This is a genomic window from Microbacterium sp. Leaf203, from assembly GCF_001421275.1.
In the GTDB taxonomy this organism is placed as follows: Bacteria; Actinomycetota; Actinomycetes; order Actinomycetales; family Microbacteriaceae; genus Microbacterium; species Microbacterium testaceum_A.
This window is the reverse complement of the sequence record NZ_LMKF01000030.1, coordinates 1-55,516: the sequence shown is the minus strand read 5'-3', so window position 1 is coordinate 55,516 and position 55,516 is coordinate 1. Positions and strand designations below refer to the sequence as shown.

Below are 55,516 nucleotides of genomic sequence, written 5' to 3'. Positions count from 1 at the left end.
TCACCTCGCTCGGCGCGCCGGCGAACACGACACTCGACGCCTCGTTCGGCGCCGAGACGGTGTCGCCCCGCGCGACGGCCCGGACGATGGCCCTCGCCGCCCCGTCGGCGCGGATCGCGGCGCTCGCCGCGCCCGCAGCGACCAGCGTCGCGGTGGTCGACGGCTCGGCGACCGTCACCGTGGGCGTGCCCGCGGACGCCGTCGGGACCCTGCAGCTGCGCCTGACCGCGCAGCCCACCGGGACCGCCGTGGTGGTGCCCGTGCAGGTGACCGCAGCCGGTGACGGTGCGGGCACCCCCGGTGCGGGCGCGGGCCAGGGACAGAACGGGTCCGGTCAGGGCTCGGCGTCCGGCTCGCTGCCGACGACGGGCGCCGACACGACGTGGATGGGTGCGGGCGTGCTCGCCGCGCTCGCGCTGCTGGGGCTCGGCCTCGTAGCCCGCCGACGGGCCACGCGTCGCGCTGACTGATCAGTGAGAGAAACGGGACCCCGGATGCCACGGCATCCGGGGTCCCGTCTTCTCAGGACACGCGCGGGGGAGCGGTGGAGGCGCGGACGACGAGCCGGGTCTCGGCCTCGGTCCGCCAGGCCGGTTCGCCGGTCCCCTCGATCATCGACAGGAGCAGGCGGGTCGCCTCGACACCCTGCGCCTGCGGGAACTGCTCGATCGTGGTGAGGGAGAACATCTCGGCGTAGTCGTGACCGTCGATCCCGACGACGCTGAGCTCGGTGGGGACCGAGATTCCCATCCGCCGCGCGGCGATGATCACGCCGATCGCGACCTCGTCGCAGGCGGCGACCACGCCGGTGGGACGCGAGGCCGCGTCGGCCAGGAACGAGGCGGCGGCCGCGTACGCGTCGGTGATCGTGAGGGTGGAGGGCACGCTGCGGATGCGGACGGCCAGATCGTGGTCGTTCATCGCGTTCCGGTACCCGATCGAGCGCTCGTCGACGTCCTTGGCGGGAGCGTCGCTGCGGGGGGTACTGCCGACGAAGGCGATGTCAGTGTGTCCGAGTGCGATGAGGTGCTGCGTGATGATGCGCGTGATCGCGATGTTGTCGAGACCGAGGGTGGGCACACCGCTGAGGGCGTTGCCGATGCTCACCACCGGCTTGCCGATGTTCGCGAGGCGTTCGAGGTCGGCGTCGTCCGGCTCGAGGGCGACGGCGATGATGCCGTCGAACCGCTTGCGGGCCAGGTACGTGGAGTACAGGCTCTCGCGGTCGTTGGATCCCGGCTCCGCCACGTAGAGGGTGACGTCGTAGCCGAGGGGGATGAGGGTGCGTTCGACCCCTTCGACGATGGACCCGAAGTACCAGCGGTTCACCTTCGGCACGATCAGGGCGATCGTGCGGGTGCGCCCCGTCGCGAGGCTCACCGCGCTCGTGGAGGGGACGTAGCCGAGGGATGCCGCGGCGTCGGTGACGCGTTGACGAGTGAGGTCGGAGACATAGCCGCCGCCCGTGAGAGCGCGGCTTGCCGTCGACTTGGACACGCCGGCCAGGCGTGCCACATCGGCGATTCCGCTCATGCCGTGATCTTCCTCGTGATGTGTCGACGTCCGTGTCGACGTCGAAAAGAGTATCCGAGAATCATCCAAAGTGGAACCGGTCCCGGCCCGGTATACCGGTGAGTTTCCGCGTCTTTCCGCTAGTTATCCGTTCGTGACCTGCGGCCGGTTGCAAGTCTTGTGGATTGGCTCTACGGTTGCCTGGAATCGGTTCCCGACGGGATCCGGTGCACCAAGACACTCAAAGAGGAGAGACCACATGGGTATGTCACAGCGGTATCGCCTGCTGGCGCCCGTCGGGCTGTTGGCGGTCGGTGCGATCGCTCTCGCAGGCTGCGCCGAAGGCGACAGCGGCGGCACGAGCGGTTCCGGAGGCGAGACGACCGTCCGCATCTCCGGCGGCATCACCGGTAGCGAGGCCGACCTGCTGAACCAGTCGTTCGACCAGTTCACCAAGGACACCGGCATCAAGGTCGTCTACACCGGCGACAAGAGCTTCGAGGGCAACATCGTCACCAAGGTGACCGGTGGCGACGCCCCCGACATCGCGATCGTCCCCCAGCCGGGTCTGCTCAAGACCCTCATCGGCACGGGCGACGTGAAGAAGGCGTCCGACACCGTGTCGTCGAACGTCGACCAGTACTGGGGCGAGGACTGGAAGTCCTACGGCAGCGAAGACGGAACGTTCTACGCCGCACCCATGCTCGCCAACCTCAAGGGCTACGTCTGGTACTCGCCGGCGAAGTTCAAGGAGTGGGGCGTCGAGGTTCCCAAGACGCTCGACCAGCTGATGACCCTCACGGCGACCATCCAGCAGAAGACCGGCGCCGCTCCGTGGTGCGCGGGCTTCGCCTCGGGTGACGCCTCGGGCTGGCCCGGCACCGACTGGATCGAGGACATGGTCCTGCGTCAGTCCGGCCCCGACGTCTACGACCAGTGGGTCGCCAACGAGGTCAAGTTCACCGACGCACCGATCAAGGAGGCCTTCGAGGCCACCGGCAAGATCCTCCTGAACCCGTCGTACGTCAACGCCGGCTTCGGTGACGTCAAGAGCATCAACTCGGTCGCCTTCGCCGACGTGGCCGCCAAGGTCGCCGACGGCAGCTGCCCGATGACCCACCAGGCGTCGTTCCTGTCGTCCAACTTCCTCACGGTCAAGAACGCCTCGGGCGGCGACGTCAAGGTCGCACCCGACGGCGATGTCTACGCCTTCCTGCTCCCCGGCGTGACCGAGGGCAAGCTGGCGGTCGAGGGTGGCGGCGAGTTCGTCACCACGTTCTCGGACGACGCGAACGTCCAGAAGGTCGCCGAGTTCATGTCGACCCCCGACTTCGCCAACGCCCGCGTCAAGCTCGGCGGCGTGATCTCGGCCAACAAGGGCGCCGACCCCTCGCTCGCCTCGAGCGAGTTCCTGCAGGAGGCCATGAAGGTCGTCCAGGACCCGAACACCACGCTGCGTTTCGACGCGTCGGACCTCATGCCGGCGACCGTCGGCTCGGGCTCGTTCTGGAAGGGCATGGTCAGCTGGATCGACGGTACGCCGACCGACCAGGTGCTGAGCGACATCCAGACCGGTTATAACAACTAACCGCCCGCTGCACCACCGATGGGCCGCCCGCCACGCGGGCGGCCCATCCGGGTCCATACTTCTAATCCGCCCGCACGCACCACACGGGCACTCAACGATGAGCACGAAGGCGTGTTCGGGAGGGACGTCATGACCGATATCAAGAACGCGGAGAAGGCGCCGACGGCGTCACCTCCGCCGGGCGGACGAGCCGAGCGGCAGACGCGCGGCTCCGGCGCACGCAATCGGACCACCATGCTCGTGGTCCTCGTAGGGCTCATCCTCGCGGTGGCGCTCTTCCTCTTCATGGTGACGCGGGCCCCCGCCGACACCAAGCCGACCACCATCGGCTTCAGCCTCAACAGCTTCTTCATCTGGCTCGGTGGCCTCAGCCCCCTCGTCCAGATCCCGCTCGTCGTGGTCGCGTTCGGCGCGGTCGTCGGGCTCCTGCTGCTGCTCATCGAGTACGCGCCCCGCTCCGGCAAGGGCTACTTCTGGCTGCGGCTCATCGCCTGCTTCGGCATCCCGGTGCTCGCGTTCATGCTGCTGCGCCCGTACCAGAACGCCGTCATCTACGTCCTCGGCATCGCGATCCTCCTCGGCGCGATCCTCTTCTACGCCGACTACCGCTCGCGCCAGGGCGCGGGCTACCTGTTCCAGCTGATCCTGTTCGCGGCCCCCGCCTCGATCCTGCTGCTGCTCGGCCTGGTCTACCCGGCGATCACCACCTTCTTCCAGTCGTTCTTCGACAAGACCGGTGACAACTTCGTCGGTCTCGAGAACTACATCTGGACCTTCACGAACCCCGAGGGCTTCTGGTCTGTCATCAACACCCTCATCTGGGTGCTGCTGGCTCCCACCATCGCCACCGCGATCGGACTGGCCTACGCGGTCTTCATCGACCGCGCGGCGGGCGAGAAGTACCTGAAGGTGCTCATCTTCATGCCCTTCGCGATCTCGTTCGTCGGGGCCGGCATCATCTGGAAGTTCGTCTACGACTTCCGCCAGGGCGACCAGATCGGTGTCTTGAACGCGATCGTCACGGCCTTCGGCGGTCAGCCGGTCTCGTGGCTGGCCGCGTCGCCCCTGATCAACACCCTCCTGCTCGTCGTCGTCTTCATCTGGAGCCAGACGGGCCTGGCGATGGTCATCCTCTCGGCCGCCATCAAGGCGGTTCCGCCGGAGCAGAACGAAGCCGCCGAACTCGACGGGGCGAGCGCCTGGGAGCGTTTCATCAACGTCACCGTCCCCGGCATCCGGTCCTCGCTGATCGTCGTGCTGACCACCATCGCCATCGGCGCCCTGAAGATCTACGACATCGTCGCCGTCATGACCGGTGGGCGTAACGACTCGACCGTCCTCGCCTTCGAGATGGTCAATCAGCAGCAGCGTTTCCAGAGCTACGGGCACTCCGCGGCGCTGGCCGTGGTGCTGTTCATCTTCGTGCTGCCGCTGATCATCTTCAACGTGCGCCAGATCCGGAAGCAGAGGGAAGTGCGATGACCACCTCGACCGTGGTGATCGAACCCACCACCGACACCCGCTCCGCCCGCCAGGTGGCACGCGACACGCGCAAGCACGAGGCGATGGCGCGCAAGCGCCTCACCTCGAAGGGCGCGACGATCGCGGCCGTCGTGATCGCCTTCTTCTGGACGATCCCGACCTTCGGCCTTTTCGTCACCTCGTTCCGCCCGGGTTCCGACACCCAGTCGTCGGGGTGGTGGACGGTCTTCACCGACCCGTCGTTCACCCTGGAGAACTACCGCCTCGCGCTGACCTCGGGAGGGACCGCGCTCACGCTCGCGCAGTCGTTCCTGAACTCGTTGGCGATCACGATCCCGGTGGTGCTGTTCGCCCTCGCGGTCGCGTCCCTCATCGCGTACGCGTTCGCGTGGATCGATTTCAAGGGCCGCAACTTCTTCTTCATCTTCATCTTCGCGCTGCAGATCGTGCCGCTGCAGATGGCCCTCGTGCCCCTGCTGAGCCTGTTCTCGCGCGGTCTGACGATCAACGAAGTCACGATCTTCCCGGGCTTCGACCTGCGCGGCGTGGAGCACAGCTTCGCGACCGTGTGGATCGCGCACGTGATCTTCGCGATGCCGCTGGCCATCTTCCTGCTGCACAACTTCATCGCCGAGATCCCGGCCGAGGTGATCGAGGCCGCTCGTGTCGACGGAGCCGGCCACGGGCAGATCTTCTTCCGCCTCATCCTGCCGCTCGCGGCTCCCGCGCTCGCCTCGTTCGCGGTGCTCGAGTTCATCTGGGTGTGGAACGACCTGCTGGTGGCGACGATCTTCGCGCCATCGTCATCGTTGCCCCTCACCCAATCGCTCAACTCGCTGTCGGGTACCTGGGGCGACCAGTGGTTCCTCCAGTCGGCGGGAACGTTCATCTCGATCCTGGTTCCGCTGATCGTGTTCTTCCTCCTGCAGCGCTTCTTCGTGCGCGGCCTGCTGGCGGGTGCCACGAAGGGCTGAGCCCGTCACGACCCGAGGGGCGCGGCATCCGGAGGGTGCCGCGCCCCTCGGCGTTCCCGGCGGGGCGCGGCGCCCGCCGCCGCTCAGGTTCCGGGGCGCTGTGCGCCGACACGGACCCCGCGGCCCACAGAGCGAGCCCGCGGATGAACGCGATCCGCGCGTATGACGGGTTCTTCGTCGCGGGTGCCGTTATGCGTGGGGGCCAGAGGGGGCGGATGCCGTGTGGCGGGGGAGCGTTCGCGTCAGGCGCTGCAGGAGAGGCGCGACTGGATGTCGCGCATGGCGTCGAGCTCGGCCGACTGGCCGGTCACGATCGCGCCGGCGACCTCTTTCACACGCGCGTCGGAGCCGAGCTCGATGACGGCCTGAGCCATGGGGATGGCGCCCTGGTGGTGGCGGATCATCAGCTCGAGGAACAGGCAGTCCGCGGGGCGCCCCTGATCGCTGCGCAGCTCGTCGAGCTGGGCGTCGGTGGCCATGCCCATCTCGGAGAGCAGCTGCTCCTGCGTGAGCGCCGCGGTGTCGCCGTGGCTGTGCTCGCCGGACGTCTCCATCCACGTCATGAGCGGCTGGCTCGAGGACTGGGGGAGGCCCCACTGCACGAGCCATCCGTACATCTCGCCGCGCTGGCCGGATTGGGCGGTGGCGATGTCGTACGAGAGCGTGCGGAGCTCGTCGTCGTCGGTCTTGCGGTAGATCTCCATCGCCATGAGCACGGCCTGCGTGTGGTGCACCTGCATGTCGCGGGCGAAGCCGGCTTCGGCCGAGTTCTCGCCCGGGTGCGCGGGCGCCGCCGTCGCGCCGAACGCCGTGAAGCGTCCGACCGCGAAGGCGACGGCGACCGCGACGAGGGCGACGACGACCCAGCGGACCGCGGGACGCGCGACCGGGGCGTCGTCGCTCATCAGGCCTTGCCCGGACCGTCGATGGCGCCCGAGCACGCGGCGTTCGGCTCGGGGGCGTTCTGGCTGCGCCAGTACTCCGTGAAGAACTCCGTGATGCGCGGGTCGTTCGGGTCGTCGAGTTTGAGCTGGTGGTTCCACGCGCTGACCGCGATGGGGGTGTCCATGTCGGGGTAGGGCGAGAGCAAGGCGTAGCTCGAGGGCATGACCGCCTTGAGGGCGTCGATGCCGGCCTGGTCGACCCGCGCGGGGTCGTAGGTGATCCACACGGCGCCGTGCTCCATCGAGTGCACCGCGTTCTCGTTCTGCTGGGGCTGCGTGTAGACGCCGCAGTTGAGCCAGATCGGGTTGTGCGGTCCGCCGGCGGGCGGGTTCTGCTCGTACGTCACCGCGCCCTGCACGTGGTCGGAGCGGTTCTGGAACGTCTCGACGCCGCTGATCTCGCGGCCCGTGCTGTTGCCGGCCTGGTAGCTGGTCGGGGGAGCGGGGGCGAAGGCGAACGAGGCGATGACGAGGCCGATCACCGCGACGGCGGCCGTAGAACCCACGACCCACCACACGAGCTTGCCGCGCTTACGCTTCGCGACCTGCTTCTGGTACTCGGCCAGCTTCTCCTGGCGCTTCTGCTCACGCTGCTGCTTGACCGTGAGGTCGATCTGGGCCTGCTTGGCCGGGTTGCCGCTGGCTCGTTTGTCGGAGGGGGAGGTCATGCGCTGTGTTCTGTCTCTCTTCGGGGCGGGACACATCGGCATCCGCCGACGCCCCCAGCCTATGCGGGTGAATGGGCCGATGGCCTGGGAGGAACCCGCGAGCCCGGGATGGTGGGGTGCGGGTGGTCACGGTAGTATGACGATGTCGAATCGATTCGAGGTTCGACGATCCCCCTCTTTTCTCAGCCCGATTTCGTCGGGCTGTCCGTGTTGCGAAACGAAACCAGACGCGTGCTCGATACTGCCTCCCACCCCGTCATCCCCTCGTCGCCCCGCCCCCCGCAGACGAACACCGGCGCGATCCGCGCGATCGGCAAGAACCCCGCCACGGCGCCGATCGTGCTGCACCCGGGCGACGCCATCCCGGCATCGCGGCGCTTCCTGTACATCCTCGTGCTCGGCGCGCTCACCGCCCTGGGCCCGTTCACGATCGACCTGTACCTGCCCGCGTTCCCCGTGCTCGAGGCCGACTTCCAGACGACGGCGGCCGCGATCCAGCTCACGCTGACCGGCACGATGATCGGCTTCGCGCTGGGGCAGCTCATCGTGGGACCGCTCAGCGACAAGGTCGGCCGCCGCCTGCCGTTGCTCTCGGTCACGGCGCTGCACGTGGCCGCGAGCATCTTCGCGGCCTCGGCGCCCACTCTCGAGACCCTCTCGATCGCCCGCGTGCTGATGGGCGCGGGCGCGGCCGCCGGTGGAGTCGTGGCCGCCGCGATCATCCGCGACCTGTTCGGTGGCCGCCGCCTCGTGGTCATGCTGTCGCGCATGGCGATGGTGTCGGGGGTGGCGCCCGTGCTCGCACCACTCGCCGGCTCGGCCCTCCTGCTCGTGATGAACTGGCGCGGCATCTTCGTGGTGCTGGCCGTGTACGGCGCCGTCATGCTCGTCTCGGCGATCCTGTTCGTGCCCGAGACGCTCCCTCCCGCCCGCCGCGGGGGTCCCGGCGCCACCACCGTCTGGCAGCGCTACGCGAGCGTCTTCCGCGACCGCGTCTTCATCGGCGTGCTCATCATCGGGGCGATGACCTTCAGCGGGCTGTTCTCGTACCTGTCGGCATCCTCGTTCCTCTTCCAGGTGACCTATCAGTTCAGCGCGCAGGGATACGGCGTGCTGTTCGCGGCCAACTCGATCGGCGTCGTCGTGGGTGTGCAGGTGGCTTCGCGCCTCGCCGCCCGCTTCGGGCCGCAGTGGGTTCTCGCCGTGTCGACGGCGGTCCTCGTGCTCGCCGGCGGCGCGATCGTGCTGACCGACCAGCTCGGCCTCGGGCTGTGGGGAACCATCGTGCCCCTGTTCTTCTTCATGACCGCGTGCGGTTTCACCTTCCCGTGCGCTCAGGTGCTCGCGCTCGATCGCCACGGCAAGGCCGCGGGGACCGCGCAGTCGATCATCGGCGCGGCGAACTTCGGTGTGGCCGGCATCATCTCTCCGCTGGTGGGCCTGCTCGCCACCGGTTCGGGCATCACGGCCACGACCATGGCCTCGGTGATGCTGGGCTGCGCCCTCATCGGCGTGCTGTCGCTGTGGATCCTGGTGCGTCCGCGCACGGTCGAGCGTCTCGCGCCCTGATCGCCGCGGCGGCCGGGTCCTCGGCCCAGCCAGCGCGAGCAGCGAGCCGGGAGGGATCGCGATCGCCGCAGAGCGGGATGGCGCCGACGCGGTGGCCGTTGCCGGGCTCGCGCGGCGCACACAGTAGCAGAGCCATCCCCGGGGGACGCGCGCGATGCCCACCCATTCCGTCGTCGTCGCGGGGACGGCATCATGAGGCGATGGACGCCTCCGCGATCGACGACGTGCTCGACACGCGCCCGCAGCGCTTCCGCGCGACGGTGGGCGTGGTGCTCATCGCCCTCGCGTGCGCGCTGGGCGCGTGGGTGTTCTTCCGCGGGCCCAGTCCCTTCGCGATCGACGTGTGGTGGAACCAGCTCTTCGCGTCCACCCCGTCTCAGCCCCTGCTGGTCTTCGCGATCGCGATGGACGCCGTCGGAGGCCACCTCACCGCGGTGCTGGTCGTGCCCATCCTCGGTGCGCTGGCGCTGTACCTGTCGCGCCGACGCTGGTCGGCGCTGTACTTCCTGACCGCTTCGGTGGGAAGCGCCCTGCTCGTGCAGGTGGTCAAGCACACCTTCGGCCGCGCGCGGCCGGAGGACATCCTCATCGTCAGCGATTACGGATCATTCCCCTCGGGGCATACGGCGAACGCGGCGACGATCGCGGTCGTCGCGGCCGTGCTCTTCCCGCACCTCTGGGTGCGGATCGTCGGTGTCGCCTGGGTCGTGCTCATGGCCTTCAGCCGCACGTACCTGCACGCGCACTGGCTCTCGGACACCGCGGGCGGCGCGCTGATCGGCGCGGGTGCGGCGCTGATCCTGGCGGCGGCGTTCTCGCGACTTCGCGCGCGGGATGAAGACCGGCTCGCGATGCGGCGGGCGCGCAAGGCGGATGCCGGGGCGGCGACCGCGTCGTAGGCTGTCGCGCATGAGCGAGCCCGGCGACGTGCCCTCCGTATCCTCCGACGAGCCCACGACGGCCGATGCCGAGGTCGCGCGGCTGCGCGCCGAGGCGGAGGCGGCCGAGGCCGAACTTCGACTCGCGCGGGCGCGAGCCGACCTCGCGGCGGCGGAGGCCACCGCGGCGGCGGCGCGGGCTCGAGCGGCCGGGGGTCCGGCGCCGGTGGTGCCGCCGGACGAGCGCGATGCCCCGGCCCCGGCTCCGCCGCGCGAAGCGCAGGCGGCGGCTCCTGCCGCGCCCGATGCCTCACCCGCTGCGGCACCCGTGAGCGCCGCCGAGCCCCCGGCCCCGGCCCCGACCGAAGCCCCGGCCCCCACCGAAGCCCCGACCCCCGCAGCCCCCGTCGAGGGCCCGCTCTCTGCCGCCCAGGTCGACAAGATCGCCGCGGGGTACGCCGCCACCGGAGCCGCCCTCGACCTGGGCGTGCTCGTGAACGGCGGGCCGGTGGCATCCGTCCCCGTCCGTATCCCCCTCGCGATGACCAATCGGCACGGGCTCGTCTCCGGGGCGACGGGCACCGGCAAGACGCGCACGCTGCAACTGCTCGCCGAGCAGTTGTCCGAGAACGGGGTCCCGGTGTTCGCCGCCGACATCAAGGGCGACCTGTCGGGTCTCGCGGCCGAGGGCACCTCGAGCGAGAAGCTCCTCGCGCGTACCTCCGCCCTCGGTCAGGACTGGTCGGCGCGGTCGTTCCCGACCGAGTTCTTCGCCCTCGGCGACGACGTCGGTTCGGGGATCCCGGTGCGGGCGACCGTGTCGGGGTTCGGTCCGCTGCTGCTCAGCCGCGTGCTCGGGCTGAACGCGACGCAGGAGTCCAGCCTGGGTCTCGTCTTCCATTACGCCGACGAGAAGGGGCTGGCGCTCGTCGACCTTTCGGACCTGCGCGCGGTGCTCACCTACCTCACGAGCGACGAGGGCAAGGCCGAGCTCAAGGGGATCGGCGGGTTGTCGGCGGCGACCGCGGGCGTGATCCTGCGCGAGCTGGTCACGTTCGCGGCCGTGGGCGCCGACAGCTTCTTCGGCGAGCCCGAGCTCGACGTCTCGGTGTTCCTGCGGACGGATGCCGCGGGGGCGGGCATCGTGAGCCTGCTCGAGGTGCCGAACGTGGCGGCGCGGCCCGAGCTGTACTCGACCTTCCTCATGTACCTGCTCGCGGAGCTCTACGAGGCGCTGCCGGAGGTCGGCGACGTCGACAAGCCCAAGCTCGTGTTCTTCTTCGACGAGGCGCACCTGCTGTTCCGCGACGCGTCGAAGGCGTTCCTCGAGGCGATCACGCAGACCGTGCGGTTGATCCGGTCGAAGGGCGTGGGCGTGTTCTTCGTCACGCAGACGCCTAAGGACGTGCCCGGAGACGTCCTCGCCCAGCTCGGCTCGCGCGTGCAGCACGCCCTGCGCGCGTTCACCCCCGACGACGCCACCGCGCTGCGCGCGTCCGTCCGCACGTACCCGGATTCGGGATACGACCTCGAGCGCGTGCTGCAGGAGCTCGGGACCGGCGAGGCGATCATCACTGTCATGAGCGAACGGGGAGCCCCCACGCCCGTGGCGTGGACGCGCATCTTCGCCCCGCGCGCCTCGATGTCGCCCATCCCCGCCGAGGCCATGGCGGCGGCGGTTTCGGCATCCCCCCTCATCTCCACCTACGGCACCCCGATCGACCGTGAGTCGGCGCGCGAGATCCTCGCTGCCCGCATGCAGGCGGCGGCCGAGGCCGAGGCTGCCGCTGAACGCGCGAAGAAGGAGGCCGCCGACGCCGCCGAGTACGCGAAGCAGAAGGCCGCGATCGACAAGGCGAACGCCGAGGCGCAGAAGAAGGCGCAACGCGAGTACGACCGCATCCTGAGGTCGACCGCCGGCCCGCGCAGCCGGACGAGCGCCCCCACCGCGGGCCTCGACGGTCTGCTCGGACGCGGGGCGACCAAGAGCATCGTGAACGGTGTCATCCGCGGACTGTTCGGCAACGGCCGACGCCGCTGAATCCCGTACGACAAAAATGGGACGGGATGCCGATCACCCGGCATCCCGTCCCGCTGTCGTCGTCGGCGGTTACGGCCGGTTCAGCTCGAGGGGCATGGTGGACGTGTCGATCAACGGATCGTCGTCCTGACGGGCGACGAGCGCCTTCGCCTCAGCCGGGGTCTCGACCGTGGGCACGGAACCGAGCAAGGGGCGCTTGGCCGTCTCGGGCATGGCCAGGAGCGCGACCAGCCCCATCGCGGCGAAGAACATGATGTAGAACGCCGGCATGAGCGTGTTGCCCGTCCAATCGATCAGCGCCTGGCTGAACAACGGGGTCGTGCCGCCGAACAACGACACCGACACGTTGTACGCGATCGCCATCGCCCCGAAGCGCGAGGCGGTGGGGAAGAGCGCGGGCAGAGTGGATGCCGCGATGCTCGCGTAGAAGGCCACCGGCACCGCCGCGAGCACCAGGGCGATCATGACGGCCCACAGCTCGCCGATCTGCATGATCAGGAAGGCCGGAATCAGCAGGACCAGAGCGGACCCGGCGGCCGCGACGTAGATGGGTTTGCGGCCCACCCGGTCGCTGAGCCGGCCGAAGATCGGCAGCATGGCCGACATCAGCAGAAGGACGGGGATGGTCGCGACGGCCGAGCCCACGTTCGAGATGCCGACTTCTTTCTCGAGGTAGACCGGCATGTAGCTGGTGAGGGCGTATCCCGCGGTGTTGGTCGCCGCGACGAGGGCGATCGCGATGAGCAGGGACTTCCAGTGGTGCCGCACGATCCCGGCGAGGCCCTGGCGGGACATCGGGTCGTCCTTGTCGATCTCGTTCTCGGCCTCGGCCGCGTGCGTCTGCTCGAAGGAGGGCGTCTCGGGGATCTTCAGGCGGAACCAGATCGCGACGATGCCGAGGGGGATGGCGAGCAGGAACGGGATGCGCCATCCGTACTCGGTCATCGCGTCGGGGCCCGAGACGTTCGTGACGATGGCCGTGGTGATGGCCACCGCTCCGGCACCGGCGGCGAACCCGACGTAGGAGCCCACGTCGAGCCACGACGACCAGAAGCCGCGCCGCTTGTCGGGGGAGAACTCCGACACGTAGGTGGTCGCTCCGGCGTACTCCCCACCGGTGGAGAAGCCCTGGACCATCTTCAGCAGGTAGAGGGGGATGATCGCCCAGAGCCCGATCTGCGCCGAGGTGGGCAGGATGCCGATGAGCGCGGTGGCCGAGGCCATCATCGCCATCGTGAGGAAGAGCACCTTCTGCCGACCGATGCGGTCTCCCAGGGGGCCGAGGACGAAACCGCCGAAGGGGCGGACGAGGAAGGAGATCGCGAAGCCGAGCAGCGTGACGAGCAGGCCCCACGGGTCGGGCAGGTCGGAGGCGAAGACGGCGGTGAGCGTGACGGCGAGGTAGCCGTAGATGCCGAAGTCGAACCATTCCATGAAGTTGCCGACGACGGTGCCGCCGATGGCGGTGCGCACGCGCTTCTTGTCGACGACGATGACGTCGTCGACTTCGAGCCGGGGGGCTTCGGATGCCGAGGGGGATTTCTCGTTCATCCTTCTAGCGTTACCCGATCCGCGTTTCGTTTCCAGTCCGAGGCATGCGCGGGGCGGTCGTGCTAACAAGGCGTGTCGGGCGGTCGTCAAGCCCCCGGCGATGTCGGACGTCCGGCGTACGGTGTCGGGCATGACCGAGCTCTCCGCCCCCACCGGCCGCGAACCCGCGCTCGTCGCCCAGCCCCGCTCCGACGGGACGGCTCCGAGGGCTCTGGTGCTCGGCGCCACCGGCTATCTGGGCGGCAGGCTCGTTCCCCGCCTGCTGTCGGCGGGCTACCGGGTGCGCGTGCTCGCCCGCGATCCGCGACGGGTCGAGGCCTTCCCCTGGGGCGACGAGGTCGAGACCGCCGCGGGGGATGCGACCGACGCCGAGGCCGTCCGTGCGGCGGTCGAGGGCGTCGACGTGCTCTACTACCTCATCCACTCCATGGGCAGCGCCCGCGACTTCGAGGCCACCGACCGCGTGGCCGCCCAGACCGTCGCCGACGCGGCGTCCGCGGCATCCGTCTCTCGCATCGTGTACCTCGGGGGCCTGCACCCCGATGACGCCACGCTCTCGGCGCACCTGCGATCGCGCGTCGAAGTGGGACAGATCCTCCTGCACAGCGGTGTGCCGACCCTCGTGCTGCAGGCGGGCGTCGTCATCGGGTCGGGCTCGGCGTCCTTCGAGATGGTGCGCCACCTCACCGACGTGCTGCCGTACATGCCCGCACCCAAGTGGGTGCGCAACCACATCCAGCCGATCGCCGTGCGTGACGTGCTGCACTACCTGCTCGGCGCCGCGCGCGTGGCCCCCAACGTCAACCGGGCGGTCGACATCGGCGGGCCCGACGTGCTGCGCTACGGCCAGATGATGAACGGCTACGCGATGGAGGCCGGATTGCCCCAGCGCGCGATCGCCTCGCTGCCGGTGCTCACGCCCCGCCTCGCCTCGCACTGGGTCAACCTGGTCACCCCGATCCCCAAGTCCATCGCGCGGCCGCTCGTGGAGTCCCTGCAGAACGACTGCGTGGTCAAAGACCGCGCGATCGACGACCTCGTGCCCCGCCCCGAGGGCGGGCTCATGCCGTACCGCGAGGCCGTGCGCCGAGCGCTGGGGCGCGTGAACGACGACGCGATCGAGACCAGTTGGCAAGACGCCGAGGTGTCGGGTGCCCCGAGCGATCCGCTGCCCAGCGACCCCGAGTGGGCCGGTCGACTCGTCTACACCGACATCCGCACCATGACGACGAAAGCGAGCGCCGCCCAACTGTGGTCGGTGATCGAGGGGATCGGCGGAGAGAACGGCTGGTACTCCTCGCCGCTGCTCTGGGCGATCCGCGGCTGGATGGACCGTCTGGTCGGCGGGGTGGGCCTCGCCCGTGGCCGCCGCAGCCGGTCGGTGGTCACCGTGGGCGACGCCCTAGACTTCTGGCGCGTCGAGGCGATCGAACCGGGGCACCTGCTGCGCCTGCGCGCCGAGATGAAGGTGCCGGGAGGCGCGTGGCTCGAGCTGCGGGCCACGCCCGAGGGCGACGGTGCGCGGTTCGACCAGCGGGCCCTCTTCTTCCCGACCGGGCTCGCCGGGCGGCTCTACTGGTTGTCGGTGCTGCCCTTCCACGGGCTGATCTTCAGCGGCATGGCCCGGCGCATCACCGCCGCCGCCGAACACGTGCAGCGCGACGACCTCGCCCCGAAGGCGAAGGCCGGACGCATCGCCCCCGAGATCGCCGAGGTCGAGACGACCGCGGCTCCCTCGGCCTAGGCCGATCGCGTCCCGAGACCGGGCCCACGCCATCGATCGCGCCCGTAGGCTGAGCCGCGTGCCCCATCACGCTCGCGTCCTGACCGTGTCCGATCGCTCGGCAGCGGGCCTCCGCGAAGACCGCGGGGGACCTTTGGCCGTGTCGTTGCTGCGCGAGGCGGGATTCGACTGCGCCGACGCGGTCGTGGTCGCCGACGGGGTCGACAGTGTCGCGACCGCCCTGCGTGCGTTGATCGCGGAGGGGACGGGGCTCATCGTCACGACCGGCGGCACGGGCATCGCCCCCACCGACCGCACGCCCGAGGGCACAGCACGCGTGCTCGACCGCGAGATCCCCGGCATCGCCGAAGAGCTGCGGCGCCGCGGGCTCGCCGACACGCCGATGGCCGTCATCTCGCGCGGACTCGCGGGCATCGTCGATCCGGGCACCCTGATCGTCAACCTTCCCGGGTCGACCCGTGCCGTGGCATCCGGGATCGCCGTCATCGCCGAGCTCGCGCCCCACGTGCTCGACCAGCTCTCCGGAGGAGACCACGCATGAGCGCCGTCCGCGTCGCCCGCCTGTCCGAGATGCCCCTCGACCTCGACGCCCACCTCGACGCTGTCGAGGACTCGTCGTCGGGGGCGGTCACCACCTTCGTCGGACGCGTGCGCGACATCGACCCCGACGCTTCGGGCGCCGTCGTGGCGCTCGAGTACAGCGCGCACCCCGATGCCGAGCAGACCCTGCACCGCATCGCCGAAAGTGCGGCCGCCGACACCGACGCGATCGTCGCGGTCAGCCACCGCGTGGGCCGGCTGGGCGTGGGCGAGGCGGCGGTCGTGATCGCCGTGGCATCCGGTCACCGCGCCGAGGCGTTCGAGGTCTGCCGGACCGTGATCGAGACGATCAAGACCGAACTACCCGTCTGGAAGCGCCAGGTCGAGGCCGACGGCACGACGGAGTGGAAGGGCCTGGGCGGCTAAGAACCGCGGGCCACGCAGCCGGGGTCCGACAGTGCTCAGCCCCCGGCGAAGGGCGGGAGCACGTCGACGTGCGTGACCCCCGCGAGCGGGGCATCGTCGTCGTGGCGCGTGCCGTCGACGAGCACGGCGCAGCGATCCAGGATCTCGCCCAGAGCCGGGTGGTCGGCGACGACGGCTGCGCGCAGCGCCGTCAGAGACGGTTCGGCCCGGTCCTCGGCATCCGTTCCCGCCGCCTCCGCCGCGGCGGCGAAGTAGCGTACGCGCACGCTCATGCTTCTTCTCCGGGACGCACCCAGTCGCCCGACTTACCGCCGGTCTTCGACACGATGCGCACGTTCTCGATGACCGTGCCCTTGTCCATGCCCTTCACCATGTCGACGATCGCCAGCGCCGCGACCGAGACGCTCGTGAGGGCCTCCATCTCAACGCCCGTGCGGTCGGCGGTGCCGACGGTGGCTTCGATCTCGACGCCCTCGTCGGTGATCTCGAGGTCGACCGAGGCGCGGTGCACCCCGATCACGTGCGCGAGCGGGAGGAGGGCGGGAGTGGACTTCGCGGCCTGGATGCCGGCGATCCGGGCCACCGCGAGCACGTCGCCCTTGGGGGCCGTGCCATCGCGGAGGGCGGCGACCACCTCGGGGGCGCAGCGCACGAAGCCGCGCGCCGAGGCGGTGCGGACGGTGGGCTGCTTGAGGGTGACGTCGACCATGCGGGCGTGGCCCGCGGCATCCAGGTGGGTGAAGGTCATGGAATCAGCATGACATCGAGCGGGTCGCCCACCGACACGGTGGACACCTCGGCGGGGACGATCGCGAACGCCTCGGCGCGCGCAAGAGAGGCGGCCAGGTGCGAGCCCGATCCGCCCGCCGTGGCGGGGCGCACGGTGCCGGCGACGAGGTCGATCACCGCGGGGAGGTACTGACGGCGGCCTGGCGGGGTGGTCCAGGTCTCGGATGCCGTGAGCCGGGCGATTCGCCGGTCGATCACGGTGCGGCCCTGCAGGGCGAGAAGGGCGGGGCGCACGAACACCTCGAACGACACCGCCACGCTCACGGGGTTGCCGGGCAGACCGAAGACGAGCCGACCGTCGTCGAGCGCTCCGAAGGCCTGGGGCTTGCCGGGCTGCATCGCGACCTTCTCGAACGCGATGCGCCCCTCGAGAGCCTGGCGCACGGGCTCGTAGGCCCCGGCGCTCACGCCCCCGCTGAAGACGATCACGTCGACGTCGGCCGCATGGTCGAGCAGGGCGTTGATCGCGTTCGCGTCGTCCTGCAGGCTCGACGTCACCGTGACCTCCGCGCCCGTCTCCGCGACGAGGACCGCCAGCAGCGTCGAGTTGGAGTCGGGGGTCTGACCGCGCCCTGGGACGACCCCGGGGACGACCAGTTCGCTGCCGGTCGACACGACGGCGACCCGCGGGCGGCGGTGTACCTCGAGCTCGGCGACGCCTGCCGCGGCGGCCGCGGCCAGCGCGAACGGTCCCAGGCGCTCCCCGGCCGACAGGACGACCTCGCCTGCGCGGGTGTCGCCGCCGCGGCGGCGGATGAAGGCTCCGGATGCCGCGGGCGCGCGCCGCACCTCGACGGTGCCCAGCGAATCGGCGAGGCCTCCCGCGGCGTCTTCGAACGGCACGATCGCGTCGGCGTCGGTGGGCACGGGCGCACCCGTCATGATGCGCACCGCCTCGCCGGCACCGAACGACGGGTCGTCGGACGACCCGGCCGGCAGATCGGCGACGACGCGCAGGGTCACCGGGTTCTCGGCATCCGCCCCCTCGACGTCGGCGAAGCGGACCGCGAAACCGTCCATGGAGGAGTTGTCGAAGCCGGGCAGGTCGTGAGCGCCGCGCACGGGGGCGGCGAGCGTGCGGCCGGCCGCATCGGCGAGGCGCACGGTCTCGACGGGCAGGAGCGTGACAGCGTCGAGCACGCGGGCGCGGTGCTCCTCGACGGTGAGCAGCGGGGTCATCGGAGCCTCCGGGGTCAGGACGAAACGGCGGGGCGGGCGGCGGGCGAGAGCGGGATCACGTCGTGGCGCGCGCGCAGGGCGTCGATCACGACGAGGCGGCCGAGCAGGGGGTCGCCCGCGCCGGTGACGAGCTTGATCGCCTCGGTGGCCAGCATGCCGCCGACCTGCACGCACAGCGATCCGAGCACGCCGACCTGGGCGCACGTGGGCGGCTCTCCGGCGGAACCGGTGGGGAAGAGGTCGCCGAGCACGACGGGCGCGTGCCCCTCGGGCGGAGTCGACCAGAACACGGTCACCTGGGCGGCCCACTCCTGCACGGCTCCCCAGACGAGGGGGATGCCGAGATCCTCGGTCGCGGCGGCGACGGCCTCTCGCGTGTCGAAGGTGTCGCTCCCGTCGATCACGAGGTGTGCGCCCGCGAAGAGCTCGGCAGCATTGGCGGAGGTCAGTCGTACCGTTCGTTCATGGACGACGGTGAGGGGCGACAGATCGCGCACGGCGCGCGCGGCGGATGCCGTCTTGGCGGTGCCGATGTCGGTGATGCGGTGCGCGAGCTGGCGCTGCAGGTTGGTGCGCTCGACGGTGTCGTCGTCGATGACGACGAGCTCGCCGACCCCGGCCGCGGCCAGCGCGAGCAGCACCGGCGAGCCGAGGCCGCCGGCTCCGACGACCGCGATGCGCGCTGCGGCCAGGCGGCGCTGGCCCTCCTCGCCGATCGCGGCCAGCACGGCGTGACGGGCGGTGCGGATGAGTTCTTCGGGGGCGAGCGACGCCACCGGTTCGACGAGCGGCTTCATCCGCCGATCGCGCTCATCGTGCGCTCGGGCTGCACGAAGTCGGGGCGCGCGAGCCCTACGCGGTCGGAGCCGTGGGCGCGGGGCTTCGCCCACATGGCCTCCCGCCAGGCCTGCGCGATACCGGCGTCGTCGGCTCCCGCACGCAGGGTCGAGAGAAGGTCGGTCTCTTCGTGCGAGAACAGGCACGAGCGCACCTTGCCGTCGGCCGTCACCCGGGTACGTGTGCAGGCGGCGCAGAAGGGTTCGGTGACCGAGGAGATGATGCCGATGTGTCCGGCGACGGCGGTCTCTCCGGGGCGGCGGACCTCCCACCGCTCGGCGGGGGCGGCGCCGCGTCCGCGCGGATCGGGGGTGAGAGAGAACGCCGTCTCGATCTCGGCGCGGATGTCGCGCGCGGCGATGACGTTCGTCGCCATCCACGATCGGTCTCCGTCGAGGGGCATGTCCTCGATGAAGCGCATCTCGAATCCGTTGGTCACGGCCCAATCGACGAGCGAGACGATCTCGGTGTCGTTGATGCCGCGCAGCAGGACCGCGTTGATCTTGATGGGCCCGAGGCCCGCGGCGCGCGCGGCCTGGAGGCCCGCGAGCACCTTGTCGAGGTGCGGGCGGCGGGTGAGCTCGGCGAAGGTCTCGGGGTGCAGGGTGTCGAGCGAGACGTTGAGGCGGGTGAGGCCCGCGTCCTTCAGCGCCTGGGCGCGGCGATCGAGACCCACGGCGTTCGTGGTCATCGAGATGGGCAGGTCGGGGTTGTCCTCGCGGATGCCGGCGATGATGAACTCGAGGTCCTTGCGCACGAGGGGCTCGCCGCCGGTGATCCGCAGCTCCTCCGCACCGAGGGACTGCACGGCGACGCGGACGATGCGGCGGATCTCGTCGGTCGACATCAACTGCGTCTGCGGGAGCCAGGGCATCCCGTCGGCCGGCATGCAGTACGTGCAACGCAGGTTGCACTTGTCGATGACCGAGACGCGTAGGTCGGTCGCGACGCGGCCGAAGCGGTCGAGCAGTCCGCCGGACTGCGGGGCGCCGGTCGCGGCGAGGGCCGTCGCGCCGGATGCCGGAGAGGGGGCGCCTGTCGCCGGGAGGGCGGTCGCGCCCGATGCCGGAGAGGCGGCGCCGGTCGCGGGGAGCGCGGTGGCCCCCGATGACGTCACGGTCGCGCCGAGGGCCACGGCCACCGGCCGTCGCGTTGGGCTCGCGTGCTCGGCATCCATGGGTCGAGCCTAGGTCAGCGCGGGGAGGGGGAGGGCGACGGGCCCGAGTCTCGCGGGAGGGGTACGGTCGGGGGATGCCGAACACCTTCCGGATCGCGCAGGCTGCGCGTCTGCTCGGAGTCAGCGACGACACCGTTCGCCGGTGGATCGACCAGGGTGCGCTGCCGACGACCGGGGCGTCGCCGACGGAGATCCCCGGGGCGGCGCTGGCCGCGCGGGCGGTGGCGCTCGCGGCCGAGCCCAATGACCCGACCGCGATCGCCTCGAGCGCCCGCAACCGCTTCGTGGGGATCGTCACCCGCGTGCAGATCGACGGGGTCATGGCCCAGGTCGACCTGCAGTGCGGACCCCACCGGGTGGTGTCGCTCATGTCGGCCGAGGCCGCCGAAGAGCTTGCTCTCGAGCCGGGGTCGCTGGCCGTCGCGTCGGTGAAGGCGACGGTCGTCACCGTGGAGGCCCCGCGCGGCTGACACGCCGGATCGCCTCGCGGGCGGCTCACCCGTCGAAGCGCGGGCCGATCGCGTCGACGGTGAGCTCCCACAGGCGGCGGGCATCGCCCGCGTCGCGGAACGGCGCCCACAGGTCCGCGGGCCGCGCCGGGCCGCCGATGAGCCGCGACGGACCGAAGAAGAGGCCGTCCGCGGACGGCGTGGTCGCTGCGAGAACGGCCGGTTCGGCGGCGGATGCCACGGAGCCGGTGATGTGCAGACGCGAGAGCACGCGGATGACTCGACGGACGCCGAGTTCGCGCTCACGGCCCGCGCCGGGCTGCGCCGCCAGCAGGTTGGTGGGCGAGACGCCGGGGTGCGCGAGGGCGCTGGAGAGATTCCACCCCTCGGTGCGACTGCGTCGCTGCAGCTCGTCGGCGAAGAGGCCGATGGCGATCTTGGACTGCACGTACGACGCCATCGCGTTATAGGTCGGAGCGTCGATGGCGGCCTCGTCGAATCTGCCGCGACGGGCGGCGATGCTCGTCTGGTGCACGACGCGCGCTCGGCCTTCCCGCAGGAGCGGCAGCAAGCCCAGCGTGAGGGCCGCATGGCCGAGGTGGTTCGTCCCCCACTGCAGCTCGAAGCCGTCCGCGGTCTCCTTGCGCTGCGGCGGGGTCATCACGCCGGCGTTGTTGACCAGGAGGTGCACGGGCCGGCCCTCGGAGCGGAGCCCGTCGACGAGGGCGTGAACGGAGTCCAGGCTCGCCAGATCCAGGGCGCGGGTGGATGCCACGGCATCCGGAACCTCCCGGCGGAGGGTCTCGAGCGCGCGGCGTCCCTTCTCGGAAGAGCGGACGGGGAGGACGAGGTCGGCGCCGAGGGCGGCGAGACGGGTGGCGATCACGGTGCCGATGCCGTCGCTGGCGCCGGTGACGACCGCGAGGCGGCCGCGGAGGGGGGAGGGGGTGGGGGACATGGTCGGTCCTTTCACGTCGGTGGTCCGATGCTCCCGCGCCCTCATCGACCGGACCAGTGCCCGCTCAGCCGCTGATCGGCGATCCACCCCTCAGCGCGGGGTGACCGAGGAAGAACCGATGACGGCGAGCAGGCGCAGCTTCTCGGCGCTCTCGCTCCCGGGTTGAGCGGTGTAGACGAGCAGACGGTGCGAGTGGTCGGGGTCGAGCAGGGTCTGGCACGAGAGATCCAGGTGCCCCACCTCGGGGTGGTGGAACCTCTTCACGTCCGGCGGGCGGGCGCCGACCTCGTGGGCGTCCCACAGGGAGGCGAACTCGGTGCTGCGCACCCGCAGATCGTCGGCGAGCTCCGCCGCGCGCGAGTGCGGACCGCGAGCGGCGACGAGCTCGCGCAGGCCCGCCGCGTAGAGCCGCGAGAGGGACGCGATCTCGGCCGGCGGGTAGGCGGCGCGCGCGGCCGCATCGGTGAACCAGCGGTAGCCGACGCTCCGCGCCGGCCCCGAGCGCAGCGACGCGTCGCCGAGCAGGGCGATGCCGAGGCGGCTCTGGCGCAGCGTTTCACCCAGCTCCGTGACGATCTCGGCGGGGGTGTCGTCGAGACGGTCGAGCACGCGTAGCATTCCGGGGCTGACGTGCTCGGCCCCCGAATGTCGCGACGGCGGTTGGTGCCCCGCGAGCCGGAAGAGGTGGTCGCGCTCGGCGAGGCTCAGGTGCAGTCCCTGCGCGAGCGAGGTCAGCATCTGCTCGGAGGGCGTCGGGCCGGTGCCCCGTTCGAGGCGTGCGTAGTAGTCCGTCGACATGTGGCTGAGTAGGGCTACCTCCTCGCGTCGGAGCCCCGCCGTCCGCCGCCTCACGCCGCGCGCGAGCCCGACGTCCTCGGGTTGAAGGGCCTCGCGGCGGCGCTGAAGGAAATCGCCGAGGCTCGGCAGATCGCTCACGGTGTTCCTCGCATCTCCCGTTCCTATCGCGTCGACGGCCGTGATGCCAGGACTCGCCGGTCCACCTCTGAGCGGTGCTCGCGGTGCGAGCCGTGCGAGAGAGCATGTCGCTGACGCGTAAGTGTCATTGCGCGGTGGAGATGTCAGCGCGATGACTTTTTCGCGAGTTTCGCGGATGATATGACCTTCGCAATCCGCAGATGCGGAATACTGAAGCAACAGCGAGCCGCCGGCGTCGCCGAAAGGACCGTCATGAGCCGCCCCCTCCGTCTTGTCGTCATCGCCGCCGCCGCGGCCCTGCTCGCCGGCTGCGCGAGCTCCGCGCCCGCGCCCGCGGCATCCGAGGACTCCCTCTCGGGAACGGTGGAGGTGTACGCCGCCGCCTCGCTGCAGCGGTCGTTTGACGAGATCGCCACAGCGTTCGAGGCCGCCCATCCCGGGGTCACGGTGAGCGCGGTGTACGACGGATCGAGCACCCTCGCGACGCAGATCGGCGAGGGCGCGCCGGCCGACGTGTTCGCCTCGGCCGATGAGAAGAACATGGCGAAGGTGAAGGAGCAGGCACCCGACCCCCAGCTGTTTGCCGGCAACACCCTCGTGATCGCCGTGCCGAAGGGCAATCCCGGCGCCGTGGCCACCCTCGCGGACCTGGCCCGGGTCACGACGGTGCTGTGCGCCCCCGAGGTCCCGTGCGGCGCGGCGTCGCAGACCCTTCTGTCGGACGCCGGCGTCGCCGTCACGCCCGCCAGCTCCGAGCAGAACGTCACCGCCGTGCTCACCAAGGTCGCCGCCTCCGAGGCCGACGCGGGTCTCGTCTACGCCACCGACGTCAACGGTCGCGACGACGTCGAGACGATCGTGCCGGCCGGTGCCGACGCCGTCGTCAACCGGTATCCGATCGCCGCCCTGACCGGTGCCCCGAACCCCGAGGCCGCGGCCGCATTCGTGGCGTTCGTGCTCGGGCAGGACGGGCAACGCGTGCTCGCCGACGCGGGCTTCCGCGCGCCGTGAGAGCGGCGGGATACATCCCCCGCTGGCTGATCGTGCCGGCGGTGCTCGGCCTGCTGTTCCTGCTGGTTCCGCTCACCGCCCTCATCGCGCGGGTGGAGTGGGCGACGCTCTGGAGCGACGTGACGTCGGAGGCCGCCCTCTCGGCCCTGGCGTTGTCGCTGGGAACGGGGGCCGCGGCCACCGCGGTGTGCGCGGTGGTCGGCATCCCTCTCGCCCTTCTCATCGCCCGCAGTCCCGCGCGGACGGCGGCTCTGCTGCGCGCGGTCGTCACCGTGCCGCTCGTGCTGCCCCCGATGGTCGGCGGCGTCGCCCTGCTGTATCTGTTCGGGCGCAACGGCTGGTTCGGCTTCCTCGCCCTGCCGTTCACCACCACCGCTGTCGTGCTGGCCCAGGTGTTCGTCGCCCTTCCGTTCCTCGTCCTCGCGGTCGAGGGGGCGCTGCGCAGCACGGGGGTCGAATTCGAACGCGCCGCCGCCTCGCTCGGGGCGTCGCGCGCGACGATCCTCCGGCGCGTCACCCTGCCGTTGGCCGCTCCCGGCATCGTCGCCGGGGTGGTGCTGTGCTTCGCTCGAGCGATCGGGGAGTTCGGGGCGACCGCGCTGTTCGCGGGCAACCGCCCCGGTGTCACGCAGACGATGCCGCTGGCGATCTACACCGCGTTCAACGGAGCGGGAGTGTCCCAGGGCACCGCGGTCGCTCTGTCGCTGCTGCTGCTGATCACCGCCGTCGCCGTGCTGCTGCTCGTGCGCGGGTGGCGACCGGGGGTGGGCAGATGACGATTCCGGATGCCGCTGAGCTCCGCGCCCGCATCCGCGTGCGCCGCCGTGACTTCGTCGTCGACGCCACGCTCGACGTCGCCCCGGGCGAGACCGTCGCCGTGATGGGCCGGAGCGGCGCGGGAAAATCGACGCTGCTCGCCGCGCTCGCCGGGCTCACGCCGCTCGACGAGGGGGAGATCTCGGTCGACGGGCGGGTCCTCGACCGCCCGCCGCGCACGCGGACCGCCCCGATGCACCGGGGGATCGTGCTGCTCGGGCAGGAGGCGCGCCTCTTTCCGCACCTCACCGTGCGCGAGAACGTCGCCTTCGGTCCGCGGGCGGCCGGGGTGCCGGCATCCGTCGCCCGCGACGCCGCCGAGGAGTGGCTGGCCCGCGTCGGATTGCCGGGCACGGGCGATCGGCGCCCCGCACAGTTGTCGGGCGGCGAGCAGCAGCGCGTCGCGGTCGCCCGGGCTCTGGCGGCCGAGCCGCGGGTCGTCCTGCTCGACGAACCCCTCGTCGCGCTCGATGCGCTCACGGCCTCGGAGATCCGCGCGATGCTGCGGGAGCGGCTCGCGGGCGTGACGACCGTCGCCGTCACCCACGACGCGATCGATGCGGCCGCCCTGGCCGACCGCCTCGTGATCGTGGAGCGCGGGCGGGTGACGCAGGAGGGGCCCGTTCGCGAGGTGCTATCGGCACCGCTCACCGACGTCGCGGCGCGGATCGCCGGTCTGGAGCGGCTCGTCGGCGAGGCCCGCGGCGGGGCGTTCGTGCGGGGCGCGCTCCGGCTCGCGTCGGCGGATCCGGCGTCTCGTGCGCTCGCCGCGACCGACGGTGCCGCTCTCGCGGCGGTCTACCGTGCGACCGACGCGCGACTCGGAGAGGGGACTCCGGTCCGCGTGGTCTCCGTGGAGCCCACGCCGACGGGCGTGCGCGTCGTCACCGACGAGGGTTCCGCCGAGGTGGCGCCGATCGAGGCGGCATCCATCCGGCCCGGCGACACGGTGCTGTGGAGCGTGCCGCCGGAGCGCGTCCGCTTCGTCGCGTCACGCTGACTCAGGCCGCCGCCACGCGCCCGTTCTCGAGCCGCACCTCGCGGTCGACCAGCCCCTCCGGCACATCGACGTGCGAGACCAGCACGACGGCCCGGTCCCGTCCGATCGCACCGAGCAGGTCGACGAGCAGAGCGTCGGATGCCGCGGGATCGACGCCCGCGGTGGGCTCGTCGAGCACGAGCACCGGGAAGTCGCGCAGCACCGCCCGCGCGAGCGCGAGACGCTGAGCCTGCCCGCCGGACACCAGCCCACCCCGGTCGCCGACTCGGGCGTCGAGGCCGCCGCGCTCGCGGACCCAGAGATCGAGGCCGACGCGCTCGAGCACCGTCCACAGTTCGTCGTCGGTGGCGCCCTCGCGCGCGAAGAGGAGGTTCTGGCGCACGGACTCGTCGAACAGGTACGGCGACTGCTCGATGATCCCGACGGTGCGGCGCAGATCGTCGCCCGAGATGTCGCGGGCTTCGATGCCGCCGACCCGGTACGAGCCCTCGTAGTCGAGGAAGCGCGTGAGCACGTGCGCCAGCGTGGTCTTGCCCGCTCCGCTCGGACCCGTGATGAGGACGCGCTCGCCCGGCCCCAAGCGCAGGGCGATGTCGTCGAGGCGGCCGGCGTCGGGGTCGAGGTCGCTGCGTGCCGGCCAGTGCGCGCGGACGCCGGTCAGTTCGAGGCCCGCGCCGAGGATCGGTGCCGCACCGGTTGCGGCGTGCTCGTCGCGGGGGAGTCCGTCGGGGACGGCTTCGGGCACGGCGTCGGCGATACGTTCCGCCGCGGAGCGCACCTGGCGCCAGGAGGCCAGGGCGAGGGGCACCGGCCCGAACACCTCGAACACGGCCATCGGCACGAGCACGACGACGGCGAGCCCCGGGCCCGACAGGGATCCACCGGCGAGCGACGGGGCGGCGACGAGCAGGGCGGCGAGCGAGGCGACCCCGGCGAGCACCGAGACGGCCCCCGAGGTGAGCCCTTGGGCTCCGCCGCGTCGGACGACGGCTCGGCGCAGAGCGGCATCGGCACGGCGGACGCGCTCGGTCGCGGCATCCAGCGCTCCGTACGCCGTCAGCACGTCGAGGTTCGCGAGCAGGTCGTGCACCGCGTCGGCGACGGCGGCGCGGAGGGGGGCGATCGAGCGCTCAGCGCGCGCGCCGGTGGCCCCGCCCACGACGACCGCGACGGCGAACGCGACCGCCAGGCAGACGAACAGCACGACGGCCGCGGGCCACGAGACGATCGCGGTGAACACCACGGCGGCGAGCGAGGTGAGGACGGCGACCGCGAGGGGGAGCATCACGCGCAGGGGGAGGTTCTGCAGTTCGTCGACGTCGTCGACGACGCTCGAGAGCAGCCCCCCGCGCCGCGAGCGCGCGAGTCCGTCGGGAGCGAGGGGGACGAGGTCGCGCACGAGATCGGCGCGAACTCCCGCGAGCTGTTCCAGGGCCGCGTCGTGTCCGGTGAGGCGCTCGAGGTAGCGGAACACTCCCCGCGACAGGGCGAACGCGCGGACCCCGACCACCGCCATCGACAGGTACATCACGAGGGGCTGTTCGGCGGCCCGCGCGATGAGCCACGCGCTCGCCGCGAGGAGTGCGATCGAGCTCGCCGCGGTGCCGAAACCCGACAGCACCGCGGGCGCGAAGCGTCGCCGCGAGGGCATCGCCGAGCGCAGGATGCCGCGGACACGCGCGTTCACGACCGCACCTGCCGTCCGCGTGCGCGCGAGGGGTCAGAATCTGTCGCCTGGGACCCCGTTGAAGCGACAGATTCCGACCCCTCACACGAAAGGGACGGGGGCGTGAGCTCGACCACCTCGTCGGCGATCGCGCGGGCGGAGCGTCGGTGCGAGACGAGGAGCACGCCGCGGCCGGCGTCGGCCTCGCGGCGGAGGGTCTTCCACAGGTGGGCCTCGGTGTCGGCATCCAGGGCGCTGGAGGGCTCGTCGAGCACGAGCACCGGCACCGCGCCGATTCGCGCGCGGTACAGGGCCCGCGCGACGGCGACGCGTTGCGCCTGGCCGCCCGAGAGGCCCGCTCCTCCCGCACCGAGCACCATCCCGGGGCCGATGTCGGATGCGCCCGCGTCGGCCAGGGCGGCGGAGATGCACCCGGAGTCGAGGGGTGACCCGAGCGACACGTTCTCGGCGACCGTGCCCGATGCCAGCCCCGGCCGCTGGCCCGCCCAGGCGACCGCGTCGCGGGCGTGCGAGACGGAGACGCCGTCGACGCGCACCTGGCCGTCGTGCGCGGCGTACCCGAGGAGAGCGGCGATCAGCGACGACTTCCCGACGCCGCTCGGGCCGGTCACGAGCACAACCCTCCCGGGCCCGACCGACAGCGATACGCGGGGCAGCGCGTGTCCCTCGCGGTGCACCCGGACCCCCTCGAGCGTCACCGTCGATCCGAGCGTCGAGGTCATGGCATCCGGACCCCGCTCTTCTCGAGCGGAGCGCGCGGCGTCGAGCGTGTCGAAGATCTCGTCGGTCGCCGCGACCCCCTCGGACGCGGCGTGGAACTGCACGCCCACCTGGCGCAGGGGCAGGTACGCCTCGGGGGCGAGCAGCAGCACGAACAGACCGACGAGCAGGCTCAGATCGCCCGAGAGCAGGCGGAAGCCGATGGTGACCGCCACGATCGCGACCGAGATCGAGGCCAGGAACTCCAGTGCGAACCCCGACAGGAACGACACGCGCAGCACCGTCATCGTCTCGCGCTTGTAGTCGCGCGTGATCGTCTCGATCGAGTCCGCCGCGCGATGCTGCCGACCGAAGGCCTTGAGGGTGCCGAGGCCTTCGACGGTGTCGGCGAAGCGCGCGGCCAGGCGGCCGAGGGTGCGGTACTGCTTCTGCTGCACGCCGCGGGTCGCCCAGCCGATCAGCACCATGAACAGGGGGATCAGGGGGATCGTGAGCACAACGATCAGGCCCGACAGCGGGTCGGCGAGCGTGATCGCCCCGATGAGGATCGGCATCGTGATGGCGGTGGCGACCAGCTGCGGCAGGTACCGGCCGAAGTAGGCGTCGAGCGCCTCGAGACCGTGGCCCGCCGTGACCGCGAGCGAGGCGGCATTGCGGCGAGCGAGCCAGGCGGGGCCGAGGCGTCCGACCGCGCCGATCACGGCCGCCCGCAGCTGCAGCGACGCCGCGGCCGCCCCCCGGGCCGACACGCGCTCCGAGGCCGCCCCGAGGAGCCCGCGGAGCAGGACGAGGGATGCCGCGACCCCGACGAACCCCCACAGCTCGCCGACCGGTCGGCCCGCGATGACGCCGACCAGGGCGCTGGTGAGCGCCCAGGCGAATCCGATGATCGTGCCCGTCTGGGCGAGGACGATCGCCGCGGTCACCGCGAAGAAGCCGCGGGAGGCGGTGGCGTAACGGAGCAGCCGTGGGTCGACGGGTTTCATGACGGTCTCAGTGGGCGACGAGCGCGGCCTTCTCGATGCGGGCGCGGGTGACGCGCTTGCGGAACACCCAGTACGTCCAGCCCTGGTACGCCAGGATCAGCGGCAGGAAGATCAGCGCCGCCCAGCTCATGATCGTGAGCGTGTAGTCGGTGCTCGAGGCGTTGTCGATCGTGAGGCTCGAGCCCGCGGCGAGCGTCGAGGGCATGACGTTCGGGAAGAGGGCGAAGAACAGGGCGGCGACGGCGGCGACGATCGTCACGGCGCCGAGGGTGAAGGCGGTGCCTTCGCGATCACGGAGGTTCGCGATCCACGACCCGATGAGGGTCAGGGCGGCGACACCGGCCAGGGCGACGACACCGAGTAGCAGGGGCGCCTCCGCATTCGCGGCGTTCACGATCGTCCAGCCGAGGAACAGGGCGGCCAGCGCGATGGTCAGCACTCCCGCCTTCTTCGCGAGCGAGCGGGCGTCGGCGCGCACCTGGCCGTCGGTCTTGAGGGCCACGAAGTACACCCCGTGCACGAAGAACAGGGTGAGGGTCGTGAGCCCGCCCAGGATGCCGTAGGGGTTGAGCAGCGTCAGCACGGTGCCGACGTACTCGTGGCCGGCGTCGAGGGGGACCCCCTGCACGATGTTGGCGAAGGCGACGCCCCACAGGAACGCCGGGGCGGCCGAGCCGAAGAAGATCATGCGGTCGAACGCGCGCTTCCACTTCAGCGAGTCGCGCTGGTGGCGGTACTCGAACGAGACGCCGCGGGCGATCAGGGCGATGAGGATCGCGAGCAGCGGCAGGTAGAACCCGCTGAACAGGGTCGCGTACCACTCGGGGAACGAGGCGAACAGGGCGGCGCCGGCGACGATCACCCAGGTCTCGTTGAGGTCCCAGACGGGGCCGATGGTGTTGATGATCTGCCGGCGGGCGATGTCGTCCTTGCCGAGGAACGGGATCGACATGCCGACGCCGAAGTCGAAGCCGTCGAGCACGAAGTAGCCCACGAAGAGGAAGGCGACGATCCAGAACCAGAGGTATGCGAGGTCCATGAGGGGCTCCTAGTAGACCGTGGTCGGGGTGTTCTCGACCGAGTCGTCGTGTTCGGCATCGGGGTCGGGCAGCGGCTCGGGGCCCTTCTGCGCGAACTTCACGATGAGACCGAACTCGACGATTGCGAGGGTGAGGTAGACGAGGGTGAAGGCGACGAGCGAGATCAGCACGCTCCAGCCGGGCACGCTCGGCGAGACGCCGTCCTGCGTGAGCATCAGGCCGAACACGATCCAGGGCTGACGGCCCATCTCGGTGAACACCCACCCGACGAGGCTCGCGAGCATCGGCAGGGGAGCGGCCCAGATCGCGACGCGCCACATCCAGCCGGCGACGGGGCGCTTGGCCTTCTTGCGGGTGACCCACAGGCCGACGACGCTGACGAGCGCCGCGATGCCGCCGAGGGCGATCATCCAGCGGAACGCCCAGTAGGTGACCCACAGCACGGGGGCGAAGTTGCCGTCGACCTGGTCGGCGAACTGGGGGAACATCTGCTGGCTGTAGAGGGTGTTGAGGTCGTTGATGCCCTCGACGCAACCGTCGAGCGAGTGCGTCGACAGGATGCTGAGCAGGAACGGCACGCGGATGCTGAACAGTTCGCTCGTTCCGTCCGGCGTGCCGAGCGTGAAGATCGAGAACGAGGCATCCTGCCCGCAGACGGTGTTGAAGGTCGCTTCGGCCGCCGCCATCTTCATCGGCTGGGTCGCGACCATCACGAGGCTCAGCTGGTCGCCGACGATAGCGACGAGGACGAACGACACCACCGTCGACCACAGTCCGAAGCGGAGCGTCTTGCGCATCATCTCGGTGTTGCGCCCGCGTGCCATGTGCCAGGCCGAGACCGCGACGATGACCATGGCCGCGAACATCCAGCCCGCGAAGATCGTGTGGGGGAAGGCCGCGAGGGCGACGGGGTTGGTGAGCATCGCCCAGAAGTCGACGAGCTCGGCGCGGTGGCCGTCCGCCGACATCTGGTACCCGACCGGGTTCTGCATGAAGGCGTTGGCGGCGATGATGAAGTACGCCGACAGGGTGGCGCCGATCGACGCCATCCAGATGCTCGCGAGGTGGGCGAGGCGGGGGAGCTTGTCCCACCCGAAGATCCAGAGGCCGATGAAGGTCGCCTCGAGGAAGAAGGCGAGCAGGCCCTCGAAGGCGAGCGGGGCGCCGAAGACGTCGCCGACGAAGCGGGAATAGGCCGACCAGTTCATGCCGAACTGGAACTCCTGGACGATGCCGGTGACCACGCCCATCGCGAAGTTGATCAGGAAGATCTTCCCGAAGAAGCGCGTGATGTGCAGCCACCGCACGTCTCCCGTGCGGTACCAGACCGTCTGGAAGATCGCCACGGCGAGCGACATTCCCAGGGTCAGGGGCACGAAGAGGAAGTGGTACAGCGTCGTCAACCCGAACTGCCAGCGGGCGAGGGCGAGGGGGTCGAGCCACTCCATCAGGAGCCTCCGATCGAACCGGATTGTGTGGTCAGACCACATGCTACGCCGGGGCTCCGCGGCGCGTCGGGGGATCCCTCGGCGTCGAACGATATACTCGGCAAGTCATTTCAGACCCGCCAGGAGGCGTCGTGTCCGTTCGTCTGAGCCTGCTCGCGATCCTCGATCGCGGCGCCTGTTACGGCTCGCAGCTGCGCGCCGAGTACGAACGGCGCACGGGGGCACGGGTCAACGTCGGGCAGGTGTACACCACCCTCGAACGCCTCGAGCGCGACGGCCTCGTCCAGGGCGCCGGCATCGACGACGAGGCGCGCGTGCTCTGGGACCTGACGGACGACGGCCGCGCCGAGGCGCGAGCCTGGTTGTCCGGTGCCTCGCTGGTCGAGGGTCGCGACGACGTCGCCCTCAAGCTCGCGCTGGCGGTGACGCTCCCCGGGGCCGACGTCCCCGGCATCCTGTCGGTGCAACGCGACGCGACCCGCGCGGCGCTCGCCGAGGTCGACGAGGAGCTGCCGGATGCCGTGCCCGCGGCGATCGTGCGCGCGGCGCGCCGCGAGAGGCTCGAGGCGGACCTGCGCTGGCTCGACGAGGTCGAGGAGCTCGCCGCCGGAGCGGAGTCCTTCGACCTGTCCGAGGACCGTCCGCGCCGCGGGCGACCCGCGCGTAGCGCCGTCTGACCCGGCGTATCGCCGTTTCGCCATTACGTCAAGGGCGGCGCGGATCAGGGGGCGACAGCGCACTGTGAGAACACCCCGGTACGACTCAAGGAGTTCTCGCATGGTCATGGAAGCACCCCTCAGTCGACCGGGATCGTCGAAGGCCGCCCGTGCGGCGGCGAAAGCCGGGGCGACACCGCTCGCGGCCCCTCCCGCTCTCACCGAGATCCCGTGGACGCGCATCGACCTCGACCTGTACGAGGTCGCCCGCGAGGGGTACATCGTCGGGTACGTCGAGGTCGTCGGTGCCGTCTTCGTGGCGCTCGGCGGCCCGCGCTACGACCGCGCCGTCGAGGTGTCGCAGCACATGACCTTCCACGCGGCGGTCGACGCCCTGGTGCGTCGCGTCCTCTGAGCCCGCCTGCGTGGTGACGCCGGTCGTCGGTGGGTCCTCGGTCAGCGGACCAGCGTGTAGCCCGCTTCGTCGATCGCGGCGCTCAGGGCGGCCTGGTCGGCCGCGCCCGTCGAGGTGATGCGTACGAGCGACGCGTCATCCGCGCGCAGGTCGATGTCGACGACCTCCACGCCGTCGAGGGCATTGAGCTCTTCGGTCACCGCGCGCACGCAGTGGTCGCAGGTCATCCCCTCGACGCGGAGGACCGTCGAGGCCCCCGCGTCCGCGCGGGAGGGGGAGGCGGGGGATGCCGCGGCCCCGTGGCCGCACCCGCATCCGTCGCCGCAGCCGCCGCCGGAGGAGCGGGGCGAGGTGAGGCCGAGGTCGATGCGCTGTTCGGTCATGGGTTCTCCTTACGAGCGGACCAGCCGGGCGATGGCCTGGTTGGCTTCTTTGAGCTTCTCTTCCGCGACGGGGCCGCCCTGCGCGGCGGCTTCGGCGACGCAGTGGGACAGGTGATCGTCGAGCAGGGAGAGGGCGACGTTCTCGAGCGCCTTCGTCACCGCCGAGACCTGGGTGAGGATGTCGATGCAGTACTGGTCGTCGTCGACCATGCGCGCGATGCCGCGCACCTGGCCCTCGGCCCGTCGCAGGCGCTTGAGGAGGTCGTCCTTGTGGCCCTCGTATCCGTGCATACCCCGATGATACCCCCGTGGGGTATGCATAGCACCGTCCCCGGTCCTGTCAACCCCCTCGGAATCCTCGGCTCGCGGGCGGATGGTCGAACCATCAGGAGGTCGACATGTTCTCTCGTCGCACCGGTGGTGGTCAGCGATGACCGCCGATCCCTTCCCCACCGGCCCCCATCGCCCCGTGCGCATCCCGCACCTGCCCCCGCTGCGCTCGCAACGGCGAGAATCGAAGGATGACGCGAACACTGGCAGCGCTTCCGGGCGCCGCCCGGAGGCTGTGCCTCAGCCGAAGAAACGGCGAGATCTGCACCCGTGAGGACGGCCACCGCGGCCTTCACCACCGCACCGGCGGACGCCTGCTGTGGAACGACCTGCAGGCGGACCCGCCGGAGTGCGCCGCGGCCGGGACCCCCGCCGAACCCGCCCCGGTCCTCGACGACGGGTTCCCCGGCGGCCGCGCGCTGTGCCCCGTCTGTTGGGCGTTCGTGAGCCGCGACGGCGAGGGCCTCCTGGAGCCACACGATTCGTGGCGCGGCGACGAATCGCGCTCCGAAGCCGATCGCCGTCGCGAGTGGTTCAACGCGTACGGCTGGTGACGAGGGCCGCCCGCCCGTCGACGACCTCGACCATCTCGTCGAGGGCATGGGCGTGTACCAGATCGTGCGTCACCAGAAGGGTCGCCGTCTCGCGCTCGCGCGTCAGCCGCGACAGCAACGCCATGATCTCGGTGCCCCGGGCGCTGTCGAGGGCGCTCGTCGGCTCGTCCACCAGCAGCACCCGCGGCTCGTGCGCGAGGGCGCGGGCGATCGCCACGCGTTGGCGCTGACCACCTGACAGATGTGCGGGACGACGGTCCGCGACGGCGCCGAGCCCGACCGCGTCCAGCAGCTCGTCGACCCGCGAGCGCACGAGAGAGCGTCGCTCGCGCCGACCGGAGCCCCCGAGCTCCGCCATCACCCGCACCTGCTCACGGGCGGTGAGGGCGGGAAGCAGCTGGGGCTGCTGGAACACGATCCCGATGCGATCGCGTCGCAGCGCCGTCGCTCCCGAGGCGCTGAGCCGGGTGGCATCCGTTCCCGCGACGATCACCCGTCCGGAGTCGGGACGGATCAGGGTGGCGGCGAGGGCCAACAGGCTGGACTTGCCCGATCCCGAGGGACCGGTGATGCCGGTGACGATCCCCGGCCGTCCCTCCAGCGTGACGCGGTCGACGGCGGTGACGCGGGCGTCTCCGTCGGGGTAGGTGAGGGTGACGTCGTCGAGAAGGATCATCGGGTGCTCCCGAGGGCGGTGAGAGGGTCGGACGAGGTGACGGTGCGCAGAGAGACGGCCGCGCCGAGAAGGCCGAGCGCGATCATGACCGCCGCGGGCGCGAGGGTCGTCAGCGGACTCAGGACGAAGGGCAGGGTGCCGCCGGCGACGGCCCCGAGCAGGGCGGTCAGACCGATCCCGACACCGACCCCGAGGATGAGGACCACCGACGCCTGGCCGAGGGCGTCGCGCACGAGGGCGGGGGTGCTCGCCCCGAGGGCCTTGAGGACGGCGATGTCGGCCGAGCGCTGCATCGTCCAGACGGTGAAGAAGGCTCCGACCACGAGGGCCGAGACGCCGAAGAGCATCGCGATCATCAGCGCGAGCGAACCGATCTCGGACCGGAACGTCGACAGAGCCGTGAGACTCGCCAGAGGAGTGGATGCCGTGGTGCCGGTGTCGGCGGCCACGGAATCCCACGCGGGGGAGCCGGTGACGGCGAGCACCGTCGGCTGCCCCGTCCCACCCAGACGCTGGGCGAGGGTCGTCCAGGCCGCCGTGCTGAGCGCGACGACGGGCGTGTGGCTGTACCACTCGTCACCTCCGATCGCGGCCACGCGGTACGACGAGCCCGCGATCGACACGTCGTCGCCGACCGCCGCCCCGAGCGCCTTCGCGGCGCCCGCCGACAGGTCGACCTCGTCGTCGCGGCGCGGGGCGGCGAAGGCCGTACCCGCGTCGAGCCCGAAGAGGGCGACAGCGGTCGAGGCGCCGGGACCCTCGGCCCGCGTCTGCGTGATGCCGACGGGGGTGACCGTGTCGACTCCGGGCGCCGCGCGCCAGGCGGCGACGGTGTCGGCCTCGATGGTCGAGTCCGCGAAGGTCGCGCTCGCGCCGTCGACCGGGTGCAGCACCAGCCGGTCCCCGGGGAGGGCGAGCACGCCGGAGACGTTCTGAGCGGCGAGGCCGCCCGTCAGCCCCGAGAGGAAGCCGACGAGCAGGGTGATGAGGGCGACGACCGCCCCGATGAGGGCGAATCGCCCGCGGGCGAACCGCAGATCGCGCCATGCGACGTACACGTCGTCTCCTTCCGCCGACGACTCTCGCCGGCACCGTTCCAGCCTCGCCAGGGGCGCGCTCGCGGGCATCGGCGGGGTGGGCGAACTCTCTCTCCACCTTTCGGATGATCCGCCGGGGTCCGGGCATCCGTAGCCTGGAGCGTGACATGAGCCATCGACCCCTCGCCCCCGTCTTCACGGGGCTGCGCGTGGGCCTGCACGCCCTCTTCGGGGGCCTGCTCGCCCTCGTCGTCGCGCGCGTCCTGCTGACGAACGGATCGCTGCTCGCCCTCGTGCTCGCCGGCGTGCTGGGGGTCGTGTACCTCGCGGGGCTCTGGGTCGCGCGTTCGGGGCGCTCGCGGCGCAGCGTCGTGTGGGTGGTGGCGCTCACGGTGGTGTGGGCGGCGCTGGTGTGGCTCGTGCCCGAAGCGGCGTACCTCGTGTTCCCCCTGTTCTTCCTGTACCTGCACGTCCTGCCGGGGGCGGCCGGACCGCTCGCCGTCGTCGGCACCACGGCCCTCACGATCGCCGCTTTCGCCGTGCACGGGGGGCTCACCGTCGGCGGGGTCGTCGGTCCGGTCGTCGGGGCGGGGGTGGCGCTGTTGATCGGCCTGGGCTACGGGGCTCTGGAGAGGCGGGCCGCGGAGCGCGAGGCGCTCATGTCCGAACTGATCGCCACGCGCGGTCGGCTCGCCGCCGCCGAGCGCGAGCAGGGGACGCTCGCCGAACGCGCGCGACTCGCCCGCGAACTGCACGACACCGTCGCCCAGGGGCTGTCGAGCATCCAGATGCTGTTGCACGCGGCGGAGCGGGCCGACGCCGACGGCCCCGGGATCGCGCACGTGCGCCTCGCGCGCCAGACGGCCGCCGACGGTCTCGCCGAGACGCGTCGGTTCATTCGCGAGCTCGCTCCGCCGAGCCTCGATCGCGGCCTGGGCTCGGCCCTCGAGCGTCTCGCCGCCGGGTGGGGCGCCCGCGAGGGCGTCGACGTGGAGGTGGAAGTGGATGCCGCGGTCTCGCTGCCCATGGACGCGCAGACCGCTCTGCTCCGCATCGCCCAGGGGGCCCTCGCGAACATCGCCCAGCACGCGCGGGCGCGGAGCGTGCGCATCCGACTCGTCCCGCAGGCGGGGGGTGCGCGGTTGACCGTGACCGACGACGGCATCGGGTTCGACGCGAGCGGCGCCGAGCAGGCGGCATTCGGAACGGACTCCTTCGGGCTGCGCGCCATGCGCGAGCGCGTCGATCAGCTCGACGGCGTGCTCGACGTGGACAGCGCGCCCGACGCGGGATCGACCATCACCGTCGTCCTTCCGGGAGGGGCGGCATGATCCGCGTCGTGATCGCCGACGACCACCCGGTGGTGCGGGCGGGTGTGCGCGCCCTGCTCGATGCCGAAGCCGACATCGAGGTGGTGGGCGAGGCGGCCACCCCCGACGAGGCCGTCGCCCTCGCCGCGTCGCTCGCGCCGGAGCTCGTGCTGATGGACCTGCAGTTCGGCGAACGGGCGGCGGGAGCCGAGGCCACCCGACGGGTGCGCGTGCTCGCCGCGCCACCGTACGTGCTCGTGCTGACGAACTACGACACCGACGGCGACATCCTCGGCGCCGTCGAGGCGGGAGCCAGCGGGTACCTGCTCAAGGACGCCCCGCCGCACGAGCTCCTCGCCGGCGTCCGTGCCGCTGCGGCCGGGCAGAGCGCTCTGGCCCCGGCGATCGCGGGGCGCCTCCTCGCCCGTCTGCGCGAGCCGCGGGTGACCCTGTCGGTGCGCGAGATCGAGGTGGTGCGTCTCGTCGCGCGAGGCGCCTCGAACGCCGAGGTGGCCGCGCGCCTGCACATCACCGACGCGACGGTGAAGTCGCACCTCGCGCACGTGTTCTCGAAACTCGGCGTCTCTTCTCGCACCGCCGCCGTCTCGGCGGCTCGAGCCCTCGGCATCCTGCGCTGATCCTCCACGCGGGTGCGCGGGCCTTTACGATGGCCCCATGATCAGGGTGCGCGTCGTCGGGGTCGCCCTCGACCCCGCCCAGCAGCACGTCATCCTGCTCAAACCGATCGACGCGGCTCGAGGACGCGATCGCGTGCTGCCCGTGTGGATCGGACCGCAGGAGGCGATGTCGATCCTCGTGGCGATCGAGGGCACGGGATCGCCGCGCCCCCTCGCGCACGATCTCATGACCGCGATGCTCGGCGAGCTGTCCGCGTCGGTCGACCGGGTGGAGATCACCCACCTCGACGAGGGGACCTTCCACGCGCGCGTGTTGCTGAACACCCCGGTCGGGCCCCGCACCTTCGACTCCCGCCCCTCGGATGCCATCGCCCTCGCCGCCCGCGCCGATGCGCTGATCCTCGTGGCCGACGCCGTCTTCGACGAGGCCGGAGTACCCGACGACGCCGTCGAGCTCGACGGGGACGGGGCCGACGAGGATCGCGTGGAGGAATTCCGGAGGTTCCTCGACCACGTCGATCCCGACGATTTCCAGGGCTAGCACCGATCCCGGGTGCCCCCGCACGCTCCTAGACTCGCGGAAGGGCCGCGTGCCGCGGTCCGTGATCCACGACGAACGGGGAACCAATGCAACTCGCCATGGTCGGACTCGGACGAATGGGCGCCAACATCGTCCGCAGACTCATGAGAGACGGTCACGACTGCGTCGTGTTCGACGTGAACCAGGATGCCGTGGCCTCCCTGGTCGCGGAGGGGGCGACCGGGGCGACGAGCATCGCGGACCTCGCATCGAAGCTGCAGAAGCCCCGCGCCGTCTGGCTCATGATCCCCGCCGGTCTCACCGGAAAGGTCGTCGACGAGGTCGCCGAGGTGCTCGAGCCGGGCGACATCATCATCGACGGCGGCAACTCGAATTACCGCGACGACGTGCGCCGGGCGAAGAAGCTCGACGACAGCGGCATCCACTACGTCGACGTGGGCACCAGCGGTGGCGTGTTCGGTCTCGAGCGCGGGTACTGCCTGATGGTCGGCGGCCACGACGAGGCCGTCGCGCACCTCGAGCCCGTCCTGCGCACGATCGCGCCCGGACCGGGAGAGGTCGAGCGCACGCCCGGGCGCACCGGCGACTACACGACCGAGGAGCGCGGCTACCTGCACTGCGGCCCCTCCGGCAGCGGTCACTTCGTGAAGATGGTCCACAACGGCATCGAGTACGGCATCATGGCCGCCCTCGCCGAGGGCCTCAACGTGCTGAACAACGCCGACGCGGGGCTGCACCAGGGCGAGCACTCCGCCGAGGTCGCGCCGCTCGAAGAGCCGGAGTTCTACCAGTTCGACATCGACACCGCCCGGGTCACGGAGCTCTGGCGCCGCGGCTCGGTCATCTCGTCGTGGCTGCTCGACCTCACCGCCGCCGCCCTCGCGAAGAATCCGACGCTCGACGGTCTCGCCGGTCGCGTGTCGGACTCGGGTGAGGGGCGTTGGACGGTCAAGGCCGCCGTCGACACGGGCGTGCCCGTGCCCGTGCTGGCGGCGTCGTTGTTCGAGCGCTTCGCCTCGCGCGGCGAGGACCACTTCGCCAACCAGGTGCTCTCGGCGATGCGTCTGCAGTTCGGCGGGCACCAGGAATTGCCCGCGGGTGACGTGCTCGAGGCCGGTCAGAAGAAGGCCGAGAGCGGCCGCAACTGACGTCGTCGACCCCGCCCTCGCCGCCGGTGATTCGCACCGTCGGCGGGGGCGTCGTCGTTCGCGTGCGGCGCTCCGGGGGAGACTAGAGGGATGAGCAGTACCGAATCGCCCGCGTCCTCCGACCGCTACGTCGTCGCCACAGACGGCGCGTGCAAGGGCAACCCCGGCCCCGCCGGCTGGGCCTGGGTCGGCGAAGACGGACACTGGGCGGCCGGGTCGATCCCCGAGGGCACCAACAACATCGGCGAGCTGCTCGGCCTGTTGTACGCCATCACCGATCACGCCGACGTGCGCGAGCTCGTCGTGCAGGCCGACTCGAAGTACGCGATCGACACGTACTCGACGTGGATGGACGGCCACCGCCGTCGCGGCTGGGTCACGAGCGCGAAGAAGCCGGTCGCCAACCAGGGGATCCTCGAAGCGCTGATCGCGGCGCGCGACGCTCGGCGGGCCGCCGGGCTCCCCGACGTCGTGCTCGAGCACGTGCGCGGGCACTCGGGCCACGTGCTCAACTCGTGGGCCGACGAACGGGCGGTGCGGGCTTCGCAGCACGCCGCCAAGGGTGAGGAGCTCATCTGGACCTCGCTGCGCGGCCTCGACAAGCTCGAGGTGTCGTCGGCGCCTCCCCGTTCCGCGGCCGACCGCAACGGCCGCTAGGCGCTGAGGACCTCCGCCTCTTCGGCGGGGGTGAGTCCCGCTCGGCGGGGGCGGTCCAGTCCGCGTTCGCGCTCGTCGTCGAGCGTGCGGCGCATCGTCTCGGCGAGAGAGCGGCGACGCCCTCCGGATGCCACGAAAGCGGCGTCAGTGCGGCGCGCGAAGCCTCCCGCACTCTCGGGTAGCCACAGGGGGAGCGAACGCGGCCCGGCCCAGAAGGCGACGCCCCGCGCGGTGAGGGTGTCGTCGTCGAGGGTGACGGTCTCGGTCGCCGTTTCGGGTGCGTCGTGAGCGGCCGCGTCGCGGGCCGCCGCGAGCACCGCGGAGAGGGGGAGCTCCTCGCCGACCGCGTTGACCGGACCCGTGATGCCCGTGCGGCCGGCGAGGTCGATCCACGCGGCGAGGTCGTCCACGTCGATCGCCTGGACGTGGCGACCGGTCGCCTCGGGCGCGAGGACCCGCCCGCCGCGGGCGTAGCGGGCGGGCCAGTAGCCGAAGCGATCGGTGGGGTCGCCCGGCCCCACGATGAGCCCGGCCCGCGCCAGGAGCGCCTGGTCGCCGCGCCGGGCCGAGGTGATCCGTTCGGCGTGCACCTTGGCATCCGCGTACTGTCCGAGATCGGTCGGCTCCACGAGTTCCGCCGTCTCGTCGGCGAACGGCATGTCGGAGCGGGAATACACCGAGACGCTCGAGACGAGCGTCCAGTGCGCCGCCCGGTCGGCGAGGGCATCGAGGGCGGATGCCACGAGCCCCGGGTCCCACGAGAGCTCGACGACCTGGTCCCACTCGTGTCGGACTTCGTCGTAGGCGCCGGGCGCTGCCCGGTCGGCGCGGATCAGCCGGGCGCCGTGCGCCGCGTCGCCGGATTCGCCGCGGGCGAGGCACGTGACCTCGGCGCCCTGCGCCACGGCGTGCGTCGCGATGGCGCGTCCGAGCCACGCGGTCCCGCCGAGGATGAGGATGCGTCTCATGCGGGTCAGCCAATCACCCGAAGCGGGGGCGGGGCGAGGGTGTTCGCGCTCGGCGGAGGGAGCGGCGATGGCTGGCGGAGGGCGCGAACGTGCTCAGAACGGCGGCGGATCGGGGTCGGGGTGAGGATCGGGGTCGGGCGCGAAGGCGACCCGACGTTCGGGTGGGTCGGTGGTGCGGCGCCCGAGCGGGCTCGTCCACACGATGCTGCCGCCGGATTGCTGGGCGGCCGTCCAGGGCGTCTCGGTCTTGAGGACGTGGTGACGCTTGCACAGGCACGCGAGGTTGCACAGCGTCGTCGGGCCGCCCGTCGCGTGGGCGAGATTGTGGTCGATCTCACAGCGGCGGGCGGGCTGACGGCACCCGGGAAAGCGGCAGTGCACGTCGCGGAGGCGCACGAAGCGACGCATCGCCGGAGTCGGACGGTAACGGTCGACCCCGAGGACCACGCCCGTGACCGGGTCGGTGAGCAGGCGCTCCCACCCCGGTGCTTCGGCGAAGAGGTGGCGCGCCGTATCGGCGTCGACGGGGGCGCACCCGTCGAGCATCGCGCCGCGCTCGCTGGCGCCGACGGCGGTCAAGACCGGGATGACCACCGAAACCTCCGCCCGGATCGCCCCCAAGCCTCCCGGGGGGTGCGCGTGCGTCGGGTCGATGGCCGGTCGACCGATGTCGTCGTCGACCCAGACGCGGCGTCTGTCCACCTCGTCGTCATGACGCTCCGTGATCGAGCGAGGTTCCAGCTCTTGGGCGACAGCCTGGGCGAAGGCGCGAGTGCCGGCGACCGTGTCGCGCTCGGCGCGGGTCAGGACGCGGCGCTCGAACTCCTGGCGGCTCTCCGGTTCGAGCAGGGGCTCCCCGACCTCGCGGATCACCTCGGCGTGCCGCGCCGTGATCTTCGCCTCGTCGAGCGCGGTCACCGTCGCGGGGAAGTCCTCGACCAGTGCGCCGGCCTCGGTGATGCGCCGCTGCGCCGTGCGATCGTGCCACCGCAGCGCGACGCCCACTTCGGCCGCGATCGACCGTAGGGCGATCTCGCGCTCCTGAACGGAGCGGGGTCGGTGAACGCTTCGCCCCGCAGCGACGGCATGAGCGCGCGCCAGCTGTCGGAACCGCTCCGCCTCGAGCGCGGAGATCGCCGCCTCGATCTGCACGAGAGAGGTGACCACGTCGTCGAGCACCGCGTCGTCCGCCTCGTGCGGAGAAGCGGCGGGGTGGCTCATGTCGACATGCTTCCACCAACCTCCGACCATTGCTTCCGACCTCGCACGGCGCCGGCGATGGGGCGGCGCGAGCCGGTCGCGACTCGGTCCGCGGGGGTCGATTCGTCCACAGATCACGCCGCATGGCTTTTTCGGCATGAACCCTCCGCTAGCTTCTCCGCCACGGCATATGTCCCCGTCAGGGGACCCGACGAAGGGGTGGGAAAGATGACGGATATCCACACGCAGCAGATGCTCGGTCGCCCGACCGGAGCGTTCGTGGGGGCCTCGTGGGTGGCGCTGGGGCTGGGGGCCTCGGTGTACTTCATCGGCCTGTACAACGCGCACATGACGCTCGCCGAGAAGGGCTTCTACCTCTCGGTGTTCCTCCTCGGACTGTTCGCCGCCATCTCGGTGCAGAAGGCGGTGCGCGACCGCGCGGAAGACATCCCGGTCACCGGCGCCTACCTCGGCGTCGCGTGGGGAATGCTGCTCGTCGCCCTCGCCCTCATGTCCGTCGGCCTCTGGAACGCCGAACTCCTCCTGTCGGAGAAGGGGTTTTACGGCATCGGTTTCGCCATGAGCTTGTTCGCCGTCGTGGCGGTGCAGAAGAACGTCCGCGACCTCGCGGCGTTCCGCAACGTCCACCCCGACACCGCGCCCGTCGAGCACACCGGCTACCCGACCATGGGGTGAGGTATCAGCCGACCGGCGTCCCCTGGTGGAACAGGCACCGCGGTGCGGGGTCGCACCGCCAGAGGGACGACCGGCGGCTGACGCGGTCCTCGAATCGCAGCAGGTAGGTCAGCAGGACGGTGGTGGGTCCGAGCACTCGTGCGTCTCGCTCTGCGATGACGGGCGAAGGGTCGGCCCCCGGTTCTGCTCGAAGTGCGGCGATGATCTCGTCCCGCGTCCATCGGCGACCGGACTGACCGATCTCCACGAAGTCGGGATCGAGAAACCGCTCGAGCTCTCCCGCATGCGCGCGCACGGCCGGGTGAAGGAGCATCTCCTCGGCGGCCCAGGCCGCGGCGATGAGGGCATCGGCATCCAGAGCCCTCCCGCGGATGACATAGGAGCGCTGGATCCCCGCGGTCTCGCGTCCCCACGTGCTCGACGCGACACGGCGCTGGTGGGCGTCGAACGCAGCCTCGTCGAGGAAGCGCTCCGATACCCGCCAGACGCCCTCGGTCTCGGTCGCGGTGACGTCGAACGAGAGGCACCCCGGCTCGGCCCGGGTGAGGGCGAGGTGCTCGTCCAGGTGGGCGCGCACCCGGTCCGCCTGATCGTCGTCAGCGCACCGCAGCTCTCCGGTGAGGGTCACCTCGGGGCCGCGCGGTACCGGCGTTGTGATCCCGCTCGCCCAGTCGCGACGCAGGACGCTGTAGGCGACGGATGCCACGGGCTCACCGCCCTCGACGGGCCAGCCGTCGCGGTAGTACGCCTCGAACACCCATCCGCAGCGTTCGAAGACCCGCCGCATCGCGATATTGTCCTCGCGGGTCTGGCCCTCGAGGCGGATGACCGCGGGGTGCCGGGAGAAGACGAGGTCGGTGGCGATCCGGAGCGCGGCGGAACCGTGCCCGCGACCCCGGGCAGCATCGGCGAGGCGCAGATCGACCATTGCCGTGGCGTCGTCGAGATCGTCGAGACGGAGCACGCCGACGCGACCGTCCCTCTCATCGTCGATCCAGAAGGTCTCGATGTCGTCGCCCTCCCACGCACCCGCGCGGATGGCCTCGGCGACCTGCTCCGCGGTCGGACGCGTGCGCACATGGAACGGGAACGTGTTCGCGGCGAGGAATGCCGTCAGCGCGGCTCGGTCGTCCGGCTCGGACAGGGCGGCGCGCGTCAGAGAGATACCCACCCGCCCACCGTAGACACGAACGCCCGGGGGAGTCATATCGCGGCGTGGGTACGCTGGAAAAGCCGATCCCGTCCGCCTTCGCCGACGGCGTCGGGTCCCTCCGCGTTTTCCGCCCCTTGAAGGAGCATCCCATCGCCGCTTCGCCCTCCCCGACGAGGATCCGCGCCCTCCGCACCGCTTCGCTCACGACCGCCGGTGTCGGCGCCGCGATCACCATGGGCGCCCTGGGGCCGTGGTTCACCCCCGTCATCCTCCTCGTCGCGACGGCGGGAGCGTTGCTGGTGATCTGGCGGACCTCCGCGGGTGTCATCGGCGCCCGCGCGATCGTGCCGGTGCTGGCTGTCGTCGTCGTGCTGACGATCGCGGCGCTGCTCGGGCTCATCGGCGTCTTGCCCTCCGCGTGGGTGTGGGCTGCTCTCGGCGCGTACGCGGTGGCGTGGGGCGAGTACCTCGTGTCGCAGACGATCGCCCGCTCGCAGGGGCTGACGGGCTACCGGTGATCCCCGTCGCGCGCGTCACGGTCACCGACACCGCGCGCTGACGAGCCCGGCCTGGGAGTGCCGGCGCGGTTCACCTCATCGCAGCTCGAGGCACACGAGCCCCGGTCGCTCATCCCACGGCGGGACGATCCCGAAGCCCGCGGTGCGGTACATCCGCAGGGCGGGCTCGCGCCACTCCCACACCGAGAGGTGCACCGGCCGCGTCGCTCCGCGTAGCGCGGCCGTGAGCAGCGCCGACCCGACCCCGTGTCCGCGGGCGCCGGGGGTCACCCAGAACCGGGAGATCTCGGTCACGCCTCCGGAGGATCCGACCACCAGCACTCCGCAATCGACACCGTCGACCGCGGCGACCAGCACGCGGCGGTCGGCGAAGACGGTAGCGGGGTCGTCGATCTCACGGGTGTAACGGGCGGGCATCGCGGCGCGCGGATCGACGAGTCCGTGCTCCGCCTTCTCGGCCTCGGTCCGTCGCAGATAGTCGCCGACGAGCGCGGAGACCGATCCTGCGTCGTGGGGGAAGCTTGCGGTGCGGATGACGACGCTCACCCGCCTACCGTACGAGCCGCCGGCGGTGTCCCACGCGCGACGACGACGGTCGCGTCTCCCCGAAACGCCGAACGGACCCGGATGCCGAGGTGATCGGCATCCGGGTCCGTTCGAGGTTCGCTCAGACCGTCGCGAGCGTCGACTGCCAGCCGAGGGCGGGAGCGACGTGCTTCGCGAAGTTCTCGACCAGGCGCAAATTGAACTCCACACCCATCTGCGAGGGGATCGTGAGCATGAGCGTGTCGGCACTCATCACCGCGGCGTCGTTCTGCAGCTGCTCGACGAGCTTGTCGGGGGTGGCCGCGTACGTTTTGCCGAAGGTCGAGCGCATGCCGTCGATCACGCCGATCTGGTCGCTGCCGGCTGAGCCGCCGAAGTACATCTCGTCTTCGGCCGTCACGATCGGGAAGATGCTGCGGCTGACCGAGGTGCGCGGTTCGCCCTCGTGGCCCGCCTCGCGCCATGCGGCGCGGAAGGCGTCGAGCTGCTGGGCCTGCAGGAGGTCGAACGGCGTTCCGTCGGCCTCGGTGAGCAGGGTCGACGACATGAGGTTCACGCCGAGGCGTCCGGCCCATTCGGCAGTCGCCGTGGTGCCGGCGCCCCACCAGATGCGCGTGCGCAGGCCCGGGGAGTGCGGCTCGATGCGCTGAAGACCGGTGCCTCCACCGAAGGGGCTCAGGGGGTCGCGCTCGGCGAGCCCCTCGCCGTCGATCGCGCGCAGGAACAGGTCGAAGTGCTCGCGGGCGATGTCGCCGCCGCGCGGGTCTTCGGAGCCGGTGTATCCGAACGCCTCGTAGCCACGGACAACCGTCTCGGGTGAGCCACGGCTCACGCCGAGGGCGAGTCGGTTACCGCTGATGAGGTCGACGGATGCCGCCTCTTCGGCGAGCATGAGCGGGTTCTCGTACCGCATGTCGATGACGCCGGTGCCGACCTCGATGCGCGAGGTGCGGGCGGCGATGGCGGCGAGCAGGGGCATGGGGGCGGCCTGCTGGCGGGCGAAGTGGTGCACGCGGAATGAGACGCCGTTGACCCCGAGGTCGTCCATGCCCTGGGCGAGGTCGATCGCCTGGAGCATCGAGTCGCCGGCGGTGAGCTGGCGGCCGCCGCCGAGGGGGCCGTAGTGGCCGAAGGAGAGTGTGCCGAAGGAGCGCATGCCGGGTGCAACGCGACAGCGCGCGATCTATTCCCACGCATACACCGCGCACGACCCCGGACGCGTGCAGGTGTGGAACCATTCAGAACATGGACGATGACGTGCGCGAGGAGCTGCGACTGCTCCGCGCGAGAGCGTACGGTCCCCACGCCGACATCGCCGACGACGCGACCGCCGTCGCGCGGCTGCGCGAGCTCGAGGATCTCGAACGGCAGGATCGCCTGCCACCCGCGCCGCGCGTGCCGTCGACCTCCGCGGCCGCCGCCGCGGGCTCACGGGCCGCTCTCGTCGCCCCCGACGACGATGAGGACGAGGACGGCGACGACGGCGATCGCGACCGCCCCGCCCTCGTGGGATCGAAACGGCGGCTCTGGATCTGGGCGGCCTCTCTCGCGGTGGTCGCCGCCCTCGCCAGCGCTGCGACGGCGGCGAGCCTCACGGTCGTCCCCGTGACCGCCGCGGCGGGCGCTCCGCAGGTCGACACCCTCGTGCCCGCTCCCGACGCCGCGGTCCCCCCGGTCTTCGGCCAGCGCACCGGCGCGGAGCGCGCTTACGAGAACTACTACGGCGTCGCCGCCTTCACGGGCCGGGCTCCCACCGACGCGACCGACAACCGCAACCCCTGCCTCTACCTGCTCGACGCCGACGAGGTGGGTGCGGACGACACCCGCGGATTCCGCGGCAACTTCGTCTACGGAGGGTGCGGAGCCGGCGTCTTCCCGGCGACTGTGCAGTTCGTCGTCGCCGACGGCATGCCCGACGCGTTCGTGCAGCGGTTCCCGATCGGCACGAGCATGCAGTTCGTGTTCGACGGCGAGAACGTCGGCGTCTTCAGCGACCGCGGCTGACGCGCCCCCGGCTGACGCGCCCCGACGACGACGCCCGCCTCGCCGGCGGGAGGTTCGGCCCCGTCCGCGGGTTCGGGGGCTCCCCGCGGATGAGAGGCTGGGGGAGTGACCCCCCTCCTCGAGCACGTTCCCGTCGGCGCTGATCCGGATGCCGCGTACCTGGGCTTCGTCGAGTGGGCGAACTCCCGCGGCCTCACGCTCTACCCCGCGCAGGACGAGGCGGTCATCGAGATCGTCTCGGGTGCGAACGTGATCCTGTCGACCCCGACCGGCACGGGCAAGTCGCTCGTCGCGGTGGCCGCGCACGCGGCATCCCTCTCCCGGGGTGGACGCACGTACTACACCGCACCGATCAAGGCGCTGGTGAGCGAGAAGTTCTTCGCCCTCGTCGACATCTTCGGCGCCGAGAACGTCGGTATGGTCACGGGCGATTCGTCGGTCAACTCCGACGCCCCGATCATCTGCTGCACCGCCGAGATCCTCGCGAACCTCGCCCTGCGGCAAGGCGCCGACGCGAACGTGGACCAGGTCGTCATGGACGAGTTCCACTACTACGGCGAGGCCGACCGCGGCTGGGCCTGGCAGGTGCCGCTGCTGCTGCTCACGCGCGCGCAGTTCATCCTCATGTCGGCGACCCTGGGGGATGTCACCGACATCGCCGACGACCTCTCGCGTCGCACCGGTCGGCCCACCGCGCGGGTGACCGGCGTCGAGCGCCCCGTGCCGCTGCACTTCGAGTACGCGCGCACCCCCGTGCACGAGACGGTGCAGGAATTGCTCGACACGAAGCAGGCGCCGATCTACGTCGTGCACTTCTCGCAGGCCGCGGCCATGGAGCGCGCTCAGGCGCTGTCGTCGATCCGCATCATCGGCCGCGAGCAGCGCGACGAGATCGCCGAGGCGATCGGCGGCTTCCGCTTCACGACCGGCTTCGGCAAGACGCTGTCGCGCTACGTGCGTGCGGGCATCGGCGTGCACCACGCCGGCATGTTGCCGAGGTATCGCAGGCTCGTGGAGACCCTTGCACAGCGGGGGCTGCTGCGTGTCATCTGCGGCACCGACACCCTGGGCGTCGGCATCAACGTGCCCATCCGCACCGTGCTCATGACCGCGCTGACCAAGTACGACGGCACCCGCATGCGCCAGCTCTCGGCGCGCGAGTTCCATCAGATCGCGGGGCGCGCGGGCCGGGCCGGCTACGACACCGCCGGAACCGTCGTCGTCATGGCACCCGACCACGAGATCGAGAACGCCGCGCAGATCCTCAAGGCCGGCGACGACCTCAAGAAGCAGAAGAAGATCGTGCGCAAAAAGGCGCCGCAGGGCTTCGTCAACTGGACCGAGCAGAGCTACGACCGCCTCGTCGCGGCCGAGCCCGAACCGCTGCAGCCGCAGATGAAGCTGAGCGCCGCGATGCTCATCAACGTCATCGCCCGCGGGGGCGACGTCTTCGGCAACGTCCGCTCGCTGGTCTTCGACAACCACGAGCCCCGCCCCCGCCAGTACGAGCTCGCGCGGCGGGCGATCGCGATCTTCCGCACCCTGGTTCAGGCCAGCGTGGTCGAGGTCGTCCCGCCCTCGCGTGAGGGGTCAGGAAGTGTCGCTTCGGAGGGGGCTCGGGCGACAGATCGTGACCCCTCACGCATTCGGCTCACCGTCGACCTGCAGCCGAACTTCGCGCTCAATCAGCCGCTGTCGCCGTTCGCGCTCGCCGCGATCGAGATGCTCGACCCCGAGGTCGAGCTCGGGAGGGGGCCGGATGCCGTGCCGGCCGCGTCATCGGTCGGCACCGGGCACTACGCGCTCGACGTCGTCAGCGTCATCGAGTCGACCCTCGACGACCCGCGCCCGATCCTGTCGCAGCAGCAGTTCCGCGCGCGCGGCGAAGCCGTCGCGGCGATGAAGCGCGAGGGCATCGAGTACGACGAGCGCATGGAGCTGCTCGAAGAGATCACTTGGCCGAAGCCCCTCGACGAGCTGCTCGCGCAGGCGTACGAGGTGTTCGCCACGAGCCAGCCGTGGATCCGCGACTTCGAGCTGTCGCCGAAGTCGGTCGTGCGCGACATGTACGAGCGCGCGTGCTCGTTCGGCGAGTACGTCTCGCTGTACCAGCTCGCGCGCAGCGAGGGCCTCGTGCTGCGCTACCTCAGCGACGCGTTCCGCGCAATCCGCCAGACCGTGCCGGTCGACGCGCAGACCCCCGACCTGCTCGATCTCATCGCGTGGCTCGGAGAGGTGGTTCGTCAGGTCGACTCGAGCCTCGTCGACGAGTGGGAGCAGCTCATCAACCCCGCGGACGACCCCACGGCCCCCGTGGTGCCTCCCGCTCCGCCGTCGATCCTCACCAACCGGCGCGCGTTCGGCGTGCTCGTGCGCAACGAGATGTTCCGCCGCGTGCAGCTCGCCGCCCTGCAGCGCGACGACGAGCTCGTCGAGCTCGACCCCGACGTCGACTGGCCGAGCGCCCTCGACAGCTACTTCGACGAGCACGACGAGATCGGCACCGGGGGAGCGGCGCGTTCCTCCGCTCTCGTCGTCATCGACGAGTCGTCGGCCTCTGACGGCGTCTGGCGCGTCGAGCAGATTATCGACGACCCCGCCGGCGACCACGACTGGCGCATCCGCGCCGAGGTCGACCTCGCCGCCTCCGAGGAGGAGGGCACGGCGATCGTGCGCGTCACCGAGGTGCTACGGCTCTGACTCCCTGGCCGCCCCTGTCGGAACCGGGGGGCCCGCGAACGACGGATGCCGAGGCCCTGAGGCCCCGGCATCCGGTGTCTTCGTCGCGTCGTCAGGAGGTGCGGGCGACGCGGTTCTCCGCGCTGACCATCCACGACAGCTGCTCGAGGCGCTCGAGCACGCCGTGCAGAATGTCGGCGCTCGTGGGGTCTTCGTCGTCGACGTCGTCGTGCACGTCGCGCACCGTGCCGACGGTGACGTCGAGGCGCTCGGTGATGAGGTCGATGACCTCGGCGGTGTCGACCTCGCCCTGCGGGAACTCGGGCAGTGTCGTGGTCTCGGCGACGGTGTCGCTGCGGCCGTCGGGCAGAGCGTGCAGGGCACGCATGCGCTCGGCGATCTCGTCGCCGAATTCACGGGCGGCGTCGATGATCTCGTCGAGCTGCAGGTGGGTGTCGCGGAAGTTCTTGCCGACGACGTTCCAGTGGGCCTGCTTGCCCTGGATCGACAGCTCGATGAGGTCGACCAGCACGGCCTGGAGCGCGTCGGTCAGCTTCTCCGACGCCTGGAAGCCCTGTTCGGCGTTCTGCTCGTCGGTGGTTTCGGGACCGCTCCCTCCGCGCGCGGGGCGGCGACGGTTCTTGGTGGGGGCGTCCTTGGTGGTGGTGGACATGCGCGTTCCTTTCGCTGGCGGTCGATAGAGACGTTAGGCGCGGCATCAGAGGGGCGTCGGGGGGGGTTGCGAGGTCTGGGGAGGCGCGGTAACCGGGTGAATCACCGTCACCGAAAGTGGGTGATTCGCCGTTCTGGCGGGTGTTCGTTGGGCGGGGCCATCAGGTTCGGAGAGGGAACGTTCAGGTGCGTTCCGTCGAGAGGATCCGATGCGCTCCGTTACTCCTTTTCGTTCGCTGTCCGCCGTGACCGCTCTGCTGGTCGCCTTGGTGGTGGGGCCGGTGGTTGCGGTGGCGATGCCGTCGCCGGCTCACGCGTCCGCGTCGGCGGATGCTGATCGCGACACCATCCCCGACGGTGTCGAGCGTGTGGTGTGCGGGTCGGCGACATGCGCCACGGGGGTGGAGGACCGCGATGGTGACGGGATCCCGGATGCCACTGAGGTTCCGGCCTGCGGTGACACCACGTGCGCCTCGCCGACTTCCGACAGAGACGACGACGGCATCCCCGACTACGCGGAGCGGCTCGTCTGCGGCTCCGACACCTGCTCGAACGCCAGGGAGGACGCCGACGGCGATCGGATCGGGGACTGGGTCGAGTTCGTCATCTGCGGCACGCGCACGTGCGCTGACGGGACGGAGGATTACGACGCCAACGGTGTCTCGGATGCCGCAGAGCTGGCCGCCTGTGTGAAGAGCGTGAACGATCTCGCCGTGACCGGCGGCGCCGTGGCGCTGTGGGTCGCCGTCGCCGCGGCGCTTGCTCTGGCTGTGGGGGTCGCGCTGCGCACGCGTCGCCGCCGGGCGGGCACGGGAACGAGCGCGTGATCCGTCGCGCTGTAGCGGCCGTCGTCACGGCTGCGGTGGTCTTCGGTGGCGGCGCTGTCGCGGAGCCGCCCGCCACCGCGGCGGAGCTCGCGGCCGTGGCCCGGGCTGAGGTGCTGGAGCGCGTGCGTCAGGCGGCGTCGCCCGACGAAGCATCGACGGCGAACGTGAAGGAGCCGCGTTCGGAGACGCCGGCGCCGGCGGGTTCGGCCACTCTGAACCCCGGCGCCGCGTCCACCCTCCGTGCCGACCAGCTCGGTGTGAGCGCGGTCTTCTCCGGCCACGACGTCGACCGCCGCGTCACGCTCGAAGCCCGCCAACCCGCCGACGAGGCGATGGCGTTGCGCACCGCGGCGGCTGAGACGGCCGGCGCCGTCGTGTCGGATGTGGTCGAGATCACGGCGACGGATGCCGGTGGTGAGCGGCTCACCTCGTTCCCTGCGGAGTTGCGCGAGGTGCCTGACGATGAGTCTGCAGACGGACCCCCGGTGTACGACGTCACCCCGGGTATCTCGCTGACGCTCGCGGTCGATGCGGCCCGGGTCGCCGAGGCGGCGGTTGATCCCGCGACGCTGCAGATCTACACCCGTTCCGACCCGGGTGAGCCATGGTCGCTGTTGCCGTCGTACTTCGACGCCGAGACGAACACCGTGCGGGGCGAGTCGGATCACCTGTCGCAGTTCGTGGTGATCGGCATCCCGTTCGTTCCTGTCCCTGGTCCGCGGATCGTGCTGGACCCCGACAACGACGAGGGGTCGGTGCAGACGCCCGCGCCGGCGTCGGAGTTCCCGTACAACTGGGATCTCGTCGACCGCCTGCGCGGGATGCTCGAGGACCGGTGCCTCGCTCGGGTGACCGTGACGCGACCCGCGGGCGCGCGTTATGTCTCGCGCGACACCCGGGCACGGGTGGCCGAGGCGGCGAAGCCCGATGCGACCGTGGGCGTCGGTTTCAACACGTTCCGCGGCTTCGCGTGGGGCACCGGGCGGGAGGGCGGGACGCTGGCGTTCTCGCGGGGACGCGGCGGCGACAACGCTCTGGCGCAGTCGTTCGTCGACCAGATGCCCGCATACACCGGGCGTCCGGCGAAGCGGGCGGCATCCACCCGGAACTTCCCTTTCGCGGAGTACGCGAACCTGCCGGGCGCGTACGCGCACGTCGAGGCGCTGTACCTCGACCACAACTTCGACCGACCGGTGATCGATCACGGGTTCGGCAGCATCGTCGACGGGGCCTTCCGCTCTCTCGGCGGTTACCTCGAAACGCAGGGGTTCGACTGCTCCGACCCGGCGACCGGGGGGTGGCCCTCTCCTCCCTCGCAGGCTGAGCTCGCCCGCTGGCGGAACCTCGGCTACCAGAACCACCAGATCTACGGCGCCGACCCGGTGTCGTTTTCGACCGGCAACCTGGTGGAGTCGTTCCCGTTGTTCTCGCTCAGCGGGCCGGGCGCACAGGCGATCGAGGCGACCCTCGTCTACAACGCGCAGGACGGTCGCCTCTCGCGGGTGGGGGCGGGGTGGTCGTTCAGCCTCGGCGCACGCGCGCAACGCTTCTCCGACGGGTCCGTCTTGACCGTGCGTGGCGACGGCGCGTCGTACGTCTTCACCCCGGACGGGGCGGGCGGTTACACCTCGGCCGATGATCCCGACCTGACCCTCGTCGAGGCGGGGGCGGGGCGTCTGCGCCTCGGCGACCGTGAGGGGGCGTCGTGGGTGTTCGATGCGGCGGATATCGAGGGCATCGGAGAGCTCGTCAGTCACACCGACGCGTCCGGCGCCACGACCACCCTCACCTACGGTGCCGCCGACCCGAACGTGCACCAGTTCGTGCCCCTGACCTCGGTGACCGATGCCGCGGGGCAGACGGTGACGCTGGAGAGCGATGGCGTCGGCCGCGTCACGGCGTTTCGCCTTCCCGACGGGCGCACGTGGCGCCTCGCGTACGACGGCGCAGGAAACCTCGCCTCGATCACCGACGCGACCGGCGGCACCCGCTCGTTCACGTACGACGCGGCGCATCGCATGCTCACCGCGACCGACGCTTCCGGCTCGACCTACCTCGTCAACGTCTACGACGACCAGGGCCGGGTGGTCTCTCAGCGCGACGCGGAGGGCGCCGAGCGGCGCTTCGTCTACGAGGCGGGCCACACCGTCTACACCGACAACGAGGGCCGGCGGAGCGTCTTCGGCTTCGACGATCGATACCGCATCACCAGCGTCGAGAACCCCGCCGGGCAGGTCGCGCGGTGGGAGTTCGACGCGCGCGGCGACGTCACCTCTCACACCGACGAGGCGGGACGCACCACGCGGTACGTCTACGACGCGGCGGGCAATCTGGCGAGCGAGACGGATGCCGCGGGCCACGACACCCGGTACACCTCGACCCCGTCGGGTCAGGTGGCATCCCGAACCGACGCGCTCGGACGCACCTGGGCGTATACGTACGACGCGCGTGGCCTCGTCACGGCCGAGGCTCGGCCCGACGGGACGACGACGCGGTACGAGTACACCCCGGGCGGCGAGCTCTCCGCGGCGATCGCACCGTCGGGGGCGACGACCCGGTACGAGTACGACGCCCGCGGCAACCTCACCGCGCTCATCGATCCGCTGGGGCACCGCACGACCTACGGGTACGACGCGAGCAACCGGCTGACCGCCGTGACCGATCCGCTCGGCGCTGTCACCACGTGGGAGTGGGACGCGGGCGACCGGATCGTCGCCACCGTCGACCCGACGGGCGCGCGGACGACGTTCACGTACGACCGGAACGACAACCTGACCTCGGCGACGGATGCCACCGGTGCGGTGACCCGGTACGAGTGGGACGCCCTGCTGCGCATGGTGAAGAGCGTCGCCGCGGACGGCGCGGAGACGCACTACTCCTATGACCGCGAAGACAACCTCGTCTCGTCGACCGACCCCGAGGGCGCGACGACGCAGCTGCTGCTGGATACGGCGTACCGCGCGACCGGTGCCGTCGACCCGAACGGCGGCCGCTGGGAGCAGCAGGTCGATGCCACCGGCATGCCGACCGCCGTCACCGATGCCGCGGGGGCGGTGACCTCTCTTGCCCTCGATGAGCTCGGACGAACCGTGCGGACAACCGACCCGACCGGAGTCTCGACGAGTGTGACGTACGACGAGGTCGGGCGTGTGGCCACCGAGACCGACGCCGCGGGCGGTGTCACGGCCTACACGTACGACGCGCTGGATCGGGTGACGAAGGTGACCGATCCCGCCGGGTATGCCAGCGAGTTCGTCTACGACGTCGACGGCAACCTCGTCGGCACGATCGACCGCCTCGGCAACCCGACGCTGTTCGAAGTCGACGCGGTGGGCCAGGTGGTGGCGATGACGGATGCCACCGGCGCCGTCGAACGCTATGAGTACGACGCGGCCGGTCAGATCACCGCCGTCGTCGATGCCGACGGCGGCCGGACGACGTTCACGTACGACGCGGCCGGCCGCACGACCAGCGTCACCGATCCGCTCGGTGCGGTGACCCGCACCGCTTACGACGCGGTGGGGCGGGTCGTTGTCGAGACCGATCCCGCGGGGGCCGAGACCCACGTGGAGTACGACGCGATGGGTCGGGTCGTGCGGATCACCGACGCGCTCGGTGCCGAGCAGCGGTTCGGGTACGACCGCGCCGGCCGCCGCACGAGTGCGACGAACGCGAACGGCGTCACGACCACATACGCGTACGACGCGGTCGGCAACCTGACGACCGTGACCGAAGCCGCGGATGCCGCAGCTCCCGCCGACAGCGACACCAACGTCACGACCACCTACACCTACAGCGCGACCGGACTCTTGACCGGGATGACGGGACCGACCGGCGCGAAGACGGGGTGGGAGTACGACGCGGCGGGTCGTCCCGTCGTCGAGAGGGGGCCCGCGGGCGAGAGGACCGAAACGGCGTACGACGCCGCCGGGCGGGTGCAGCGGGAGTCGAACGGGGTCGGTCTGATCGCCGCGTACCGCTACGACGCGCGCGGCGATATCGCCACTCTCACCCGTTTCGACGGGGATGTCACGTTCGAATACGACGCTGAGCAGCGGCCCATCGCGATGACCGACCCCACCGGTGCGACCGGGTGGATCTACGACGAGGTCGGCCGCATGCGCGAGCAGCTCGACTCGAACGCGCAGAAGCTCACGCACGAGTACACCGCCACAGGTCTCACCGCAGCCACGACCCTGTCCGACGGCACCGTCACGCGGTTCGCGTACGACGCCGCGGGGCGCGCGACGACCCAGTCGACGCCGTTCGGCGATGTCACCTACGCGTACGACGCGGCGGGCCGGCGCACCGGCATCGAGCGGCCGAATGGGGTGCACACCAGCGTCGCCTACGACGCGATCGGGCAGGTCACGCGCGTGTCGCATGCGACACCTCCAGCACCCGACGGGTCTGAGCCCGCTTCGGCGACGACGGTGCCGGCGCTGAAGACGCAGGTCGATGGATGCCGCGGCGTCGGAGGCTACCTCGGCGAACGGACGATCCCCGCTGCCGGGGCGGCGAAGCAGTGTGTCAAGACCGCGGCGTACCTCGACCGGCGCACACTGCCGTCTCCGGAGACGGCAGCCCCCGCCGGTGCCTCGCTGACGTACGACTACACGTGGAACGGTGACGGGTCGGTCGCGTCGCGGGCGCGCACGATCACCGCGCCCGACGGCACGTCCGACGCGACGTCGCAGTCGTACGACTACGACGACCTCGAGCGCCTCATCGAGTCGGCGACCGCGGGCGGCGAGACGTCGCGTTACGGGTACGACGCCGCCGGCAACCGGACGAGCTGGGCGACCGGTGACCGCGCCGTGACGGCGACGCTGGATGCCGCGGGTCGGGTGACGGCCACGTCGGACGGCGCAAGCTACGCGTACGACGCGGCGGGTTCGAGGTCGTCGGCGACGGTGGACGGGCAGCGGACCACGTTTGCGCATGACGCCGCCGGCCGG

At 71.2% G+C, this 55,516-nt stretch carries 53 protein-coding genes (1 of these 53 cut by a window edge); 28 read left to right on the top strand and 25 right to left on the bottom strand.

Annotated elements, in window-relative coordinates; all coding sequences use genetic code 11:
• On the top strand, window positions 1–470 hold the 3' portion of the coding sequence (locus ASE56_RS12560) for an ExeM/NucH family extracellular endonuclease (RefSeq protein ID WP_235556999.1). Its footprint begins 4,204 nt before the window's first position; 470 of the gene's 4,674 nt are visible here — the last part of the coding sequence; its start codon lies off the left edge, out of view; its stop codon occupies window positions 468–470.
• 52 nt (window positions 471–522) lie between these two features.
• On the opposite strand, the gene ASE56_RS12555 is transcribed toward ASE56_RS12560, so the two are convergent.
• Window positions 523–1,533 carry a LacI family DNA-binding transcriptional regulator gene (locus ASE56_RS12555; protein WP_056230310.1) on the bottom strand — a complete coding sequence of 337 codons (1,011 nt, stop codon included), beginning with the start codon at window positions 1,531–1,533 and terminating at the stop codon, window positions 523–525.
• Between the two features lie 238 nt (window positions 1,534–1,771).
• Here ASE56_RS12555 and ASE56_RS12550 point away from each other — a divergent pair, with 238 nt between their 5' ends.
• From ASE56_RS12550 to ASE56_RS12540, 3 genes are all read left to right on the top strand, one after another.
• Window positions 1,772–3,100 carry an ABC transporter substrate-binding protein gene (locus ASE56_RS12550; RefSeq protein WP_056230307.1) on the top strand — a complete coding sequence of 443 codons (1,329 nt, stop codon included), beginning with the start codon at window positions 1,772–1,774 and terminating at the stop codon, window positions 3,098–3,100.
• 234 nt (window positions 3,101–3,334) lie between these two features.
• Window positions 3,335–4,582, top strand: a complete 1,248-nt coding sequence (locus tag ASE56_RS12545) for a carbohydrate ABC transporter permease (protein WP_235557002.1) — start codon at window positions 3,335–3,337, stop codon at window positions 4,580–4,582.
• Window positions 4,579–5,556, top strand: coding sequence for a carbohydrate ABC transporter permease (locus ASE56_RS12540; RefSeq protein ID WP_056230304.1), 978 nt, complete (start codon window positions 4,579–4,581; stop codon window positions 5,554–5,556). The genes ASE56_RS12545 and ASE56_RS12540 overlap by 4 nt, the downstream gene beginning before the upstream one ends.
• 242 nt (window positions 5,557–5,798) lie before the next feature.
• Here ASE56_RS12540 and ASE56_RS12535 read toward each other — a convergent pair whose 3' ends face one another.
• Window positions 5,799–6,461, bottom strand: a complete 663-nt coding sequence (locus tag ASE56_RS12535; protein WP_056230301.1) for a DUF305 domain-containing protein — start codon at window positions 6,459–6,461, stop codon at window positions 5,799–5,801.
• Entirely contained in the window at window positions 6,461–7,168 is a 708-nt protein-coding gene (locus ASE56_RS12530) for a DUF3105 domain-containing protein (RefSeq protein ID WP_056230298.1), read from the bottom strand. The genes ASE56_RS12535 and ASE56_RS12530 overlap by 1 nt, the downstream gene beginning before the upstream one ends.
• A gap of 231 nt (window positions 7,169–7,399) precedes the next feature.
• On the opposite strand from ASE56_RS12530, the gene ASE56_RS12525 reads away from it, so the two are divergent.
• The 3 genes from ASE56_RS12525 to ASE56_RS12515 all read left to right on the top strand — a co-directional run bounded on the left by ASE56_RS12525 (window position 7,400) and on the right by ASE56_RS12515 (window position 11,656).
• Window positions 7,400–8,737 carry a multidrug effflux MFS transporter gene (locus ASE56_RS12525; protein ID WP_200914193.1) on the top strand — a complete coding sequence of 446 codons (1,338 nt, stop codon included), beginning with the start codon at window positions 7,400–7,402 and terminating at the stop codon, window positions 8,735–8,737.
• 200 nt (window positions 8,738–8,937) lie between these two features.
• Window positions 8,938–9,636 carry a phosphatase PAP2 family protein gene (locus tag ASE56_RS12520; RefSeq protein WP_056230295.1) on the top strand — a complete coding sequence of 233 codons (699 nt, stop codon included), beginning with the start codon at window positions 8,938–8,940 and terminating at the stop codon, window positions 9,634–9,636.
• A 10-nt stretch (window positions 9,637–9,646) separates the two neighbouring features.
• On the top strand, window positions 9,647–11,656 hold the full coding sequence (locus tag ASE56_RS12515) for a helicase HerA-like domain-containing protein (protein ID WP_056230290.1): 2,010 nt from the start codon (window positions 9,647–9,649) through the stop codon (window positions 11,654–11,656).
• A 69-nt stretch (window positions 11,657–11,725) separates the two neighbouring features.
• On the opposite strand, the gene ASE56_RS12510 is transcribed toward ASE56_RS12515, so the two are convergent.
• Window positions 11,726–13,207: an MFS transporter gene (locus ASE56_RS12510; protein ID WP_056230286.1), complete on the bottom strand. Its 1,482-nt coding sequence runs from the start codon at window positions 13,205–13,207 to the stop codon at window positions 11,726–11,728.
• A 130-nt stretch (window positions 13,208–13,337) separates the two neighbouring features.
• On the opposite strand from ASE56_RS12510, the gene ASE56_RS12505 reads away from it, so the two are divergent.
• Genes ASE56_RS12505 through ASE56_RS12495 form a run of 3 tightly spaced genes read left to right on the top strand, consistent with a single transcriptional unit; the run spans window position 13,338 to window position 15,917 of the window.
• Window positions 13,338–14,951 carry an SDR family oxidoreductase gene (locus ASE56_RS12505; RefSeq protein ID WP_056230282.1) on the top strand — a complete coding sequence of 538 codons (1,614 nt, stop codon included), beginning with the start codon at window positions 13,338–13,340 and terminating at the stop codon, window positions 14,949–14,951.
• Between the two features lie 58 nt (window positions 14,952–15,009).
• On the top strand, window positions 15,010–15,492 hold the full coding sequence (locus ASE56_RS12500; RefSeq protein ID WP_056230278.1) for a molybdenum cofactor biosynthesis protein B: 483 nt from the start codon (window positions 15,010–15,012) through the stop codon (window positions 15,490–15,492).
• On the top strand, window positions 15,489–15,917 hold the full coding sequence (locus ASE56_RS12495; RefSeq protein ID WP_056230275.1) for a molybdenum cofactor biosynthesis protein MoaE: 429 nt from the start codon (window positions 15,489–15,491) through the stop codon (window positions 15,915–15,917). The genes ASE56_RS12500 and ASE56_RS12495 overlap by 4 nt, the downstream gene beginning before the upstream one ends.
• 35 nt (window positions 15,918–15,952) lie before the next feature.
• On the opposite strand, the gene ASE56_RS12490 is transcribed toward ASE56_RS12495, so the two are convergent.
• Genes ASE56_RS12490 through moaA form a run of 5 tightly spaced genes read right to left on the bottom strand, consistent with a single transcriptional unit; the run spans window position 15,953 to window position 19,899 of the window.
• On the bottom strand, window positions 15,953–16,189 hold the full coding sequence (locus tag ASE56_RS12490; protein WP_056230272.1) for a MoaD/ThiS family protein: 237 nt from the start codon (window positions 16,187–16,189) through the stop codon (window positions 15,953–15,955).
• Window positions 16,186–16,665, bottom strand: a complete 480-nt coding sequence (moaC, locus tag ASE56_RS12485; protein WP_056230268.1) for a cyclic pyranopterin monophosphate synthase MoaC — start codon at window positions 16,663–16,665, stop codon at window positions 16,186–16,188. The genes ASE56_RS12490 and moaC overlap by 4 nt, the downstream gene beginning before the upstream one ends.
• The gene (gene glp, locus ASE56_RS12480) at window positions 16,662–17,885 is read right to left on the bottom strand and encodes a gephyrin-like molybdotransferase Glp (RefSeq protein WP_056230264.1); all 1,224 of its coding nucleotides are present in this window, start codon (window positions 17,883–17,885) and stop codon (window positions 16,662–16,664) included. The genes moaC and glp overlap by 4 nt, the downstream gene beginning before the upstream one ends.
• A 14-nt stretch (window positions 17,886–17,899) precedes the next feature.
• The gene (locus ASE56_RS12475; RefSeq protein WP_056230260.1) at window positions 17,900–18,682 is read right to left on the bottom strand and encodes a HesA/MoeB/ThiF family protein; all 783 of its coding nucleotides are present in this window, start codon (window positions 18,680–18,682) and stop codon (window positions 17,900–17,902) included.
• Complete coding sequence (gene moaA / locus ASE56_RS12470) at window positions 18,679–19,899, bottom strand: GTP 3',8-cyclase MoaA (protein WP_056230257.1); 1,221 nt, start codon at window positions 19,897–19,899, stop codon at window positions 18,679–18,681. The genes ASE56_RS12475 and moaA overlap by 4 nt, the downstream gene beginning before the upstream one ends.
• 74 nt (window positions 19,900–19,973) lie before the next feature.
• Between moaA and ASE56_RS12465 the strand changes: the two genes are divergently transcribed.
• Window positions 19,974–20,369 carry a molybdopterin-binding protein gene (locus tag ASE56_RS12465; RefSeq protein ID WP_056230254.1) on the top strand — a complete coding sequence of 132 codons (396 nt, stop codon included), beginning with the start codon at window positions 19,974–19,976 and terminating at the stop codon, window positions 20,367–20,369.
• Between the two features lie 25 nt (window positions 20,370–20,394).
• Here the strand turns inward: ASE56_RS12465 and ASE56_RS12460 are convergent, their stop codons facing one another.
• Complete coding sequence (locus ASE56_RS12460) at window positions 20,395–21,306, bottom strand: SDR family oxidoreductase (RefSeq protein ID WP_056230409.1); 912 nt, start codon at window positions 21,304–21,306, stop codon at window positions 20,395–20,397.
• 90 nt (window positions 21,307–21,396) lie between these two features.
• Window positions 21,397–22,242, bottom strand: a complete 846-nt coding sequence (locus ASE56_RS12455) for a helix-turn-helix transcriptional regulator (RefSeq protein WP_056230250.1) — start codon at window positions 22,240–22,242, stop codon at window positions 21,397–21,399.
• A gap of 252 nt (window positions 22,243–22,494) precedes the next feature.
• Between ASE56_RS12455 and modA the strand changes: the two genes are divergently transcribed.
• The 3 genes from modA to ASE56_RS12440 are packed head-to-tail and all read left to right on the top strand — an operon-like array spanning window position 22,495 to window position 25,069.
• Window positions 22,495–23,253, top strand: coding sequence for a molybdate ABC transporter substrate-binding protein (modA, locus tag ASE56_RS12450; protein ID WP_056230246.1), 759 nt, complete (start codon window positions 22,495–22,497; stop codon window positions 23,251–23,253).
• Window positions 23,250–24,029, top strand: a complete 780-nt coding sequence (modB, locus tag ASE56_RS12445; RefSeq protein WP_056230243.1) for a molybdate ABC transporter permease subunit — start codon at window positions 23,250–23,252, stop codon at window positions 24,027–24,029. The genes modA and modB overlap by 4 nt, the downstream gene beginning before the upstream one ends.
• The gene (locus ASE56_RS12440; protein ID WP_056230406.1) at window positions 24,026–25,069 is read left to right on the top strand and encodes a sulfate/molybdate ABC transporter ATP-binding protein; all 1,044 of its coding nucleotides are present in this window, start codon (window positions 24,026–24,028) and stop codon (window positions 25,067–25,069) included. The genes modB and ASE56_RS12440 overlap by 4 nt, the downstream gene beginning before the upstream one ends.
• Before the next feature lies 1 nt (window position 25,070).
• Here ASE56_RS12440 and cydC read toward each other — a convergent pair whose 3' ends face one another.
• Genes cydC through ASE56_RS12420 form a run of 4 tightly spaced genes read right to left on the bottom strand, consistent with a single transcriptional unit; the run spans window position 25,071 to window position 30,950 of the window.
• Window positions 25,071–26,756, bottom strand: a complete 1,686-nt coding sequence (cydC, locus tag ASE56_RS12435) for a thiol reductant ABC exporter subunit CydC (protein ID WP_268768231.1) — start codon at window positions 26,754–26,756, stop codon at window positions 25,071–25,073.
• Window positions 26,753–28,462, bottom strand: a complete 1,710-nt coding sequence (gene cydD / locus ASE56_RS12430; protein ID WP_056230240.1) for a thiol reductant ABC exporter subunit CydD — start codon at window positions 28,460–28,462, stop codon at window positions 26,753–26,755. The genes cydC and cydD overlap by 4 nt, the downstream gene beginning before the upstream one ends.
• A gap of 7 nt (window positions 28,463–28,469) precedes the next feature.
• Complete coding sequence (gene cydB, locus ASE56_RS12425) at window positions 28,470–29,501, bottom strand: cytochrome d ubiquinol oxidase subunit II (RefSeq protein ID WP_056230237.1); 1,032 nt, start codon at window positions 29,499–29,501, stop codon at window positions 28,470–28,472.
• 9 nt (window positions 29,502–29,510) lie between these two features.
• Entirely contained in the window at window positions 29,511–30,950 is a 1,440-nt protein-coding gene (locus tag ASE56_RS12420; protein ID WP_056230233.1) for a cytochrome ubiquinol oxidase subunit I, read from the bottom strand.
• A 131-nt stretch (window positions 30,951–31,081) separates the two neighbouring features.
• Here ASE56_RS12420 and ASE56_RS12415 point away from each other — a divergent pair, with 131 nt between their 5' ends.
• Both ASE56_RS12415 and ASE56_RS12410 read left to right on the top strand, forming a co-directional pair.
• Window positions 31,082–31,627, top strand: coding sequence for a PadR family transcriptional regulator (locus ASE56_RS12415; protein WP_056230229.1), 546 nt, complete (start codon window positions 31,082–31,084; stop codon window positions 31,625–31,627).
• 100 nt (window positions 31,628–31,727) lie between these two features.
• A complete protein-coding gene (locus ASE56_RS12410; protein ID WP_056230227.1) occupies window positions 31,728–32,021 on the top strand; it encodes a hypothetical protein in 294 nt (97 codons plus the stop codon).
• Window positions 32,022–32,062: 41 nt separating this feature from the next.
• Here the strand turns inward: ASE56_RS12410 and ASE56_RS16630 are convergent, their stop codons facing one another.
• Together ASE56_RS16630 and ASE56_RS12400 are read right to left on the bottom strand one after the other, a co-directional pair.
• A complete protein-coding gene (locus tag ASE56_RS16630; protein ID WP_074695596.1) occupies window positions 32,063–32,404 on the bottom strand; it encodes a heavy-metal-associated domain-containing protein in 342 nt (113 codons plus the stop codon).
• Between the two features lie 9 nt (window positions 32,405–32,413).
• Window positions 32,414–32,695 carry a metal-sensitive transcriptional regulator gene (locus tag ASE56_RS12400; RefSeq protein ID WP_056230224.1) on the bottom strand — a complete coding sequence of 94 codons (282 nt, stop codon included), beginning with the start codon at window positions 32,693–32,695 and terminating at the stop codon, window positions 32,414–32,416.
• Window positions 32,696–32,925: 230 nt separating this feature from the next.
• Between ASE56_RS12400 and ASE56_RS12395 the strand changes: the two genes are divergently transcribed.
• On the top strand, window positions 32,926–33,288 hold the full coding sequence (locus ASE56_RS12395) for a hypothetical protein (protein WP_056230221.1): 363 nt from the start codon (window positions 32,926–32,928) through the stop codon (window positions 33,286–33,288).
• On the opposite strand, the gene ASE56_RS12390 is transcribed toward ASE56_RS12395, so the two are convergent.
• On the bottom strand, window positions 33,269–33,964 hold the full coding sequence (locus tag ASE56_RS12390; RefSeq protein ID WP_056230218.1) for an ABC transporter ATP-binding protein: 696 nt from the start codon (window positions 33,962–33,964) through the stop codon (window positions 33,269–33,271). The two genes, ASE56_RS12395 and ASE56_RS12390, sit on opposite strands and share 20 nt — an antisense overlap.
• Complete coding sequence (locus ASE56_RS12385) at window positions 33,961–35,022, bottom strand: ABC transporter permease (RefSeq protein ID WP_056230215.1); 1,062 nt, start codon at window positions 35,020–35,022, stop codon at window positions 33,961–33,963. Before ASE56_RS12385 ends, ASE56_RS12390 begins: the two co-directional genes overlap by 4 nt.
• A 146-nt stretch (window positions 35,023–35,168) precedes the next feature.
• Here ASE56_RS12385 and ASE56_RS12380 point away from each other — a divergent pair, with 146 nt between their 5' ends.
• The 5 genes from ASE56_RS12380 (at window position 35,169) to ASE56_RS12360 (ending at window position 39,295) form a co-directional block, all read left to right on the top strand.
• Window positions 35,169–36,332, top strand: a complete 1,164-nt coding sequence (locus tag ASE56_RS12380; RefSeq protein WP_056230213.1) for a sensor histidine kinase — start codon at window positions 35,169–35,171, stop codon at window positions 36,330–36,332.
• The gene (locus tag ASE56_RS12375; protein WP_056230210.1) at window positions 36,329–36,949 is read left to right on the top strand and encodes a response regulator transcription factor; all 621 of its coding nucleotides are present in this window, start codon (window positions 36,329–36,331) and stop codon (window positions 36,947–36,949) included. Before ASE56_RS12380 ends, ASE56_RS12375 begins: the two co-directional genes overlap by 4 nt.
• Window positions 36,950–36,986: 37 nt before the next feature.
• Window positions 36,987–37,490: a bifunctional nuclease family protein gene (locus ASE56_RS12370; RefSeq protein WP_056230208.1), complete on the top strand. Its 504-nt coding sequence runs from the start codon at window positions 36,987–36,989 to the stop codon at window positions 37,488–37,490.
• 86 nt (window positions 37,491–37,576) lie between these two features.
• Window positions 37,577–38,638, top strand: coding sequence for a phosphogluconate dehydrogenase (NAD(+)-dependent, decarboxylating) (gnd, locus tag ASE56_RS12365; RefSeq protein WP_056230205.1), 1,062 nt, complete (start codon window positions 37,577–37,579; stop codon window positions 38,636–38,638).
• A gap of 90 nt (window positions 38,639–38,728) precedes the next feature.
• Entirely contained in the window at window positions 38,729–39,295 is a 567-nt protein-coding gene (locus ASE56_RS12360; RefSeq protein WP_056230202.1) for a ribonuclease H, read from the top strand.
• Here the strand turns inward: ASE56_RS12360 and ASE56_RS12355 are convergent.
• Entirely contained in the window at window positions 39,292–40,263 is a 972-nt protein-coding gene (locus ASE56_RS12355) for an NAD-dependent epimerase/dehydratase family protein (protein ID WP_056230200.1), read from the bottom strand. The two genes, ASE56_RS12360 and ASE56_RS12355, sit on opposite strands and share 4 nt — an antisense overlap.
• Before the next feature lie 93 nt (window positions 40,264–40,356).
• Window positions 40,357–41,484, bottom strand: coding sequence for an HNH endonuclease signature motif containing protein (locus ASE56_RS12350; protein WP_162234513.1), 1,128 nt, complete (start codon window positions 41,482–41,484; stop codon window positions 40,357–40,359).
• Window positions 41,485–41,691: 207 nt separating this feature from the next.
• On the opposite strand from ASE56_RS12350, the gene yiaA reads away from it, so the two are divergent.
• The gene (yiaA, locus tag ASE56_RS12345; protein ID WP_056230193.1) at window positions 41,692–42,159 is read left to right on the top strand and encodes an inner membrane protein YiaA; all 468 of its coding nucleotides are present in this window, start codon (window positions 41,692–41,694) and stop codon (window positions 42,157–42,159) included.
• Window positions 42,160–42,163: 4 nt separating this feature from the next.
• Here yiaA and ASE56_RS17845 read toward each other — a convergent pair whose 3' ends face one another.
• On the bottom strand, window positions 42,164–43,330 hold the full coding sequence (locus ASE56_RS17845; RefSeq protein ID WP_327037367.1) for a GNAT family N-acetyltransferase: 1,167 nt from the start codon (window positions 43,328–43,330) through the stop codon (window positions 42,164–42,166).
• Window positions 43,331–43,374: 44 nt separating this feature from the next.
• Between ASE56_RS17845 and ASE56_RS12335 the strand changes: the two genes are divergently transcribed.
• The gene (locus ASE56_RS12335) at window positions 43,375–43,830 is read left to right on the top strand and encodes a hypothetical protein (protein WP_056230190.1); all 456 of its coding nucleotides are present in this window, start codon (window positions 43,375–43,377) and stop codon (window positions 43,828–43,830) included.
• A 75-nt stretch (window positions 43,831–43,905) separates the two neighbouring features.
• Here the strand turns inward: ASE56_RS12335 and ASE56_RS12330 are convergent, their stop codons facing one another.
• Complete coding sequence (locus tag ASE56_RS12330; protein WP_056230186.1) at window positions 43,906–44,376, bottom strand: GNAT family N-acetyltransferase; 471 nt, start codon at window positions 44,374–44,376, stop codon at window positions 43,906–43,908.
• 121 nt (window positions 44,377–44,497) lie between these two features.
• The gene (locus ASE56_RS12325) at window positions 44,498–45,532 is read right to left on the bottom strand and encodes an LLM class flavin-dependent oxidoreductase (protein WP_056230183.1); all 1,035 of its coding nucleotides are present in this window, start codon (window positions 45,530–45,532) and stop codon (window positions 44,498–44,500) included.
• 89 nt (window positions 45,533–45,621) lie between these two features.
• Here ASE56_RS12325 and ASE56_RS12320 point away from each other — a divergent pair, with 89 nt between their 5' ends.
• Window positions 45,622–46,380, top strand: coding sequence for a hypothetical protein (locus tag ASE56_RS12320; protein ID WP_056230180.1), 759 nt, complete (start codon window positions 45,622–45,624; stop codon window positions 46,378–46,380).
• A gap of 105 nt (window positions 46,381–46,485) precedes the next feature.
• Window positions 46,486–49,080 (top strand): RNA helicase, encoded by a 2,595-nt coding sequence (locus tag ASE56_RS12315; protein WP_056230177.1) that lies wholly within the window; start codon window positions 46,486–46,488, stop codon window positions 49,078–49,080.
• Between the two features lie 91 nt (window positions 49,081–49,171).
• Here the strand turns inward: ASE56_RS12315 and ASE56_RS12310 are convergent, their stop codons facing one another.
• Window positions 49,172–49,732, bottom strand: coding sequence for a Dps family protein (locus ASE56_RS12310; protein WP_056230174.1), 561 nt, complete (start codon window positions 49,730–49,732; stop codon window positions 49,172–49,174).
• Window positions 49,733–49,976: 244 nt separating this feature from the next.
• On the opposite strand from ASE56_RS12310, the gene ASE56_RS17760 reads away from it, so the two are divergent.
• Together ASE56_RS17760 and ASE56_RS17835 are read left to right on the top strand one after the other, a co-directional pair.
• Window positions 49,977–50,558, top strand: coding sequence for a hypothetical protein (locus ASE56_RS17760; RefSeq protein WP_235556998.1), 582 nt, complete (start codon window positions 49,977–49,979; stop codon window positions 50,556–50,558).
• Window positions 50,555–55,516: DUF6531 domain-containing protein (locus ASE56_RS17835; RefSeq protein ID WP_056230171.1), on the top strand; the 4,962-nt coding region annotated here is incomplete at its 3' end. The genes ASE56_RS17760 and ASE56_RS17835, both read left to right, overlap by 4 nt.

Excerpts from the sequence above, each read along its gene's own strand:
- ASE56_RS12495 (WP_056230275.1), top strand. The coding sequence starts at position 15,489 with ATGAGCGCCGTCCGCGTCGCCCGCCTGTCCGAGATGCCCCTCGACCTC.
- ASE56_RS12360 (WP_056230202.1), top strand. The coding sequence starts at position 38,729 with ATGAGCAGTACCGAATCGCCCGCGTCCTCCGACCGCTACGTCGTCGCC.
- ASE56_RS12520 (WP_056230295.1), top strand. The coding sequence starts at position 8,938 with ATGGACGCCTCCGCGATCGACGACGTGCTCGACACGCGCCCGCAGCGC.
- ASE56_RS12540 (WP_056230304.1), top strand. The coding sequence starts at position 4,579 with ATGACCACCTCGACCGTGGTGATCGAACCCACCACCGACACCCGCTCC.
- glp (WP_056230264.1), bottom strand. The coding sequence starts at position 17,885 with ATGACCCCGCTGCTCACCGTCGAGGAGCACCGCGCCCGCGTGCTCGAC.
- ASE56_RS12310 (WP_056230174.1), bottom strand. The coding sequence starts at position 49,732 with ATGTCCACCACCACCAAGGACGCCCCCACCAAGAACCGTCGCCGCCCC.
- gnd (WP_056230205.1), top strand. The coding sequence starts at position 37,577 with ATGCAACTCGCCATGGTCGGACTCGGACGAATGGGCGCCAACATCGTC.
- ASE56_RS12390 (WP_056230218.1), bottom strand. The coding sequence starts at position 33,964 with ATGATCCTTCTCGACGACGTCACCCTCACCTACCCCGACGGAGACGCC.
- ASE56_RS12555 (WP_056230310.1), bottom strand. The coding sequence starts at position 1,533 with ATGAGCGGAATCGCCGATGTGGCACGCCTGGCCGGCGTGTCCAAGTCG.
- ASE56_RS12550 (WP_056230307.1), top strand. The coding sequence starts at position 1,772 with ATGGGTATGTCACAGCGGTATCGCCTGCTGGCGCCCGTCGGGCTGTTG.
- ASE56_RS12515 (WP_056230290.1), top strand. The coding sequence starts at position 9,647 with ATGAGCGAGCCCGGCGACGTGCCCTCCGTATCCTCCGACGAGCCCACG.
- ASE56_RS12510 (WP_056230286.1), bottom strand. The coding sequence starts at position 13,207 with ATGAACGAGAAATCCCCCTCGGCATCCGAAGCCCCCCGGCTCGAAGTC.
- ASE56_RS12395 (WP_056230221.1), top strand. The coding sequence starts at position 32,926 with ATGACGCGAACACTGGCAGCGCTTCCGGGCGCCGCCCGGAGGCTGTGC.
- ASE56_RS12375 (WP_056230210.1), top strand. The coding sequence starts at position 36,329 with ATGATCCGCGTCGTGATCGCCGACGACCACCCGGTGGTGCGGGCGGGT.
- ASE56_RS12465 (WP_056230254.1), top strand. The coding sequence starts at position 19,974 with ATGCCGAACACCTTCCGGATCGCGCAGGCTGCGCGTCTGCTCGGAGTC.
- cydD (WP_056230240.1), bottom strand. The coding sequence starts at position 28,462 with ATGAAACCCGTCGACCCACGGCTGCTCCGTTACGCCACCGCCTCCCGC.
- ASE56_RS12490 (WP_056230272.1), bottom strand. The coding sequence starts at position 16,189 with ATGAGCGTGCGCGTACGCTACTTCGCCGCCGCGGCGGAGGCGGCGGGA.
- ASE56_RS16630 (WP_074695596.1), bottom strand. The coding sequence starts at position 32,404 with ATGACCGAACAGCGCATCGACCTCGGCCTCACCTCGCCCCGCTCCTCC.
- moaC (WP_056230268.1), bottom strand. The coding sequence starts at position 16,665 with ATGACCTTCACCCACCTGGATGCCGCGGGCCACGCCCGCATGGTCGAC.
- modA (WP_056230246.1), top strand. The coding sequence starts at position 22,495 with ATGAGCCGCCCCCTCCGTCTTGTCGTCATCGCCGCCGCCGCGGCCCTG.
- ASE56_RS12380 (WP_056230213.1), top strand. The coding sequence starts at position 35,169 with ATGAGCCATCGACCCCTCGCCCCCGTCTTCACGGGGCTGCGCGTGGGC.
- ASE56_RS12545 (WP_235557002.1), top strand. The coding sequence starts at position 3,335 with ATGCTCGTGGTCCTCGTAGGGCTCATCCTCGCGGTGGCGCTCTTCCTC.
- ASE56_RS12370 (WP_056230208.1), top strand. The coding sequence starts at position 36,987 with ATGATCAGGGTGCGCGTCGTCGGGGTCGCCCTCGACCCCGCCCAGCAG.
- ASE56_RS12325 (WP_056230183.1), bottom strand. The coding sequence starts at position 45,532 with ATGCGCTCCTTCGGCACACTCTCCTTCGGCCACTACGGCCCCCTCGGC.
- ASE56_RS12475 (WP_056230260.1), bottom strand. The coding sequence starts at position 18,682 with ATGAAGCCGCTCGTCGAACCGGTGGCGTCGCTCGCCCCCGAAGAACTC.
- ASE56_RS12505 (WP_056230282.1), top strand. The coding sequence starts at position 13,338 with ATGACCGAGCTCTCCGCCCCCACCGGCCGCGAACCCGCGCTCGTCGCC.
- yiaA (WP_056230193.1), top strand. The coding sequence starts at position 41,692 with ATGACGGATATCCACACGCAGCAGATGCTCGGTCGCCCGACCGGAGCG.
- ASE56_RS12320 (WP_056230180.1), top strand. The coding sequence starts at position 45,622 with ATGGACGATGACGTGCGCGAGGAGCTGCGACTGCTCCGCGCGAGAGCG.
- moaA (WP_056230257.1), bottom strand. The coding sequence starts at position 19,899 with ATGGATGCCGAGCACGCGAGCCCAACGCGACGGCCGGTGGCCGTGGCC.
- ASE56_RS12350 (WP_162234513.1), bottom strand. The coding sequence starts at position 41,484 with ATGAGCCACCCCGCCGCTTCTCCGCACGAGGCGGACGACGCGGTGCTC.
- ASE56_RS12410 (WP_056230227.1), top strand. The coding sequence starts at position 31,728 with ATGGTCATGGAAGCACCCCTCAGTCGACCGGGATCGTCGAAGGCCGCC.
- ASE56_RS12400 (WP_056230224.1), bottom strand. The coding sequence starts at position 32,695 with ATGCACGGATACGAGGGCCACAAGGACGACCTCCTCAAGCGCCTGCGA.
- cydB (WP_056230237.1), bottom strand. The coding sequence starts at position 29,501 with ATGGACCTCGCATACCTCTGGTTCTGGATCGTCGCCTTCCTCTTCGTG.
- ASE56_RS12355 (WP_056230200.1), bottom strand. The coding sequence starts at position 40,263 with ATGAGACGCATCCTCATCCTCGGCGGGACCGCGTGGCTCGGACGCGCC.
- ASE56_RS12530 (WP_056230298.1), bottom strand. The coding sequence starts at position 7,168 with ATGACCTCCCCCTCCGACAAACGAGCCAGCGGCAACCCGGCCAAGCAG.
- ASE56_RS12460 (WP_056230409.1), bottom strand. The coding sequence starts at position 21,306 with ATGTCCCCCACCCCCTCCCCCCTCCGCGGCCGCCTCGCGGTCGTCACC.
- ASE56_RS12440 (WP_056230406.1), top strand. The coding sequence starts at position 24,026 with ATGACGATTCCGGATGCCGCTGAGCTCCGCGCCCGCATCCGCGTGCGC.
- ASE56_RS12420 (WP_056230233.1), bottom strand. The coding sequence starts at position 30,950 with ATGGAGTGGCTCGACCCCCTCGCCCTCGCCCGCTGGCAGTTCGGGTTG.
- ASE56_RS12535 (WP_056230301.1), bottom strand. The coding sequence starts at position 6,461 with ATGAGCGACGACGCCCCGGTCGCGCGTCCCGCGGTCCGCTGGGTCGTC.